General features: G+C 47.0%; 55 protein-coding genes (1 of these 55 only partly in view). 11 read left to right on the top strand and 44 right to left on the bottom strand.

Translation table 11 applies throughout. From position 1 onward, the window contains the following. Window positions 1-38 precede the first annotated feature (38 nt). Entirely contained in the window at window positions 39-959 is a 921-nt protein-coding gene (locus tag JOC27_RS03865; RefSeq protein ID WP_205005691.1) for a Na/Pi symporter, read from the top strand. Between the two features lie 11 nt (window positions 960-970). Here JOC27_RS03865 and mtaB read toward each other — a convergent pair whose 3' ends face one another. The 10 genes from mtaB to JOC27_RS03915 form a co-directional block, all read right to left on the bottom strand. After that, on the bottom strand, window positions 971-2,344 hold the full coding sequence (gene mtaB, locus JOC27_RS03870; RefSeq protein ID WP_205005692.1) for a tRNA (N(6)-L-threonylcarbamoyladenosine(37)-C(2))-methylthiotransferase MtaB: 1,374 nt from the start codon (window positions 2,342-2,344) through the stop codon (window positions 971-973). Between the two features lie 198 nt (window positions 2,345-2,542). Then, window positions 2,543-3,298, bottom strand: a complete 756-nt coding sequence (locus JOC27_RS03875) for a 16S rRNA (uracil(1498)-N(3))-methyltransferase (protein ID WP_205005693.1) — start codon at window positions 3,296-3,298, stop codon at window positions 2,543-2,545. 1 nt (window position 3,299) lies between these two features. Further along, window positions 3,300-4,244 (bottom strand): 50S ribosomal protein L11 methyltransferase, encoded by a 945-nt coding sequence (prmA, locus tag JOC27_RS03880; RefSeq protein ID WP_205005694.1) that lies wholly within the window; start codon window positions 4,242-4,244, stop codon window positions 3,300-3,302. A gap of 109 nt (window positions 4,245-4,353) precedes the next feature. Further along, window positions 4,354-5,487 (bottom strand): molecular chaperone DnaJ, encoded by a 1,134-nt coding sequence (dnaJ, locus tag JOC27_RS03885; protein WP_205005695.1) that lies wholly within the window; start codon window positions 5,485-5,487, stop codon window positions 4,354-4,356. 435 nt (window positions 5,488-5,922) lie between these two features. Beyond that, window positions 5,923-7,767: a molecular chaperone DnaK gene (dnaK, locus tag JOC27_RS03890; protein ID WP_205005696.1), complete on the bottom strand. Its 1,845-nt coding sequence runs from the start codon at window positions 7,765-7,767 to the stop codon at window positions 5,923-5,925. 79 nt (window positions 7,768-7,846) lie between these two features. Then, window positions 7,847-8,470 (bottom strand): nucleotide exchange factor GrpE, encoded by a 624-nt coding sequence (grpE, locus tag JOC27_RS03895; RefSeq protein ID WP_205005697.1) that lies wholly within the window; start codon window positions 8,468-8,470, stop codon window positions 7,847-7,849. 46 nt (window positions 8,471-8,516) lie between these two features. Then, window positions 8,517-9,551 carry a heat-inducible transcriptional repressor HrcA gene (gene hrcA / locus JOC27_RS03900; RefSeq protein WP_205005698.1) on the bottom strand — a complete coding sequence of 345 codons (1,035 nt, stop codon included), beginning with the start codon at window positions 9,549-9,551 and terminating at the stop codon, window positions 8,517-8,519. A 610-nt stretch (window positions 9,552-10,161) separates the two neighbouring features. After that, window positions 10,162-11,313, bottom strand: a complete 1,152-nt coding sequence (gene hemW / locus JOC27_RS03905; protein ID WP_205005699.1) for a radical SAM family heme chaperone HemW — start codon at window positions 11,311-11,313, stop codon at window positions 10,162-10,164. After that, window positions 11,306-13,129 (bottom strand): translation elongation factor 4, encoded by a 1,824-nt coding sequence (gene lepA / locus JOC27_RS03910; RefSeq protein ID WP_205005700.1) that lies wholly within the window; start codon window positions 13,127-13,129, stop codon window positions 11,306-11,308. The genes hemW and lepA overlap by 8 nt, the downstream gene beginning before the upstream one ends. A 103-nt stretch (window positions 13,130-13,232) precedes the next feature. Further along, entirely contained in the window at window positions 13,233-13,571 is a 339-nt protein-coding gene (locus JOC27_RS03915; RefSeq protein ID WP_205005701.1) for a hypothetical protein, read from the bottom strand. A gap of 129 nt (window positions 13,572-13,700) precedes the next feature. Here JOC27_RS03915 and JOC27_RS13510 point away from each other — a divergent pair, with 129 nt between their 5' ends. After that, window positions 13,701-13,832 carry a hypothetical protein gene (locus JOC27_RS13510; RefSeq protein ID WP_275587769.1) on the top strand — a complete coding sequence of 44 codons (132 nt, stop codon included), beginning with the start codon at window positions 13,701-13,703 and terminating at the stop codon, window positions 13,830-13,832. A gap of 5 nt (window positions 13,833-13,837) precedes the next feature. On the opposite strand, the gene gpr is transcribed toward JOC27_RS13510, so the two are convergent. After that, window positions 13,838-14,920 carry a GPR endopeptidase gene (gene gpr / locus JOC27_RS03920; RefSeq protein ID WP_205005702.1) on the bottom strand — a complete coding sequence of 361 codons (1,083 nt, stop codon included), beginning with the start codon at window positions 14,918-14,920 and terminating at the stop codon, window positions 13,838-13,840. A gap of 221 nt (window positions 14,921-15,141) precedes the next feature. Here gpr and rpsT point away from each other — a divergent pair, with 221 nt between their 5' ends. Next, the gene (gene rpsT, locus JOC27_RS03925) at window positions 15,142-15,408 is read left to right on the top strand and encodes a 30S ribosomal protein S20 (protein ID WP_205005703.1); all 267 of its coding nucleotides are present in this window, start codon (window positions 15,142-15,144) and stop codon (window positions 15,406-15,408) included. A 234-nt stretch (window positions 15,409-15,642) separates the two neighbouring features. Here the strand turns inward: rpsT and holA are convergent, their stop codons facing one another. From holA to JOC27_RS03945, 4 genes are all read right to left on the bottom strand, one after another. Further along, window positions 15,643-16,668 (bottom strand): DNA polymerase III subunit delta, encoded by a 1,026-nt coding sequence (holA, locus tag JOC27_RS03930; protein WP_205005704.1) that lies wholly within the window; start codon window positions 16,666-16,668, stop codon window positions 15,643-15,645. A 557-nt stretch (window positions 16,669-17,225) separates the two neighbouring features. Beyond that, a complete protein-coding gene (locus JOC27_RS03935; protein ID WP_205005705.1) occupies window positions 17,226-19,556 on the bottom strand; it encodes a DNA internalization-related competence protein ComEC/Rec2 in 2,331 nt (776 codons plus the stop codon). Beyond that, complete coding sequence (locus JOC27_RS03940) at window positions 19,540-20,121, bottom strand: ComE operon protein 2 (protein ID WP_205005706.1); 582 nt, start codon at window positions 20,119-20,121, stop codon at window positions 19,540-19,542. Before JOC27_RS03940 ends, JOC27_RS03935 begins: the two co-directional genes overlap by 17 nt. Window positions 20,122-20,414: 293 nt before the next feature. Continuing rightward, window positions 20,415-21,110: a helix-hairpin-helix domain-containing protein gene (locus JOC27_RS03945; protein ID WP_239529565.1), complete on the bottom strand. Its 696-nt coding sequence runs from the start codon at window positions 21,108-21,110 to the stop codon at window positions 20,415-20,417. Between the two features lie 110 nt (window positions 21,111-21,220). On the opposite strand from JOC27_RS03945, the gene comER reads away from it, so the two are divergent. Further along, the gene (comER, locus tag JOC27_RS03950; RefSeq protein ID WP_205005707.1) at window positions 21,221-22,048 is read left to right on the top strand and encodes a late competence protein ComER; all 828 of its coding nucleotides are present in this window, start codon (window positions 21,221-21,223) and stop codon (window positions 22,046-22,048) included. A 223-nt stretch (window positions 22,049-22,271) separates the two neighbouring features. Here the strand turns inward: comER and rsfS are convergent, their stop codons facing one another. The 6 genes from rsfS to JOC27_RS03980 form a co-directional block, all read right to left on the bottom strand. Then, on the bottom strand, window positions 22,272-22,628 hold the full coding sequence (gene rsfS, locus JOC27_RS03955; RefSeq protein WP_205005708.1) for a ribosome silencing factor: 357 nt from the start codon (window positions 22,626-22,628) through the stop codon (window positions 22,272-22,274). A gap of 12 nt (window positions 22,629-22,640) precedes the next feature. Then, window positions 22,641-23,207: a bis(5'-nucleosyl)-tetraphosphatase (symmetrical) YqeK gene (gene yqeK, locus JOC27_RS03960; protein WP_205005709.1), complete on the bottom strand. Its 567-nt coding sequence runs from the start codon at window positions 23,205-23,207 to the stop codon at window positions 22,641-22,643. Further along, window positions 23,176-23,775, bottom strand: coding sequence for a nicotinate-nucleotide adenylyltransferase (locus JOC27_RS03965; RefSeq protein WP_205005710.1), 600 nt, complete (start codon window positions 23,773-23,775; stop codon window positions 23,176-23,178). Before JOC27_RS03965 ends, yqeK begins: the two co-directional genes overlap by 32 nt. 13 nt (window positions 23,776-23,788) lie before the next feature. Further along, a complete protein-coding gene (gene yhbY, locus JOC27_RS03970) occupies window positions 23,789-24,085 on the bottom strand; it encodes a ribosome assembly RNA-binding protein YhbY (RefSeq protein WP_205005711.1) in 297 nt (98 codons plus the stop codon). A 62-nt stretch (window positions 24,086-24,147) separates the two neighbouring features. Beyond that, window positions 24,148-25,251, bottom strand: a complete 1,104-nt coding sequence (gene yqeH / locus JOC27_RS03975) for a ribosome biogenesis GTPase YqeH (protein ID WP_205005712.1) — start codon at window positions 25,249-25,251, stop codon at window positions 24,148-24,150. Then, complete coding sequence (locus JOC27_RS03980; RefSeq protein ID WP_239529567.1) at window positions 25,251-25,769, bottom strand: YqeG family HAD IIIA-type phosphatase; 519 nt, start codon at window positions 25,767-25,769, stop codon at window positions 25,251-25,253. The genes yqeH and JOC27_RS03980 overlap by 1 nt, the downstream gene beginning before the upstream one ends. A 402-nt stretch (window positions 25,770-26,171) precedes the next feature. On the opposite strand from JOC27_RS03980, the gene JOC27_RS03985 reads away from it, so the two are divergent. The 4 genes from JOC27_RS03985 (at window position 26,172) to JOC27_RS04000 (ending at window position 28,331) form a co-directional block, all read left to right on the top strand. Next, window positions 26,172-26,306 carry a sporulation histidine kinase inhibitor Sda gene (locus tag JOC27_RS03985; protein WP_205005714.1) on the top strand — a complete coding sequence of 45 codons (135 nt, stop codon included), beginning with the start codon at window positions 26,172-26,174 and terminating at the stop codon, window positions 26,304-26,306. 287 nt (window positions 26,307-26,593) lie between these two features. After that, window positions 26,594-27,295, top strand: a complete 702-nt coding sequence (sigK, locus tag JOC27_RS03990) for an RNA polymerase sporulation sigma factor SigK (protein ID WP_205005715.1) — start codon at window positions 26,594-26,596, stop codon at window positions 27,293-27,295. 136 nt (window positions 27,296-27,431) lie between these two features. Beyond that, window positions 27,432-27,731: an acylphosphatase gene (locus tag JOC27_RS03995; protein ID WP_205005716.1), complete on the top strand. Its 300-nt coding sequence runs from the start codon at window positions 27,432-27,434 to the stop codon at window positions 27,729-27,731. Window positions 27,732-27,770: 39 nt separating this feature from the next. Next, window positions 27,771-28,331: an NAD(P)/FAD-dependent oxidoreductase gene (locus tag JOC27_RS04000; protein ID WP_205005717.1), complete on the top strand. Its 561-nt coding sequence runs from the start codon at window positions 27,771-27,773 to the stop codon at window positions 28,329-28,331. Between the two features lie 199 nt (window positions 28,332-28,530). On the opposite strand, the gene JOC27_RS04005 is transcribed toward JOC27_RS04000, so the two are convergent. The 16 genes from JOC27_RS04005 to JOC27_RS04080 all read right to left on the bottom strand — a co-directional run bounded on the left by JOC27_RS04005 (window position 28,531) and on the right by JOC27_RS04080 (window position 42,810). After that, window positions 28,531-28,752, bottom strand: coding sequence for a YrhC family protein (locus JOC27_RS04005; protein ID WP_205005718.1), 222 nt, complete (start codon window positions 28,750-28,752; stop codon window positions 28,531-28,533). A gap of 341 nt (window positions 28,753-29,093) precedes the next feature. Then, the gene (locus tag JOC27_RS04010; protein ID WP_205005719.1) at window positions 29,094-30,230 is read right to left on the bottom strand and encodes a bifunctional cystathionine gamma-lyase/homocysteine desulfhydrase; all 1,137 of its coding nucleotides are present in this window, start codon (window positions 30,228-30,230) and stop codon (window positions 29,094-29,096) included. Continuing rightward, window positions 30,227-31,177, bottom strand: coding sequence for a PLP-dependent cysteine synthase family protein (locus JOC27_RS04015; RefSeq protein WP_205005720.1), 951 nt, complete (start codon window positions 31,175-31,177; stop codon window positions 30,227-30,229). Before JOC27_RS04015 ends, JOC27_RS04010 begins: the two co-directional genes overlap by 4 nt. A gap of 180 nt (window positions 31,178-31,357) precedes the next feature. After that, complete coding sequence (mtnN, locus tag JOC27_RS04020; protein WP_205005721.1) at window positions 31,358-32,062, bottom strand: 5'-methylthioadenosine/S-adenosylhomocysteine nucleosidase; 705 nt, start codon at window positions 32,060-32,062, stop codon at window positions 31,358-31,360. Window positions 32,063-32,115: 53 nt separating this feature from the next. Further along, window positions 32,116-32,757, bottom strand: coding sequence for a class I SAM-dependent DNA methyltransferase (locus JOC27_RS04025; RefSeq protein WP_205005722.1), 642 nt, complete (start codon window positions 32,755-32,757; stop codon window positions 32,116-32,118). A gap of 331 nt (window positions 32,758-33,088) precedes the next feature. Continuing rightward, complete coding sequence (locus JOC27_RS04030) at window positions 33,089-33,637, bottom strand: YrrS family protein (protein ID WP_205005723.1); 549 nt, start codon at window positions 33,635-33,637, stop codon at window positions 33,089-33,091. Window positions 33,638-34,017: 380 nt separating this feature from the next. Next, a complete protein-coding gene (greA, locus tag JOC27_RS04035) occupies window positions 34,018-34,488 on the bottom strand; it encodes a transcription elongation factor GreA (protein ID WP_205005724.1) in 471 nt (156 codons plus the stop codon). A gap of 150 nt (window positions 34,489-34,638) precedes the next feature. Beyond that, window positions 34,639-35,283, bottom strand: a complete 645-nt coding sequence (gene udk, locus JOC27_RS04040) for a uridine kinase (protein WP_205005725.1) — start codon at window positions 35,281-35,283, stop codon at window positions 34,639-34,641. Window positions 35,284-35,285: 2 nt separating this feature from the next. Continuing rightward, on the bottom strand, window positions 35,286-35,954 hold the full coding sequence (locus tag JOC27_RS04045; RefSeq protein ID WP_239529569.1) for an O-methyltransferase: 669 nt from the start codon (window positions 35,952-35,954) through the stop codon (window positions 35,286-35,288). A 27-nt stretch (window positions 35,955-35,981) separates the two neighbouring features. Continuing rightward, window positions 35,982-37,076 carry an endolytic transglycosylase MltG gene (gene mltG / locus JOC27_RS04050; protein WP_205005804.1) on the bottom strand — a complete coding sequence of 365 codons (1,095 nt, stop codon included), beginning with the start codon at window positions 37,074-37,076 and terminating at the stop codon, window positions 35,982-35,984. 143 nt (window positions 37,077-37,219) lie between these two features. Then, entirely contained in the window at window positions 37,220-37,546 is a 327-nt protein-coding gene (locus JOC27_RS04055; RefSeq protein ID WP_205005726.1) for a DUF1292 domain-containing protein, read from the bottom strand. Next, a complete protein-coding gene (ruvX, locus tag JOC27_RS04060; RefSeq protein WP_205005727.1) occupies window positions 37,506-37,976 on the bottom strand; it encodes a Holliday junction resolvase RuvX in 471 nt (156 codons plus the stop codon). Before ruvX ends, JOC27_RS04055 begins: the two co-directional genes overlap by 41 nt. Beyond that, complete coding sequence (locus JOC27_RS04065; RefSeq protein WP_205005728.1) at window positions 37,973-38,239, bottom strand: IreB family regulatory phosphoprotein; 267 nt, start codon at window positions 38,237-38,239, stop codon at window positions 37,973-37,975. The genes ruvX and JOC27_RS04065 overlap by 4 nt, the downstream gene beginning before the upstream one ends. Before the next feature lie 78 nt (window positions 38,240-38,317). Then, window positions 38,318-40,960, bottom strand: a complete 2,643-nt coding sequence (gene alaS / locus JOC27_RS04070; RefSeq protein WP_205005729.1) for an alanine--tRNA ligase — start codon at window positions 40,958-40,960, stop codon at window positions 38,318-38,320. 418 nt (window positions 40,961-41,378) lie between these two features. Beyond that, complete coding sequence (locus JOC27_RS04075; RefSeq protein WP_205005730.1) at window positions 41,379-42,494, bottom strand: AI-2E family transporter; 1,116 nt, start codon at window positions 42,492-42,494, stop codon at window positions 41,379-41,381. 118 nt (window positions 42,495-42,612) lie between these two features. Further along, window positions 42,613-42,810, bottom strand: coding sequence for a hypothetical protein (locus JOC27_RS04080; RefSeq protein WP_205005731.1), 198 nt, complete (start codon window positions 42,808-42,810; stop codon window positions 42,613-42,615). A gap of 320 nt (window positions 42,811-43,130) precedes the next feature. Between JOC27_RS04080 and JOC27_RS04085 the strand changes: the two genes are divergently transcribed. After that, window positions 43,131-43,418 (top strand): hypothetical protein, encoded by a 288-nt coding sequence (locus JOC27_RS04085; protein ID WP_205005732.1) that lies wholly within the window; start codon window positions 43,131-43,133, stop codon window positions 43,416-43,418. Window positions 43,419-43,713: 295 nt separating this feature from the next. Here JOC27_RS04085 and JOC27_RS04090 read toward each other — a convergent pair whose 3' ends face one another. The 6 genes from JOC27_RS04090 to cymR all read right to left on the bottom strand — a co-directional run bounded on the left by JOC27_RS04090 (window position 43,714) and on the right by cymR (window position 54,360). Beyond that, the gene (locus tag JOC27_RS04090) at window positions 43,714-47,373 is read right to left on the bottom strand and encodes a dynamin family protein (protein WP_205005733.1); all 3,660 of its coding nucleotides are present in this window, start codon (window positions 47,371-47,373) and stop codon (window positions 43,714-43,716) included. A gap of 156 nt (window positions 47,374-47,529) precedes the next feature. Further along, window positions 47,530-49,863: an SF1B family DNA helicase RecD2 gene (recD2, locus tag JOC27_RS04095; RefSeq protein WP_239529572.1), complete on the bottom strand. Its 2,334-nt coding sequence runs from the start codon at window positions 49,861-49,863 to the stop codon at window positions 47,530-47,532. Window positions 49,864-49,898: 35 nt separating this feature from the next. Further along, window positions 49,899-50,561 carry a tetratricopeptide repeat protein gene (locus JOC27_RS04100; protein ID WP_205005734.1) on the bottom strand — a complete coding sequence of 221 codons (663 nt, stop codon included), beginning with the start codon at window positions 50,559-50,561 and terminating at the stop codon, window positions 49,899-49,901. Between the two features lie 739 nt (window positions 50,562-51,300). Continuing rightward, entirely contained in the window at window positions 51,301-52,440 is a 1,140-nt protein-coding gene (mnmA, locus tag JOC27_RS04105) for a tRNA 2-thiouridine(34) synthase MnmA (RefSeq protein WP_205005735.1), read from the bottom strand. Continuing rightward, window positions 52,437-53,603 carry a cysteine desulfurase family protein gene (locus JOC27_RS04110; RefSeq protein ID WP_205005736.1) on the bottom strand — a complete coding sequence of 389 codons (1,167 nt, stop codon included), beginning with the start codon at window positions 53,601-53,603 and terminating at the stop codon, window positions 52,437-52,439. The genes mnmA and JOC27_RS04110 overlap by 4 nt, the downstream gene beginning before the upstream one ends. A 334-nt stretch (window positions 53,604-53,937) precedes the next feature. After that, a complete protein-coding gene (cymR, locus tag JOC27_RS04115) occupies window positions 53,938-54,360 on the bottom strand; it encodes a cysteine metabolism transcriptional regulator CymR (protein WP_205005737.1) in 423 nt (140 codons plus the stop codon). Window positions 54,361-54,774: 414 nt separating this feature from the next. Between cymR and JOC27_RS04120 the strand changes: the two genes are divergently transcribed. Beyond that, the gene (locus tag JOC27_RS04120; protein WP_205005738.1) at window positions 54,775-56,112 is read left to right on the top strand and encodes a replication-associated recombination protein A; all 1,338 of its coding nucleotides are present in this window, start codon (window positions 54,775-54,777) and stop codon (window positions 56,110-56,112) included. 318 nt (window positions 56,113-56,430) lie between these two features. After that, window positions 56,431-57,144 (top strand): RsfA family transcriptional regulator, encoded by a 714-nt coding sequence (locus tag JOC27_RS04125; RefSeq protein WP_205005739.1) that lies wholly within the window; start codon window positions 56,431-56,433, stop codon window positions 57,142-57,144. Window positions 57,145-57,212: 68 nt separating this feature from the next. Here JOC27_RS04125 and JOC27_RS04130 read toward each other — a convergent pair whose 3' ends face one another. Next, on the bottom strand, window positions 57,213-57,671 hold the 3' portion of the coding sequence (locus tag JOC27_RS04130) for a polymer-forming cytoskeletal protein (protein WP_205005740.1). The gene runs 1,509 nt beyond the window's last position; only the last 459 of its 1,968 coding nucleotides appear in the window; its start codon lies off the right edge, out of view; the stop codon is at window positions 57,213-57,215.

Raw genomic sequence — 57,671 nt, forward strand, 5'->3', positions numbered from 1 at the left:
AGAAACTTGTCCAATAGAATAGGACGAGGTGATCAAAAGTGGATCAGAACGTCCTGCTCTTTTTGCTTTATATTCTTCTTTTTCTGCTCGGCATGGGGGTAATGTCCGGCGGCATGCACCACTTGCTTGGCAATAAAATGCGCCGCACACTTCAACGAGCTGCCAATACACCAATGAAGGGGCTTTTGATCGGTACGCTCGCCTCTATGCTACTACAGAGCAGTTCAGCAGTAACGATTATTACCGTCGGTCTGATCGGTGCCCGCGCGATTCGCTTTTCCCAGAGCGTTGGTATTATACTCGGCGCTAATATCGGGACCACATTAACCGGAGAAATTGCTGCTTTGCCACTTGGATCGATGCATTTTCTTTTTTTCGGCCTGGGTCTCTTGCTCATGTGCCTACCCAATCGCAAATTGTTTTCGATCGGTTCATTCTCATTCGGACTCGGCTGTCTGTTCGCATCCATGCACGGCTTCAGTTCGCTTGCAGAACCACTCACACAATCGCCATTTATCCGAGATTTAATTGTCGACGCAAACGGCAGCATGTTCTATGCCGTTCTTGTCGGCGTACTCTTTTCAGCAATCATCCAGTCCAGTGCAGCAACGATACTCGTTTGCATGGGATTTCTCGATCATCAGATTCTTTCTTTGGCAGCGGCAATTGCGATCATGTTCGGTTCCAATATTGGCACGTGTCTGACGACATATATCGCTAGCCTAGGCGCAGGAAAAGAAGCCCGCTGGACTGCCTACACACATATTCTGTTCAATGTGCTGAGCGTCGTTCTGTTTCTTCCTTTTATCTATTTCCTGTCTGATCTCTCACTAGCAATTGCCGGCAGCGAAAAAGTGGCGCTCGCTCATACGTCTGTTATCTTTAACCTAATCACAGCCTTAGTGTCTGTACCACTTGCCGGACCTTACGGGCGCTGGGTCGAACGGAAGCGTTTATAAGCGAACTTTCTTTAGTCGCCGACTTCTATCGCTTGGACTCTATCTTCAGTCAGATCCACCGGATCGAGCACACGTAGGAAAAGTCCTTCATTGATTGGAAAACCGGTTTGCGTCAGCTTCACGCGAACAAGCTGACCGACAATATCATGTGATGGGTATTGAAATTTAACTTTCAAATAGTTGTCAGTGAAACCAACATAATAGCCGTCTTCTTCATGATGATTCATCGGTTCCTCAGGGATGACAACCACGACCTGATCCTGGTAATGCGCCGCATATTCTTTTGATAACCGTTCAGATAAGGCAATCAAACGTGCAACCCGCTCATGCTTTATTGCCTCATCCACCTGATCCGGCATTGTCGCAGCAGGCGTCCCCGTCCGTTGGGAATAAGGGAAGACGTGAAGCTCCGAAAAACGCATTTTTTCAATAAAATCATAGGTTTCTTGGAATTCTTCTTCCGTCTCACCAGGAAACCCAACAATTACATCAGACGTCAATGCAAAGTCAGGCAATGCCGCCCGAAGTGCTTCAATTTTCTCTGCAAAAAAAGCGGTCGTGTACTTGCGATGCATCCGCTCTAAAACGCCGTCTGAACCGGCTTGCAACGGAATATGCAAATGGCGGGCAATCACCTTGGAATGATTGACAACATCAATCACTTCATCAGAGATTTGACTCGCTTCGATTGAAGAAATGCGCAGACGTTTGAGACCAACTACCTTTGCTTCCAAATCGCGTAGCAAGGCGGCAAAATTATAATCAGTCATGTCTTCGCCATAGCCCGCTGTATGAATTCCTGTTAATACAATTTCCTTATAGCCCGCATGGACAAGCTGCTGCGCCTGGCGGATGACGGCATCCGGCTGACGTGAACGAAGCAAGCCTCGCGCCCACGGAATCACGCAGAAGGTACAAAAGTTATTGCAGCCTTCCTGAATTTTCAGTGAGGCACGTGTGCGATCAGTAAATTCTGGCACATCCAATTCTTCGTAAACTTTTGCTTTCATGATATCACTAACGCCATTAATCGGTTCCCGTTCCCGCTGAAATTGCTTAATAAAACCGAGCAATTTACCCCGATCTCGTGTGCCGACGACGATATCCACACCGGGTATCGACATCACTTCCGCGGGCGAAGTCTGCGCATAACAGCCCGTGACACAAATCACGGCTTCCGGATTATTGCGAATCGCGCGGCGAATAATCTGGCGGCTCTTTTGATCACTCGTATTTGTTACGGTGCATGTGTTAATTATGTAAACATCTGCATGTTTTTCAAATGGCTTGCGTTCATAGCCGCCGGTTTTGAAAAGCTGCCAGATCGATTCCGTTTCGTAGTGATTGACTTTGCAGCCCAACGTATGAAAAGCTACTGAAGGCATTGGGGTTCCCCCTATTCATTTAGCTTTATTAAAATTTGTTCTTGTTTTTAATCGTTTATTGCTATGTGTTCGCTTGCCGCGGGCGCACCGCGGGCTTCGGGCAGACATAAATCTGCGCGGCCCGTCTGGCACGCTGTTCCCGCAAGCGTCTCACACATTGCCTCTTGGTCAGAAAAACAACATTAAATTTTAACATAGCTATTCATTTAATAATTCAAAATGGTAAGAAACAAAGGATAAGAGACTAATCGACGCGGTTTCTGTCCGCAAAATTCGTGGCCCGAGGCCGCATAGAACAAATCCGTTTGCCTCAAGCGAGGCTGCCTCGTCTGCCGTTAAGCCACCTTCAGGGCCAATAACGGCAAGCAATCGCTCACCTGCTCGCATTTGCTGCAGAAGCGTTGGCAAGCGCTTCTGCTCGCCTTGTTTGGCGGTTTCTTCATATGCGACCATTTTCCAATCGAAATTATTCCCGAAGGCAATTAATTCCTGCAGATCCATCGGCTGATAAATTTCCGGCAGATGCAACCGATGTGATTGTTCCGCTGCTTCCTTTGCAATACGATGTAGTCGGGCCAGTTTCTTCGCAACCTTATCGGAAGGCCAGGATGCAATTGAACGCGCCGCATGGAAAGGGAGAAAGGCATAAGCGCCGCATTCAGTTGCCTTCTGAACAATTGTATCAAATTTGTCACCTTTTGGTATACCCTGCGCAAGAACAAGTTGCACTGGCAACTCAGGGCTCTCCTCGAGACGCGAACAAATGACTGCTGTCACCTTATGCTCCTCAATCTTCTGAATGAGACACCGATAACCTTCCCCATGGCTATTGACACAGAGAATCGGATCCGACTCAGACATTCGCATCACCCGACGGATGTGGTGCGCATCATCACCTGTAATCTGAACCTCGGAATTTGTAAACTGATTGTCAGGCACAAAATAGCGCTGCATGTCATTCACCTCTGACAGCAACTAGGCAAACCCAGTCTTCTTTTTCACGACTGTCGATAATTTTCAGCCCGGCAGCGTGTAGTGCTTGTGCCACTTGTTCTTTTTTTGCACGAATAATCCCCGATACGATCAGAATGCCGTTTGGCTGTTGCAATAATGCAGCGACATCGGCTTCAGCAAGACGCAGAACTAATTCTGCAAGCAAATTGCCAACAATCACATCATAATGCGGAGCAAGGCCCTGAATTAAATCATTGCGCTTGACTTTGGCAATATCCTGTACCTTATTGAGCTTAATATTCAATTTTGCGGAGTCAACTGCTACTTGATCAAGATCGACGCCTAAAACGGACGCAGCACCAAGTTTTGCGGACGCAATGGACAAAACACCGGTCCCTGTGCCAACGTCCAATACTTTAGCGCCAGGGCGTACATACTGTTCCAATGCCTCGATGCAAAGAACGGTCGTCGGATGGGTCCCGGTACCAAAAGCCATGCCGGGATCCAATTCGATACTTTGGCGATCCCGATCTTCCGATTTGAAGTCAATCCATGTCGGCACGATTACAAATTTCTCGCCAACAGCGACCGGCTTATAATATTTCTTCCAGGCGGTCGCCCACTCTTCTTCGTTGCGCTCACTGATTGTAATCTGACTTTCACCGATATTGATCGCGTACTGCCGCAGATCGGCAATCGATTGTTTGATTTCAGCAACTGTTTCGCCGAGAAAACTAGTCACTGGCAAATAAGCTTTAACATTCACACCGTCAATTGGAAAATCCTCCGGATCGAGTTGATAATCTTCATCTTGGGCAAGCTGAGCCTTCTCCAGATCCAGCGAGTCCTCAATGACAACGCCTCCAGCACCTGCCTCGTAGAGAATATTGGTAATTGGGTCGATCGCCTCTTCAATTGTGTGAATGCATATTTCTGACCATTTCATTCCGCATTTTTCTCCGATCTTTGAAAAAAGTCCACTGCGCCAAAAATTAAGAAGGAAAACGCTGTGCGCCAAATAAAGCGTCTCACGTTTTCCGATCCTAGCCTAAACTTTAGTCTGCCTTAAATACTTTCTTTTTCATCTTATCAAAAATATTTCCTTCATCGTTCGGCGACTCGTTTTGTAGACCGCCAAGTTTTCGAAAAATTGTTTTTTGCTCTTCAGTCAGATGTTTCGGCGTAACGACTTTCACAGTCACATGTTCATCGCCCTGGCCATAGCCGCGCACATTCTTAATACCTTTTCCTTTTAGACGGAATTTGGTGCCCGTTTGCGTACCAGCAGGAATCCGCAGACGCACGTTACCATAGAGCGTTGGCACCTCGATCTCATCACCAAGTGCCACTTGAGCAAAGTGAAGCGGCACTTCCAAATAAACATTATCCCCGTCACGTTGAAAGATCTTATGTGGTTTAACATTGAAGACGATGTACAAATCGCCAGATGGTCCTCCGTTGGCACCGGATTCACCGTGGCCCGACAAACGGATCTGTTGGCCATCGTCAATGCCAGCTGGAATTTTAACTTCAATTTTCTTGTTGACTTTGACTTTTCCCTTTCCGTTGCAAGTATGGCATGGATTCTTGACGATTTTTCCTGTTCCGTGACAATACGAGCAGACTCTGCGATTGACAATACGTCCAAAAGGAGTGTCTTGTTCGGTGTTCATCTGGCCGGTTCCATGACAATGCGCGCATGTTTCTGGTTTCGTACCTGGTTTGGCACCTGTTCCGTGGCACGTGCTGCATGTTTCTTCTTTGGGCACGCGAATTTCCGTCGTCTTACCAAAAGCCGCTTCCTCAAAAGTTATTGTCATCTCGTACTGAAGATCAGCACCTTGCCGCGGTGCGTTCGGATCGCGCCGTCTGCCGCCGCCATTGAAAATCTGGTCAAAAATATCACCGAAGCCGAAATCGGCGCCACCAAATCCCTGACCGCCAAATCCTCCGCCACCAAATCCTTGGTTCGGGTCTTCTTCACCAAATTGGTCATATTGTGCCCTTTTCTGTGGATCGCTGAGCACTTCATACGCCTTTGAAATTTCCTTAAACTTTTCAGGGGCGTCCGGATCTTTATTAACATCAGGATGGTATTTTCTGGCGAGCCCGCGGAACGCCTTCTTTATCTCGTCCTTTGACGCGTCTTTGCTGACGCCGAGTATCTCATAATAATCCTTCTTGCTCATCAAATCACTCCCGGAATGACTTCACTCTAATAATTAAGACCGTGCCCTGCATTTCATACTATTTTTGCTCCTAAGCGCCTGCTATGAGGACCATTTGATTAGAATGGCGAAACCAAAGCCTTTTTTTGCTGCTATTGCGCTTCGGCTGCTCGCTTGCCGCGGGCAGGACGGGAGCCTCCTCAGACAGGCTAAAAATCTGCGGGGTCTCCCCTGTCCTGCTCATTCCGCAGGCGTCTCGCGCCTCTCCTGCTTTTTCACAAGGTTATTCTACCGCATATAGGGTCAATGATAGCATTGAAACGAGCATTTAAGCAAGAAAAAGCCAAAGCCAAGACCCGGGTCCGACTTCGACTTTTCCTGAAAACTATTGTTTCATTACTACATATGCTGAAACAAGGTTTTTGGATGCCTGTTTCTCATTCAAGCACATAGCACTTATTTTTTCTTGTTTTTGTCGTCGTCAACTTCCTTATAATCTGCATCGACAACATTGTCATCATTTTTCTTGCCACTTTCAGCCTTGCCGCCGGCATTTTCTGCAGCGCCTTGGCTTTGTGCCTGCTGATACAGCTTGACAGACAATTGCTGAACGATTTCGTTCAGTTCGTCCTTCGCTTTCTTGATAGCATCAATATCTTTGCCTTCCAAAGCCTTTTTCAATTTGTCTTTAGCCGCATCGGCTTTCGACTTTTCAGCTGCGTCTACCTTATCGCCGAGATCTTTCAGTGTTTTCTCTGTGGCGAAAATCAGCTGATCGGCTTCATTGCGTGTATCGACTTCTTCTTTACGCTTCTTATCGGCTTCTGCATTAGATTCTGCGTCTTTCACCATCTTGTCGATTTCTTCATCGCTCAGACCTGATGAGGATTGAATCGTAATCGACTGTTCTTTATTCGTTCCTTTGTCCTTCGCCTTAACGTTGACAATACCGTTGGCGTCAATTTCAAAGGTCACTTCGATCTGTGGAATACCGCGCGGTGCCGGCGGAATATCCGTCAATTGGAAACGGCCGAGCGTTTTGTTGTCAGCAGCCATCTGACGTTCACCCTGAAGGACGTGGATGTCAACAGCAGTCTGATTGTCAGCAGCCGTTGAGAACACTTGCGATTTGCTTGTTGGGATCGTCGTGTTGCGGTCGATCAGTTTCGTGAAGACACCGCCCATTGTTTCGATACCCAGAGACAATGGAGTGACATCCAAGAGGACAACGTCCTTAACATCGCCAGTCAGGACACCACCTTGAATGGCCGCGCCAACGGCAACAACTTCATCTGGGTTCACACCCTTGCTTGCTTCTTTACCGGTCAGATTCTTAATTGCGTTCTGTACAGCAGGAATACGTGTTGACCCGCCGACAAGAATAATTTTATCAATATCATCCATGGTCATATCGGCATCGGAAAGTGCCTGACGAACCGGCCCCATTGTTGATTCAACGAGATCTGCAGTTAATTCATCAAATTTCGCGCGTGACAGATTATTTTCCAAGTGTTTCGGGCCGCTCGCATCCGCAGAAATGAAGGGCAGGGAAATGGAAGCTTGCGACACGCCGGACAATTCCTTCTTGGCTTTTTCCGCTGCGTCTTTCAAACGTTGCAGCGCCATCTTGTCATTAGACAAATCAAGGCCTGTTTCTTTCTTGAATTCACTGATCAAATAGTCAATAATCCGCTGATCGAAGTCATCACCACCGAGGTGATTATTGCCGGCCGTTGCCTTAACTTCAAAAATACCATCGCCAAGTTCGAGAATCGAAACATCAAATGTACCGCCGCCAAGGTCAAAGACGAGAATCGTCTGATCTTCGCCCTTGTCAAGGCCATAAGCGAGTGATGCTGCCGTCGGTTCGTTAATAATACGTAACACTTCAAGTCCAGCAATTTTCCCAGCATCTTTTGTTGCCTGGCGCTGCGCGTCGTTGAAATAAGCTGGAACAGTAATAACGGCCTTATCTACCGTTTCACCAAGATAAGCTTCAGCATCGGCTTTTAGTTTCTGCAAAATGATCGCTGAGATTTCCTGTGGCGTATATTTCTTGTCTTCAACTTCTACTTTGTAATCCGATCCCATATGTCTTTTAATGGAGAGAATGGTATTCGGGTTGGTTACGGCCTGACGTTTGGCTACTTCACCAACTTGGCGTTCACCATTTTTGAATGCAACGGCTGACGGAGTCGTCCGCGCACCTTCCGGATTCGGAATGACGACTGGTTCGCCGCCTTCCATTACTGCAACGCAGGAGTTTGTAGTTCCTAAGTCAATTCCAATAATTTTGCTCATGTTCTTTTCCTCCCAATATAATCAAAACCGTCAGATGATTGATAGAGAACGGTCAAAAAACTTAATTCATTTCAGCGCATCAGGCGCTTACTTTTACCATCGCCGGACGCAGGACGCGTCCGTTCAATGTATAACCCATTTGCAGAACATCGATCACGATACCTGGTTCATGTTCCGTGCTTGCTTCCTGCATGACTGCCTGATGCACATTCGGATCAAACGGTTTGCCGAGCGATTCAATCGGTTCAACGCCTTCTTTTTTCAACGCAGCTTTCAGCTTCGTCAGAACCATTTCCATGCCCTTCTTCAGAGCGGCGCCGTCTTCAGACACTGTTTCCACAGCCAATGCGCGTTCAAAATTATCGAGTGTTTCCAGCATATCGGTCACAATATCTTGCGCACGAAATTTTCTGGCATCGGACTTTTCCTTATTCGTCCGTTTGCGGAAATTATCAAAATCTGCTTGAGCGCGAAGCAAACGATTCGTTACATCTTGATTTTCTTTCATTAGTTTATCAATCTGCTCTGCCTGAGCTTTTGCGTTCTTTTCCGCTTCTTCAAGTTTTTCCGTAAGTGGATCCTTCTCTGCGGCAGCCGCCTTAGCTGCCTTGTCTTCCTGGTTCACCGCTTCAGCCTCTGAACGTGTTGCGTGTTCTTCTTCGATAATCGTTTTCTTTTCTTCTTCATTTGCCTGTTTTGCCATAGGCTCACCTCCCGAGAAACTTTGCTTTCGACTCCAAAATTTGCGATTAATGTGGGTCGTGCTCCTTATCTGTGAGCGATTGCGACAGTGATCTGGACAACACGTCGATCAAGGTCACAACGCGGGGATAAGCCATCCGCTTCGGCCCAATAACGGCGACCGTTCCGACATGTCCTTCACCAAGTGAATAGTTAGTCGTGATTATGCTGCAATCTTCAAACCCGCTCAATTTAATTTCCTTACCTATCCGAATATGCACACCCGAGGGCGGAATATTCAGCAGTTCGCGAACAAGATCCTTTCCCTCCAGAACATTAAAAAAAGAAATAATTTTGTTTACATCCTGAAATTCAGGTTGCGTCAACATATTGCTTTTACCGCTATAAAAAACACGATCCGACTCGTTTTTCTTGAAGCCGCTCGTCAAGAGCGTCATCACCTGCTTGTAGTTGCGGACATTCTCACGCAAAGCGGCCTTAACTTCATCTTGCAGGCGGTTTTGCAAGTCATAAAGCGGCACATTAATCAGTTTGTCATTGAGTATATTGACGATCTTCTCAATGTCCTCCGCCGCAAATTCATCAGGAAAGGCAACGACACGATTTTCCACATGCCCCGTATCCGTAACAAAAATCAAGACGCCTTGATTTTCCGTCAGCTTGACCAACTGAATATGTTTCAGCTTCATTTCAAGGAGTTCCGGTCCCAGCATGATTGACGTGTAACTTGTGAACTCCGACAAAAGTTTCGCTGTAATCCGGATTAGATCTTCTTTTTCGCTGAACTGCTTTCGGTAAGTCTGACGAATATTCCCCATTTCCGACTCGCTGAGACGAACCGGCGAAAGCAAATGATCGACGTAGAATCGATACCCTTTTTCAGAAGGAACTCTTCCGGAGGACAAATGGGTCTTCTCCAGGAACCCCATCTCTTCCAAATCCGCGAGTTCATTACGAATCGTTGCCGGACTGAAATGAACATCGTCACGTTTCGCTATCGAACGAGATCCCACAGGTTCGGCTGAGACAATATAGTCATTAACAAGCAGCTGTAGCAAAAACAACTGACGTTCTGTTAACATCCAATCACCTCTGTTAGCACTCTCTTAACCCGAGTGCTAATTCTACTTTAAAATTTACCAACTTCCCGCCCATTTGTCAAATTATTTTTGCCTCTTTTTATCACGCCGCCATATAGATTACGCGGAGAAAATTATCGGTTGGTTCGGTGGCACTCATTCGGATCTTTTCTCGTTGCCAATCGTTTTATGCACGAAAAAAACAGCTGCTTCATCAGGCTGCGAACGAATTGGTGATCTTTACACGTGTAGCGATTAGCAAAATAGATAAACTAGGCCTTGCCCCGTCTTTATTTAGCAACAAATGTGCTGCGGCTGCTCGCTTGCCGCGGGCGATCCGTGAGCCTCCTCAAACAGGCTGGAATCTGCGGGGTCTCACTTGGCTCGCTGTTCCCGCAGGCGTCTCGCACCTTCGCGCCATTTTTTATCAAAAGTCAAAACCCAACATAGTCTGGGTCTTCTTTTACAAACAACTGCGTTCCTGCCACTCGCTTGCCGCGCGTTGGAAGCCGCGAAACTATATCTTGATTGGATTCAAAATCATATTATTTTTACTTTCCAAGCAACAAAAAAAAATCAGCCGCGACGCGTTAGCTGATTTGATACGCATTTTTTATGAAAGCAGAAAGGCTTCAAACACATCATTACCAAGGAATATACCGCGGTTCGTCAGTCGCACGCGGCCATCCTGTTCAACAAGCAGCCCGCGTTTTTTCAAATCAGCGATTTGATCACCGTAAACACTATCCAGCGTTCGACCGAATTTACGGGCGAACGTGTCTATACTGACACCCCGCATCATCCGCAGGCCAAGAAATAATTGCTCTTCGATGCGCTCATCCTCGCTCACTTCATGAACTGAGGAGCGGCCACGTCCAAATTGAGCAACTGCGTCGATATACTTTTTGACCGGCCCTGCATTCGCGTAGCGCATGCCTTGAACATAGCCGTGTGCACCGGCCCCGATACCGTAATATTCCTCATTGGACCAGTACAGTGAATTGTGCCGTCCTTCATAACCCGGACGGGCAAAATTACTGATCTCATAATGACGTAGCCCGTGTTTCTCCAACTCAAATAGAATCTGACCATACATATCGGCTTCTATATCCTCACCAGGCAGACGCAACTCGCCTTTTTTCATCAGGTTATGAAAAATCGTCCTCGGCTCAACCTGAAGCGAATAAATGGAAATATGCGGTGTATCCAACTCCAGCGCCGTCGCGATCGATTCACGCAGCGATGTTTCGGTTTGCCCGGGCAATGCAAACATCAAATCAAGCGTCAGGTTGTCAAATCCGGCCTGCTGTGCCCGCCGCACAGCCGCGCGCGCTTCTTCCGCCGTATGCGCGCGACCGATTGTACGAAGCAGATCGTCATCAAAAGTCTGCACGCCAATGCTGAGTCGATTGACGCCATGATCCTTCATCAGTTGCAATTTTTCATCCGTCAGATTTTCCGGATTCGCCTCGACGGTAAATTCCTTGACCCTATCTGCTTGAAAATAGCGACAAACATCATCTAGCAACCGTTCCAACTGGCGATTATTTAGCGCGGTTGGCGTACCACCGCCGATATAAACAGTCTGCGCCGGTCCAAGCTCAGAATAATTGATCATTTCTTGGGTCAATGCGTCAAGATAGTGATCGACCGGCTGGTTTTTCAAGAAAAATTTATTAAAATCGCAGTATGCGCAAATATGATCACAAAAGGGGATATGAATATACGCCCCGCGCGGCGGTCGGTTGCTTACGTGCTCAGTCATCATGGCTCATCTTGAAGACAGACATAAAGGCTTCTTGCGGCACTTCGACACTACCAACCGCTTTCATCCGCTTTTTGCCCTCCTTCTGCTTCTCAAGTAATTTTCTTTTTCGGGAAACGTCGCCGCCGTAGCATTTAGCAAGCACATTTTTCCGCAGCGCTTTGATTGTTGAGCGGGCAATGACTTTTTGCCCAATCGCCGCTTGAATCGGTACTTCAAATTGCTGACGTGGTATCAGTTCTTTTAATTTCTCGACGATAGCCCTTCCGCGATCGTAAGCAAACTCTTTGTGTACAATTACGGATAAGGCGTCCACTTTTTCCGCATTAAGAAGGATGTCCATTTTAACTAAGTCGCTCATCTTATAGCCATGCATCTCATAATCCATAGAGGCGTAACCTTTAGTACTCGATTTGAGCGAATCAAAAAAATCATACATGATTTCCGAGAGCGGCAAGTCATAAATCACATGGGTTCGGTTCGCATCTAAATATTCCATCGTTTGAAATTCGCCGCGCTTACGTTGGCAGAGTTCCATGACCGCGCCAACGTAGTCGTTCGGTGTCATAATCGTTGCCCGCACATAAGGTTCTTCGATTGACTCGATAAATTTGCGCTCCGGCATTTCGGAAGGGTTGCCGACTTCTTCCGTCGTCCCGTCCGTGTGCACGACTTTATAAATGACGCTCGGCGCAGTGGCGATCAAATCAATATTGAATTCCCGTTCCAAGCGTTCTTGGACGATATCCATATGAAGCAGACCGAGAAAACCGCAACGGAAGCCGAAACCAAGCGCTTCAGACGTTTCCGGTTCATATTGCAATGCGGCGTCATTCAGTTCTAAGCGTCCAAGTGCTTCACGCAAATCGTTATAACGCGCGGTGTCAATCGGATAGAGGCCGCAATAAACCATTGGATTCATCCGCCGATAACCAGGCAGCGGTTCAGCAGCTGAACGTTCGGCACCGGTCACCGTATCGCCAACCCGCGTCTCATGAACCGATTTAATCGATGCCGTCAAAAAGCCAACATCGCCGACAGAGAGTGCATCACGTGTCTCGATTTTCGGCGTTGATACACCAACCTCGAGCACTTCGAACTCTTTTCCAGTCGCCATCATTTTAATTTTATCGCCGACGCGCAGCGTCCCGTCAATAATTCGTACGTAGACGACAACACCGCGATAGGCGTCATAAAGCGAATCAAAAATCAATGCCCGCAGCGGAGCTTCCGGATCGCCTTTTGGTGCTGGAATTTTATCAATAATTTGCTGCATGATCGCATCGGTACCAATGCCCGTTTTCGCTGAAGCGAGAACTGCATCCGAGGCATCTAGACCGATATCGTCTTCAACTTCTTGTTTCACCCGATCTGGATCCGCGTTCGGCAAATCGATTTTATTGATAACCGGAATAATTTCCAAATCATTTTCCAAAGCCAGATAAACGTTCGCCAGTGTTTGCGCCTCAACACCCTGCGCTGCGTCGACAACAAGAAGCGCGCCCTCGCACGCGGCCAAGCTACGCGAGACTTCATAAGAAAAATCGACATGCCCCGGGGTGTCGATTAAATGAAAAATATAGGTTTCACCATCCGGTGCATGATAATTCAATTCCACCGCATTAAGCTTGATCGTAATCCCACGTTCGCGCTCGAGATCCATCGCATCAAGCGTCTGTGCTTTCATCTCCCGCTCTGTGAGGGCTTGTGTCGCCTCCAGAATGCGGTCAGCCAGCGTCGATTTGCCGTGGTCAATATGGGCAATAATCGAAAAATTACGGATCCGCTCTTGCCGGCTTTTTTTAGTTTCTGACATTCTTGTTCCTCCTGCTCGCAATCCATGCTTGTTTCGATTATATCAATCGGCGTGCATCGTTTCAATCCGCAAACAGGAAGAAACCGTTAACCTGCAAGCAGGCCTAGAAGAACGCCTGCATCAGACTTTCGATAAAACTGGCAAATAAACTGACAATGCCGAGAACAAAGCGAGACATTTGAGCGGAAAAAGCACGACCAATCCGGCTACCCCCTTGTTTCGTATGCAGCGGTACCCCATCAGTCGGCTGCGACTGCGTGACTGTGGTTGCCGGAGCCGTCTGTTCAGACTGCTGCCCCGGTATAACGATCCGTGACGCGGCGGGTTCTGCCTGTGCTTGAACAGATGAAGCTGTATCACGAACCATTACAGCCCCATAAATGCCGCAGAATAATAGCAAAGCGATGAGTACGATTAATTCGATAAAAAATCGTCTGATCATGGTCCCACTCTCCTTCCGCTCTCTATCAATCGTATGCGGCGAATCTAGCATTATGACGGTTTATCGTTCGTCTCGCAGCTGCTTTTTCGATATAATAGAGAATAAAGATTTTTTTGGAGGTGACAGACGATGCAGCAGCGTAGCAACCAGGATTTGTCGCATAAAAAGACGGCCTATCAAAAAGTCGGCTACTGGATAGCCGCGCTCTTTTTTCTGCTCGTGGCCTTTGCTATTATCTATGCATTTTTATTGGGCGTATAAACCGATTAATGCGTATAAGCACCGACATTTGTTTGATCAACCTTGCCATGAAGCGCGGCGTTGAGCCCTTCAGCAATCACATTGCCCATCTTTTCAATGAAGAAGTCGACTTCTTTCGGGGTGACCATCAGCTGTGTCCCCGCGGCGCCTAGTGCTTCCTGAATCAACTGCGCCTTTTCCTCGCTGCTGAGTGTACCTATCAAGCCGAGAAAAGCTGCGCTCTTTTCTTTGCTCGGCATTTTCAGCTTCTGGTAGTCGACTTTCTCGCCGAACGGCATCCATGAAGGGACAAGTGATTGACTGGGTGCTTTCTCCGACATCTCGCGATTCAGGTGCTTAAGCATCAGGTCGAGTACATCACTTGTAATGGTCACCGCGTCAACAACGGTCGGCACGCCGACGGCAATGACGGGAATTCCAAGTGTGTTATAGCTTAATTCTTTACGGTTATTTCCGATTCCTGATCCAGGATGGATGCCGCTGTCGGCAACCTGAATAGTTGTATTAACGCGTTCAATCGAACGGGCGGCAAGCGCGTCAATCGCAATCAAAAAATCAGGCTTGGTTTTCTCAATCACACCAAGAATAATATCGCTAGTCTCGATTCCCGTTACGCCCATAACCCCCGGAGTGATCGCACTGACCGGTCGATAGCCCGCTTTCACGTTCTGCATCTGCAAATCAAAAAGATGCTTCGTAACCAGTACATTATCAACAACGCTCGGTCCCAGGGCATCCGGTGTGACTTTCCAGTTACCTAGCCCAACGATCAGGCAACTCGCTTCCGGTTTGATATTTAGATCGGTCAGAAATCTGGCAAAATAACGAGCAAAAACTTGTTCTGCGTTTTTTTCGACTTCCGTATCGCTGCCTCTAAGTTCCTTCGCTTCAAAAGTTAGGTAATCGCCTGGTTTTTTATGAAATTGTGGGGCATTATCTTCTTTTATTCGCATACGCGTGATTTTAATGCCCTTTTCGACTTTTTCACCGAGCATGACACCACTATCAACCATTGATTTCCGTTCACCGGATTCAATCGCCAAGTCGGTTCGTACTTCGAAATCATGCATATCAAGATTTTCTGTCATTTTGAGCTGCTCCCATCCGTATCGATTCACTTGCTAATTTAAGGATGTTCGTCTCTCACTTTTTTCATTCATCATTGCAAATAAATGCAGGCTTTGGTACAATACAATTTGTCAGAATTAATCTCTATTTACGAGAATGGCTGCATTTTCCGGGACCGACACCGTTCCTGCAGCCTTTGTTTATGACTGGCCGGGAATTGAAGGATCTGGAGGTGAAAGGAATGCCGAATATTAAATCAGCCATCAAGCGCGTTAAAAAAGGCGAAGCAAATCGTCAGCACAACGTGCAGTTTAAATCAGCGATGCGTACGGCGATTAAGACGTTCAATGCTAAGGTTGACGATAAGGACGTTGAAGGCGCCAAAGCCGCTTTTCTTGTTGCACAAAAGAAAGTGGACAAAGCAGCAACTAAAGGCCTGATTCACAAAAATAAAGCAGCTCATGAAAAATCGAGACTGTCTAAAAAGTTGAATGGTTTGAACGCGTAAGCACCATTAAAAAAGAGCGAATCCTTTTGGATCCGCTCTTTTTTATTTCTTAACTATGTTTAAATTTAATATTGTTTTTCTGACAAAACAGAGAATGTGTGAGACACCTGCGGGAACAGCACGCCAGTGAGGCCCCGCAGATTCTAGCTTGTCTGAGGCTCGCGGTGCGCCCGCGGCAAGCGAACACATAGCAATAAACGATTAAAGACAACAACCGATTTTAACAAAGCCTATTTATTCAGAACAAGCAATCTGATGGATTAGCAATTCGAGCGCCAGAAGTTTATCTACGGCACCGGTCTTGATCCGATAATCGGCTTCCGCGCAGCGACTGAGCGCCCGGGTGAGCATCTGCGGCGAATACTGTCGCGCTTGATCCGCAGCCATTCGCACAGCGAATGGATGGATCCCAATTTTCGAAGCCATACTGCCCTGCGTATAACCCGCTTTCTGGTAATAACCGACTTGATAGACAATTCGGAACTGCCGCTCAAGCAATGCCAGAAGTTTCAGCGGTTCTTCCTTCATGCGCACAAGATCATGCAAAAGCCGTAATGATTCAGCCGTATTTTTTTTCATGACCTCATTCACAAGCAGAAAGACGTTTGACTCAATCGATTTGGAGCCGACAGTCAGCACAGTTTCCCGATCAATCGGCCGATCGGTTCCACAATAAAGCGCGCATTTCTCAACCTCGTGCGCGAGCTGACCAAGATTTGTTCCAACCGAAACAATCAGCTGTTCATGCGCCTCACGCGTATAGGAAGCACCGAACTGTCGCGCAACGTTCTCCATCAGTTGAAAAATCGTCGAATCGGACACTTTGGAGAGTTCATGAACCTTAGCCTTTGTCTGCAGGACCTTTACAATTTTCTTCCGCTTGTCCAATTTTTCATACGGTGCGAGAAGGATAAGGACTGCGTCTGGAGCAGGCTGTGATAGATAGTTCTCTAAAGCGCGGCTATCTTGTTCAACCTTGCTTTTGATTTTTTCAGAAGTTAGAAAAAAGGCATTCTCAAGCACAACGACTTTACGCTCGCCAAAAAAAGGGATTGTTTCCGCATCTTCAAGCGCGACCTTCAGTGCCACCTCTGTCATATCGTAAACCGACAAATTGAAGTCGCGTTCCTCTGAAGAGAGCGCTTCTTTGATCAGTTTATTTTTCATCAATTGAATTAAATAATCCTGCGTCCCATGCAAAAGATAAACGGGAGCAAGCGGCAGCTGGATCGATAAATCCGCTGCATTTTCTTTTGCCATCGCCAGCCCTCCCCTTACCTTACTTTAACGTCCCTTCTTCAGAAAGACAAGCTAAGAAAAATTTGCAAAAATTACGTTTCGGCTGCTCGCTTGCCGCGGACGCATCGCAATCCTCGAACAGTCAATAGTCTGCGGGGTCTCGCTGGCACGCTGTTCCCGCAGGCGTCTCGCACCTGCGCTTTATTTTTACAAAAAAGCCTTATTCCTTATCTTTTTAGAAAAGCAAGCGATCGCCTTATTTGCATTAAACTGCTTCGGTTGCTCGCTTGCCGCGGGCGATCCGTGAGCCTCCTCAGACAAGCTAGAATCTGCGGGGGCTCAATTGGCTCGCTTTTCCGGCAGGCGTCTCGCACCTCGCTGCATTTTCACGCAATGAGCGATAAAAAAAGGGCGGCAATTTAGCCACCCCGGAAATTTATATAAACGTCCGTTTATCGTTCCCTAGGTCAACGACATCCAGACGATGTTCGTGCCTTTCTGTTTCTATGTTATCCTATGTGTTTCGAAAGTATGGGTGACAACTCTTGTCAGCGAGCATAAATATTGGCAATTTTCAATCATTCAGCTGTCCGCACATGCGTCAGCCGACGACCGCGAAACTCAAAACGCAAGTCTCCCGATCGGTCTGTCCGCATTACGTGAATCCCGTGTGAAGCCAGCCGTGCCAAAACATCTGGATGCGGGTGTCCATAGCGGTTATTTTTCCCGCAGGAGACAATTCCGATTATTGGACGCACATGCGTCAGCCACTCTTCTGATGTCGCGCTACGGCTGCCATGATGGCCCAGTTTTAAAATATCAGCCTTTACCTGCATCTGACGATTCATAATTGCTTGCTCGCCTGTTACGGACAAGTCGCCAGTGAATAACCAGCTTATTCCACCGAGGCGCGTGCGTATGACGAGTGAATTGTCATTGCTGTCAGGTGCGCGTGCAAGCGGCGAAATCACATGAAAAGCTGTGTTGCCTAAATGCAGCGTATCGCCAGCTTGCATCGAGGACAAGGAAGCTCCGTCAGTGACGGCTTTTTCGAATAGACGCTTGTCGCTTGTCCGCGGATCAAAATACTGCGAAATAATAATTTTTTTGATTTTGATCTGACCAATAAGCGTAGCAAATGCACCAATATGATCGTAGTCCCTATGCGTCAAGACCAGAGCGTCTAAGCTGTCAACACGTAACGCGCGAAGTTCAGGCAGCAGAGTCGCTCTGCCGACTTCGTACGGTTTGCGCCGCTGCATCCAGCGCGGTTCGCGGTATGGCAAAGTGCCACCGGTATCAATAAGCAGATTACCTTGCCGATGCGGGAGCTGAACCAAGATGCTGTCTCCTTGGCCAACGTTGATAAATGTGACCGCGCCGGTCGGATCGATAGCATCGCTAATACGTACCGCAGCGTAGATCACAAATAAAGGCGTACAGAGGATGATTAATGATTTCAGCCCTTTTGTTCGTTCCCATAAGCAGAAAGAGGCGCTGATTACGACAAATGAAAAAAAGAGCAACCACCCCGTCATCGCGCCGTAATTCAATTGAGCTTCAGGATGACGGTAAAGAAAAAGCAGCAGTTTTTGCGGCATATCCAGACAAGCATCGAGTAAATAAGAACTTATAGCGGCGCAACCAGGAAAAAGGCGTGAAATAAGATAGGCAAGCGAGGACATGGGCAGAATAATGTAGGACAGATAAGGGACATAAAAAATACTAAGAAAAGAACTCATGAGAGAGAGGCGGTAGAAATGACCGATAACAATTGGAAACACAGCCAATTCGCTCGTTATCGCCAGAGCGAACAGACGGACACCCGTCGCTTTGTATTTTGCCAGAAGACCCGGCCCGGCAACAATCAGCGTGAAGGTAACAATAAAAGATAATTGAAAACCTAAGTCTGAAATAACTTTTGGATCCCAGACGACCATAATCAAACAAGTAAGACTCAGCACATCACTCGCTCGGACGGGATGCCCACGGCTGAGCGAGGCGAGAAGGATGAAACAAGCTGTCAAACCCGAGCGAACAATCGAGGCCTCACCGCCCGTCAAAAGGACGTAAATCGGGATCAGCACGAGAAAGAGTAGGGTTGTGTATTCCCTGACAAAACCGATCCGGCGTAGAAGAAAAAAAAGCGTTCCAAAGATAACGGCGATATGCATGCCGGACACAACAAGCAGGTGAACGAGACCGAAATACTGATAAGCACTTGAAAGCTCCGGATCCATCAACTGATCGTCACCAAAGACGAGCGAGGCGATCATCTCAGCACTTTCCGGTGAAAAGCGCGCATGGACAAATTGAACTTCTTGCTGTCTGAAGCGTTTCAAACGGCTACTCAACGTCTCATCCAACCCGTACCGGATGGGTTCGTCGCCGGTTTTCATCTGCCAGTAGACATGATGCTGCTTCAGGTAATCCCTATAGTTAAATGCATAGAAATTTCCTGGAAGCGGCGGTTTTTCCAAAGTACCCTGCACGCTGCAAATCAAGCCAGGTACGAGCTGCGTGCTCAATTTACTTTTGACAGATGCTGAAGCAATTCGTTCGACAACACGAATCGGTTCGCCTCGCTGCGTCCTTAAAGTGAATGTCGCCTGATTGCCGTCGATTATTGGAAGATCGATAATCTCCCCGGCGAATCGCGCCTGCCCGCCGCGCAGAATTGTCCCATGCTCCTGAATCAGAAGCCAATCAGCAGCAACAAGTAGGAGAATTGAGAAAATCGCCGCAGCCAACACCCATTCATTTTTTATTAGAAGATAAAGCAGGTAGGCGAATACAATCAATATCGGAAAGAAGCGGAACGACCCACTGCTGAACGACCACGCTGAACAACAAGCCGCGAATGCGAGCAAATGCCACTTCCCTGAAAGGGCATCAGTTATCTGGAACAAATAATCGCTCCGCTTGTTGCTGGAGATCGCAGATTTCTTTACCGCTCGCACCATTAGCCTCAATTTTGGCAAGCAGTTCGCTGATATAGTCAAGCTGTTTGGACGTGTTGTCAACTTGTCCTGGCAACGAGATTCCTTTTTCCAGCGGCACTTTTTTTACTTGAACACCCGCCATTTGATATAGCTCCGCAGCATACGCGTCGTTTTTATAATCGTTGGCATAATAGACCGTTTGGATACCCGCCTGTATAATCGCCTTGCAGCATTGTAAACACGGATAATGCGTCACATAAATTTCTGAATGATCAGTGGGCTCGCCGAATTTAGCGCATTGCAGAATAGCGTTCATTTCTGCGTGAATCGTACGCACGCAATGCCCATCCTTCACATAGCAGCCATCATCGACGCAATGCGTCCCCCCGGAAATCGAACCATTATAGCCGCCAGCGATAATTCGTTTATCTCGGACGATTGTCGCGCCGACAACAAGCCGTGTGCATGTACTGCGCGTCGCGAGCAAATGGCTCTGCGCCATAAAATATTGATCCCAGGAAAGTCTCTTCATCATTTTTCCTCCATCCAATCCGTTTGCGGTTTCTTTTTTCTATCCGAGTTTTATTGTATCAAAAAAGAGAAAGGTTTGGCGTAGACATATCCATTTGTGACAAATGCGCTTCGGTTGCTCACTTGCCGCGGGCAGGACGGGAGCTTGCTCAGACAGGCAGTAATAACCTATGGGGTCTCCCCTGTCCTGCTCTTCCCGCAGGTGTCTCGCCCCTTCACTGCATTTTTTGTGCAAAATCTTATTCATTCTTATCTTTTGAAAATAAGATGCTTGTCCCTGATATTCCCATTCCGTTAATTAGTCGTCGCTGCTGGTTTGATTTTTTCTAGCGTTTTGTCGCCGATTCCGCTAACATTGTTTAAATCATCCACACTTTTAAAAGGGCCGTGCTCCGTTCGGTATTGAAGGATAGCCTGTGCTTTTGCCGGACCGATACCGGGCAAATTCTGTAGCCCGGTAACATCCGCTTCATTGATATTTACCTTTGCCGGTGTACTGCCACCTGGCGCATTGTCCATCGTTTGCGCGTCACCTGATACCGCTGAACTGCTGCCTGCAACCTGCGGCAATGATTTTTCTCCTTTTTTCGGTACATAGATCACCATTTCATCTTTAACCTTGAGCGCCAGATTCATTTGATTGACATCCGCTTTCGCTGTAAAGCCTCCGGCTCTCTCAATTGCATCATTGACCCGATCGGTCGTCTGCAATGGATAGACGCCAGGATGTGCAACGGCGCCTTTAATATCAACCATGATCGTGTCCGTCTGACTGCTGGACGCGCCTCCTGCTTCCTGCCCCGAACTCGAGTCTTGCTGCATTGACGCAGCGGATTCATCCGGCTTTTGACTCAGCAATGCGTCTGTTTTTTTCAATTCGGCTTGCTTTTCAGCAGAAGCATGGGCATGATAGACGAAAAAAACAATCGCAAGCAGGCAGCAGAGGATGCCGACAATCCAGGGTTTATATTTTCTCCATATCTTCTCCAAAAGATCAGCTCCTGTACAATGGATCGTTCCCAACAATTTTTGATCGGCATAATTCATTCTTCCAATTCATACAGATCAAGAAGGAGACTGCATAGATCGGGGTGTTTCGCATGAAGTTCGGTATTATTGGAACGGGGAATATGGGGTCGCTAATCGTTGACGCGCTGATTAAGAGCAAATCAGCGAAACCCAAGCAACTTAATATAACAAACCGAACAGAAGGCAAAGCTCTGGCACTGCAAGAAAAATATCCAGGTATTTCTGTCTTTGCGACTCCTGACGACGTTATCCGACGGTCGGCAATCGTTTTCATTTGCGTTAAACCACAACAATTCTTTCCGCTTTTACAATCAGTACGCGGTCTATGGCATTACGATCAGATCGCAATTTCGATAACGAGTCCGATCACCATAAACCAGTTGGAATTACTGATTCCATGCCAAGTCGCCCGTGTGGTGCCGAGCATCGTTAACCAAAGTCTTGCCGGAAGCACATTGGTCACATTCGGCACACAGCTGACCGATTACCAGAAGTTTAAGATCTGGAATCTTGTCGGGCGTTTTTCCCGTCCAATTGAAATCAGCGAGGAAAAGATTCGTGCAGCTTCGGATATCTCAAGTTGTGGTCCGGCCTTTCTTTCTTTCGGACTGGAAAAAGTAATTGAAGCTGCAGCGGCAATCACACCACTTTCAACAAAAGAGGCTACAGCTTTGATCTCAGAAATGATTATCGGATTTGGAAAGTTACTTGAAGACAAAACCTATTCACTTGCGGAACTGAAACAGAAAGTAACCGTCAAAGGCGGCGTCACCGGGGTCGGTCTCGATGTGCTTGCACAATACGACCAACGTGTATTCGAGCAGCTTTTTATTGAGACACAAAAGAAATTCGTTGAGGACCATCAAAAGATTGATCCAATGTATCGAGCAGAGGAATAATCGTGACTTATAAAGAGGGAAAAAGGTATATACTATCAATTCAACAAAATAACCGGGATCCCTGCATCCCGGAAAAATTTTTAGCAAATCTTTAGTCTCGCCAATCTTTAGCAACAAATACAAAAAAATTCAATCGTCGCTTATCGTGGACACCAGAACGCCTTCGCTGTATTTTTCGCGCAGCGTTCCTAAACGTATTAGAAAAATGTAGAGAAAAAGCCGCTTAAACAAGCGGCTTTTTCTCTAATGTATAGACAGGCGCATCGCCCCATAATTTTTCCAACTGATAATAATCGCGTTCATCTTTATGAAAAACATGTGCCACAACATCGCCTAAATCGATCAACACCCAACGGGCTTGATCATAGCCTTCCAGTCGGTGCACGGTCACTCCTTTTTCTTCCGCCGCTTTTTTAATCGCGGTTGCTATCGCTTGAACCTGCTTATCCGAATTCCCGTGGCAGATGAGAAAATAGTCAGCCATAATGGAGATGCCACGCATCTTCAGCATCACAATATCCTCAGCCTTCTTGTCGTCAGCAGCTTCAGCAAGATATTTGACCCATTCTTCACTATTCATTCAGTCACCTCATCAATTATTTCTTCCTGCAAGATCATTATATGCTTCAAATGTTTTTGGATAGACACGCTGACGCTTTTCCATCAAATAGATCGTTGTTTTCTGCAACTCCAGAAATACCGCTTCATCGAGATCATGTTTAGCCGCTTCGCGGACTTCATCCACACCAGGAAAATCACGACCGGGTTCAATATAATCCGCGAGAAAAATAATTTTTTCAAGCAGCGACATGCCCGCCCTTCCTGTCGTATGATAGAGAATCGCCTGTAATATCTCCGTGTCATCAATACCACACTTCTCTTCCGCGTAAATCGCTCCGGCCGGTGCATGCCATAGTTTGTCGGAATAACTCAGAAAATCCGTGCCATAATCCGGCCTTCGTTGAAGCATCGCTGTTAACGCATCATCCGGAAAATATTTAGCAATATCATGGAGCATTCCGGCAAGTTCTGCCTTGTCGCGATCAGCGCCATATTTCGCCGCCAGTTTTCCAGCTGTCTGGGAAACACCGAGCGAATGCCGATAGCGCTTCGAAGGCAGCAACGCTTTAATTGCCTGTTCCGCTTCCATTAATTCCATACAGCTGTCTCTCCTTAATATAATCTAAGACTGTGTCAGTCAGAAAATATTTGCACGTCCGCCCCTCACTGAGCCTTTTTCGCAAAGCACTTGACGAAATATCGAGCGTTGGCATTTCAATATAGGAAACATCGGCAAACGCTGGTGGCCTTGCGACATAACCCGGCCGGCTGAATCCAATAAACGAGGTCAGCTTGCACAATTCGGCGACGCCATGCCAAGTCGGCAAATCGTTAATCATATCCGCGCCGATAATAAAATAAAAACTGCATTCTGGATATGTCCGCCGCAGCGCGCGCAGTGTATCCACCGTATAAGACGGTCCCTTTCGCTCGATTTCCGTCTGTTCCAATTTGAAGCGGTCATTGCATCTGATCGCGCGGCGGACCATTTCCACCCGATCCGCTGCGCTCGAATGCGCAAATTTTCCCTGAACATGCGGCGGCTGGTAGCTCGGAATAAACCAGACCGCATCGAGGCCGCATGTTTCAAGCGCTTCTTCGGCGATTATCAAATGTGCCAGATGCGGCGGATCAAAGGTGCCGCCCATCAAACCTATTTTTTTCATAACGGGATTCTTCTTAACTCCTTGGCAAGTCAATTCTTTGTTTTTCTTTTGACCGTCTGTATATCACCAGCGTTCGTCCGATCACCTGAACAAGCTCAGCGTGAGTTTCCCTCGCTATGCGCGCACCCGCCTCGTGGGGATCCTCAAGGGTATTCTGCAAGAGTGAAATCTTAATCAATTCCCTTGTTTCCAGAGCCGCATCTAGTTCTGAAAAAACAGGCTCATGCAGACCTGCTTTGCCAATTTGAAAAATTGGTTTTAGCGGATGTGCAAGTGCTTTTAAATACTTGACTTGTTTGCTTGATAACACGACTTATTCTCTCCTCTTTCTGTCAATCGCGACAGAAAATAATTTTCCTATTGATCGATTGCCTATCCTTTGATCACGGAGGTGCGCAACGACACGCCGATTGACTCCGGTGCCCAGGCGGATATCCGTGCGCCTCTACCCTTGACTGTGACCCAGCCTAGGCCGGAAAAGACAACATCGGAACTCAGCGCGTCCGTTCGAAAATCGTAACGTTTCAGTACCGGCAGCTGAACCGGATGACTTGGCGGCGTCAACAATCTGCCATACTGCCGCTCATAAAAGCTAGCCGCATTCTCCATTTTGGTCCGATGAATCACGAGACCGCCGGCCGTATAAACAATCAGCGAGCGTCGACCTGGTCCGGCATAATCAATCCGCCCAAGGCCACCGAGGAACAACGTCTGCCGCTCATTGAGTTGGTATACTTTCGGTTTGATCTCTTTCGTTGGCATAATCTTCTTATAATCCTGCGGGTCTACAAAATGGGCCGCCTGTGCTTGATTCATAATTCCTGGCGTATCATAAAGTGTCGATCCGTCATCTAACGGAATGCCAATGAAATCGAGTGTCGTTCCAGGAAAACGCGAAGTCGTTATCACCGCTTCCTCACCGGCATTTTCAATCAGATGATTGATAAACGTCGACTTGCCAACATTTGTCGCGCCAACAACATAGACATCCCGTCCCTCGCGGTAATACTCAATATTTTGACGGACGTCATCAATACCGTGATTCTTCTCAGCACTCATCAACAGTACGTCAACCGGCCGTAGACCGAAATCACTTGCCGAGCGGCGAATCCATGATTTCAATTTATTCGGGTTAGTCGATTTCGGCAGTAAGTCTTCCTTATTACCGACGAGCAGCACTGGATTATCCCCGACAAAACGTTGCAACCCGCTGATCCAGCTCCCCGTTAAATCAAAAATATCAACAAGATAGACGACGAGCGCATCGGCGTTTGCAATCTGTGACAGCAACTTCAGAAAATCATCGGCTGTCATCGATACATCCTGCACTTCATTATAATGCTTGAGCCGGAAGCAGCGGCGGCAAAGCACCGGCTCATGATTAAGCGCTGCACGTGGTACAAAACCTGCCGCCGTTTCATCATCCGTCTGTATTTGAATACCGCATCCCGAACAATAGATTGGTTCCTCAGTCATTATCTGTCCTCCCATTTGAGCAATCCACGCCTTCTCAGTTGCATCAGAATGAAACGCTCAATCAGGCGGTTGATTTTTGTTCCCCAGCCATCATTTGCAGCAACCGGAACAACGAGTATGGAATGCGCACCGATTCGGTTGGCTCCCCAGATGTCGGTCATTATCTGATCGCCGACCACAACGAGCTCGTCCGGTTGCAAATTCATCCGTCGCATGGCCCGTTTAAATCCAAGCGTTAATGGTTTTTTCGCTCGAAATACATAAGGAATCTGAGAATTCCCGGCAAATATCCGTACTCTTTTTTCACTGTTGTTCGTCAGAATCATCGTAGAGATACCTGCCTGTTTCAGTGAAGCAAACCACTTTTCAAGTTCTGGCGTGATTGATGGTTCGTTCCAGGCAACCAATGTATTGTCCAAATCGGTGATTAACCCGCGAATGCCCTTTTCTTTGAGCAGTTCCGGTTGAATCTCCAGAATTGAGTTTACATGCTCTTCAGGCAGAAATTTTTTAAACAATCGTTTCAGCACCCTTTCTTCATTTATCATTTTGCCACATGTTTCCGATTTTACCAACCCCTAGCGCAATGAATTCAGAAATGGTTATACAAAAAAAGAGGAGAAAAACAAGTTTGCGTGTCGAATTTACAATTTATAACAAATAGCGAGCCAAATGAGTCTTGATTATCGAGAAAATGCACAAAACATTTCGACAAAAGCTGACAGTAACAATCATGTGGATAAATTTATCCACATGATTTTCTCGCGTCATTCAGCTTTTCAAACATTTATAAACAAAGAAAGAACAGTTTATCCACTTTAATCTGTGGATAATTCCAAGATTGTCCCTTATTCAAGATCATGATAGAGTGGTATCAGAAATTGAATTGAGCAAAAGGAGGAATCCGGCAACGGAATAAAATGGAAAACATTCCTGACGATTTGCTAATTGAATCCTATATTAAAGCAAGGAAATATAATCTTGGTGAAGATTTTATTAACCTGATTGAAAACGAAATGAAACGACGAAACCTAACAGCCATCAGCGCGGGGTAATCAATTTTTTATCGTCCTGCCTTTCCTATGCATGATGTTGCACTGTTTCTGCCTCTGAAATACCCATCACGTCTTGTAGATTGTTCCCGCCCACTCGTTTATCTTTTGAAACTGCCGTCCATCTCTTGAACAAAACATCAGCTTAATTGTTTTATTATCTCGTATCAATTTTTCTCGCTGCCCATAAACAACGGTTTCATCTTTCTGGTCCATGGGACAGGCACAGGACAGGACAAATGCCCATAAACTAAAGACAGCTAATGATCCTTGCAGAGGAGTGATCCATCATGCTGTCAATTATCGGCGGATTGTCTTATTTGTTCAAACAAGTCTTGCTCCTTGTCTCCTATGTTAAAAACAATGCTTTTCCACAGCCACTGTCGGAGGATGAGGAACGCGATTGTCTGGAGCGAATGGCAAACGGCGATCAAGAAGCCCGGGATAAGCTGATCGAACACAATCTTCGACTCGTCGCCCATATTGTCAAGAAGTTCGAGAATACGAAAGAAGACTCTGATGACCTGATTTCCATCGGTACGATAGGCCTGATAAAGGCGATTGAGAACTACTCAACCGGCCGTGGGACAAAGCTAGCGACATTCGCCGCCAGATGTATTGAAAACGAGATTCTGATGCATTTTAGAAGTCTAAAGAAAACGCGTAAAGATGTTTCGCTAAACGATCCGATCGGTCAAGATAAAGAAGGCAACGCCATTGCTCTGATTGACATCCTTAAGTCTAAAAATAGAGATATTGGCGATGAAATCTCGCTGACCGAGGATATTAACAAAATTCGTGACGCACTGGACGTATTGGATCATAGGGAAACAGAAGTGATCATTGATCGCTTTGGATTGAACGATCAGGAGGAACTGACGCAGCGGGAGATTGCAAAAAAATTGGCGATATCACGCAGCTATGTATCAAGAATTGAAAAACGTGCGTTGATGAAAATATATAACGAATTGCGCCGGAAATCGGGGTTATAATCCGATTTCCGCTTTATCTTTCAGCACTTGCCTGATACTTGATCGCTACTCTTTTTTCCTATTGGCCGCGGATGGTGTACACTAAGGGTAGATAGAAATAGGACAAGCCACCGATTGGGAAAAGGGAGTGCATTTGATGGAAAGATCTGTTCAATTAAAGAACGTTCATCTACTGGTTGAAGGACGTGTTCAAGCAGTCGGCTTCCGTTATTTCACTTGGCAAACAGCAAAAAAGTTGCGGATCTGCGGATGGGTTCGCAACCGTGCGGACGGAGCTGTTGAAATCAAAGCGGAGGGATCAACAACAGACGTGGATGCGTTCATTGCTGCCGTGAAAAAAGGCAGTCCTTTCTCACGTGTTCAACATGTATCCATCTATGTTGCAGACTATCCGGAGCATTTTTCAAGCTTTGAGATTGTGGATTCGCTAGGATAAAAAAGGAAGGAAATTTTTTTAGAAAACGGAGGAATTCGCATGTACGATGTAGCGATTATCGGCGGTGGGCCAGCTGGTCAGAGCGCCGCCATTTTTACGAGCAAAGCAGGTTTGAAAACGCTGCTGGTTGATAACGAAAAAGGTCTAACCCAACGTGCACTCTTGAAAAATCATTACGGATTATTTGAAGCAACTGGAGCAGAACTTGTTGCGGCCGGCCGCAAACAAGCGGAACGTTTCGGAACGGTGTTTCAGCAGGCACAAATTACAGATATCGCAAAAACAGAAGACGGATTTACGATCCATACAGAAGCGGGCGTGTCTTTCGCGGCTAAGCAAGTGATCCTCGCTACCGGCGCAAATGCGGCACTTGCAAAAACCATTGGTCTGAAAACAAAGGACGGAAAAGAAAAGTACGTTAAAACAGTGATTGAAGCTGACGCTGCTGGCCATACAGCCGTTCCTGGCATTTGGGCGGCAGGCGTCGCTGCAGGAGTCAGCGTCCACACGATCGTGACGAGCGGTGATGGCGCGAAAACCGCGATCAACTTGATTAGCGAACTAAAAGGCGAGCGTTATACCGATCACGATAAAGCATAATCCTAATAAAAGAAAAAGAAGAGGCTCCCGTTTCATACGGAAGCCTCTTCGTTATTATCGGGTACAATCCATTTTCGTTCGACAAGAATGCCTTGTTTTTCTTTTCTTTCAATCCGCTTGCTGATCTGATTGCTAACTAAGGATGGTTAATCGATAGCGCACAAACGAAACATTGGATGAGGTCTTCTCATGGAAAGCGTCAATCCAATTCTTTTAATCTCGAAATCCGCCAGTAAAAAAAGATGGCTAATAACGTGAAACCGAAGCTGGATCCGCTTAACACAGCAACTTTTTCAGGAAAAGCAGCAAACTTAGGTAGCAATGAGCCAACGTAGAGAAAAGCACTAAGATAGAGACAAAAAAGTCCTGTTCTCCGGCAATCTATGATCGTAGCAGCAATTTTCCTTTGTTGTTCAGTCAAAGCTGATCCCCTCCATTCGATAAAATCTACTTTACCATGATTCTTTTGAAATTTGTAAGGTAGTTTATGGGAATCTCAATCGATTCGTTTGGACCTAGAATTTCAGAATCGATCGATAGGCACCGATTTGTTAAAGAATTAGGCTTTGCTAAAATCTGCTGTGTTTTTCAAACATTTATTGTCCTGTGTTCGCTTGCCGCGGGCGCACTGCATGTCTCGCTCTTCTACAATATTTTTCACGCAAAATCATTTGATCCCTTAACTGAAAAAAAGACGGCTTCTCGATTAAAGAGGCCGTCCGTTGAATTTTATTAAAAATCTTTTTAGCGCTATAGTGCTGCTTAGTCTTCCAGAGCCTGTCGCAAATCTTCGATTAAATCGTCTCCATCTTCAATGCCAATGGAGAGACGAATCAAGCCGTCTGTGATGCCAAGGGCTTCACGACGCTCCTTTGGAATCGATGCGTGTGTCATTTGTGCTGGAATTGAAATTAAACTCTCCACAGCACCAAGACTTTCGGCAAGTGTAAAATAGCGTGCCTTTTGCAAAACCTTATCCGCAGCTTCGCGACTACCCGCGTCAAAGCTAATCATTCCGCCAAAGCCTTCCGTCTGACGCTTGGCCAGTTCATGTCCTGGATGACTGCTCAATCCAGGATAATAAACGGTATCGACCTTTGGATGGTTGCTCAGAAAATCAGCAATCCGACGGGCATTTTTCTCAATCTGCTCCATACGTAGGGCGAGCGTCCGCACACCGCGAATCAGCAACCAAGCATCCTGCGGCCCAGGGACAGCGCCGACTGAATTCTGAATAAAACCGACTTGCTCTGCCAAATCTTCTGTGGCAACCGCAACCAAACCACCGACCACATCACTGTGACCACCAATATATTTTGTCGCACTATGCAGTACGATATCTGCGCCAAGCTGTAACGGATGCTGCCAGTACGGCGTCGCAAATGTATTATCAACAATAAGAAGTAGACCCTTGCGATGAGCAAGAGTTGCAGTCTTGCGAATGTCGGTAATTTTCAATAACGGGTTTGTTGGCGTCTCAAGATAAATGGCTTTCGTCTGTTCTGTAATCGCTGCTTCTATCGCTTGTTGGTCGCTTGTATCAACAAAAGTTGCCGACAAACCAAGTCGTTTGAATACTTTATCGATAACCCGGAATGTGCCGCCATATACATCGTCGGTGACAATGACGTGATCGCCGCTATTCAGCAACATTAACACAGAGGAAATTGCCGCCATCCCGGAACCAAAGGCGAAACCGGCTTTGCCATATTCCAACTCTTTTATCAATTCTTCGAGCGCGTGACGCGTCGGATTCGCTGTCCGCGAGTAATCATAACCTTTGGTCTTTCCGACCGCTTCCTGTTTATAGGTGCTCGTTTGGTAAATCGGCACTGTGACGCTTCCAGTCAGTGGATCGCCCGTGATGCCAGCATGAATCATTTTCGTTTTTGGTTTCATCGTGTGTGAGTCTCCTTCATTGTTTCTTCTTCAGTTTCATAGATACCTTGACTAAGATAACGTTCGCTGGAATCAGGGAATAGAACGACGATATTCGTGCCTGGCGCTGCAGACTGCGCCTCAAGCAAGGCAGCATGTAAGGCGGCGCCGGATGAACTGCCAATCAACAGTCCCTCCCCCTTCGCCGCTTCTCTCAACCGGCGAAAGGCATCTCGATCGCTAACAGTATAAATTTTATCAAAATACTTGGTTTTAACAAAAGAAGGGATGAAATCCATACCAATCCCTTCCGTTCGATGCGGTGCAGGAGCGCCGCCGTTTAAGATTGAGCCCTCAGGTTCAACGACAACGGTACGGATCAGTGGATTCATTTTTTTCAAATAATCTGCTGTTCCTGTAAACGTTCCGCCGGATCCCGCACCGGCGACAAACACATCAACGTGACCGTTCAAATCGTTCCAAATTTCCGGACCAAGCGTCTCAAAATAGGCGGCAGGATTCAGCTTATTAGCAAATTGGTTCGGCACATAACTGCCGGGAATTTGCGCGGCAAGCTGTTTCGCCTTCGCAACAGCTCCTGCCATCCCAAGATCGGACGGTGTCTGTACAACCTTAGCACCGAGCGCGCGCATTAATTGCTGTTTTTCCACACTGAATTTATCCGGAACACAGAAAATGACGTGAATGCCTTTGCCGATCGCAGCGAGCGCAATGCCGATGCCTGTATTTCCGGCAGTAGGCTCGATGATTGTGCCACCTTTTGTTAATTTCCCACTTGCCAAAGCGGCCGATACAAACTTTTCGCCAAGCCGATCCTTGACACTGCCGCCTGGGTTCAAAAACTCGCATTTAGCAAGCAGCTTGACCCCCGCGGGAAGCGGAAAAGCTTGCAACGCAACGAGCGGCGTCCCGCCTACTAATTCATGAACACTCTGATATAAGGTCATGAAAATTCCCTCCAATATAAAATGGTTAATACTAACACTGCCGAAACAGCTGTACCGGTCAGCAGCAACAGACTGCGCCCGGAGATATGCGGCGATTGATCCGCACATCATTTTTCTTTAAACCATCATACGTTGAAGTTGTAAAAGGTTGTGCCGTTATCGCTGCTTCCATGATTATCGTCATTGCTCCTTTATTGTTTTGACCAGAGCGATGACAAACTGTGCAGAATGCACCGCTGCCTGCTCCAAAAATTTTTCAAATGAAATCTCCGATGCCTTCCCAGCAATATCCGAAAGCGAGCGGACAATCAAGAATGGGATATTAAATCGGTAACATGTTTGGGCAATCGCTGCAGCTTCCATCTCTACCGTAACCATATCCGGAAAGAGTGCGCTTAAAGCTTCAATCCGTTTTCGATCAGACATGAATGAATCGCCGGTCCCAATCGCTCCTTGAATAATTCGGTGGCCTTCAGACAGATCCGTAGCAATTGCTGCTGCCATTGCTGCCAGCTTCGGATCCGGTTGATAGAAAGCCGGCATTCCTGGAACCTGTCCCGGCACATAGTTAAAGGCGGTAGCATCGACATCATGGTGAAAAACCTTGTTTGAAATCACCACATCGCCAATCGCTAAGGACTGATCCGTTCCACCGGACGACCCGGTATTGATCACTAAATCGGGTTGAAAGCGGTCGATCAAAAGTGCCGTGCCAATCGCGGCATTGACTTTTCCAATACCTGATTGCAAAAGGACGACGTCCATTCCTTCAAGCTTGCCGCTATAAAAGTGACAGCCGGCTACTTCGGTTTCTGTTCTGTCTTCCAAACGCTCTTTTAGAATGGCAATTTCTTCTTCCATTGCCCCAATTAATCCGAGTCTCATGAATGCATCCTCCGTAATCTCTTGTGCTTATTTAGATCGTCGGCGCACAAATCTTACACTTCTTTTTCCGCAATGATCAACCAGACGAATTGATTGAGCTGTTTAAAATAAGGAATAAAGCCATGTGTACGAAAAATCCGATATAAGTCGCCGCGCAGCGGATAATACTCTGTCTGTAAATCTTTGAGTAGCGCCAGATAACCCTTCGTTCGCGCCCAATTAAAAATCCGCTGCTTCTCTAAAGAGTTGTCATACAAAGTGTCCGCAAAAACTATTCTACCATTATCGGTCAGCAAACGGTGATAAAGTCCAAGTGCTCTTCCCTTTTCTTCATCTGTCAGATGATGGAAGGCAAAACTGCTGACGATCGTATCAATCGGTTGTTTTGGGGGTGGAAAATTGAGAAAATCACCATCGACAACGTCGATTGTGGAAATCTTTTCCTTTGCCTTTTCACGCATTTTGGCGGAAGGTTCAACGCCGTAAACCGTCAAACCGTGATCGAGCAATTTAGTCGTCAAGTTTCCCGTTCCAGTACCGAATTCGAGTACTTTACCGCGCGCTTTCTCGGCGACCGCTTCCAGTATATCCGAGTAATTGGCGAAAACTTCACGGTACTCGGGACTTTGACCTGACACAGACTGATCATAGTAGTCAGCCCATTTATCGAAAGCACTGATAAATTCGCGTCCCATGATTACCACTCCAATTTTATTAAGTGAAAACAGTAATTCATATTATTATGGTATGAATAATTGGTTATGTGGTACCAAGTTACCACATATCGTCAATATTTTCAACGATAAATACTTTCTATCAGAAATTGTGGCTTTTTTATTGATGCGGATCAGAAAATCAGGTTTTGTCTGTCTATTATTTGCATAAATTACGCTCCGGTCGCTCGCTTGCCGCGGCGCATGAGTTAACATATTTGCTTGCGACTCTCTTCAACCAGAGATCGATGATAGCTTAAAATAGTGTATGAAAAAAGCTGACCCCGTGGGATCAGCTTTTTACGCACTTCGTTTATGGTTTTTGGACACTGTCTGCCTGCCATTTCCCATTTTTATAAGTCAAATGAACGACATAAATGGCATTTGGCGTAGATTTCGGTGATACACGGGCGAGCGACATATTTGGCGAACCGCCATTACCCAACCAGCGGATCGTCATTTGATCGCTGCTGATCCCGGTCGCATCTGAAATTGCCTTAACCTGAGCATTCCAATCTGCTGACCCTTGATCATAGGAAGCTTGATGGTTTTGATCAGCAACGCTGCTACTTGAATCCACCGAACTGCTGCTTTCATTATTGGAGACTTCTCCGGATTGCGATTGGGAAGACTTCGCTTTTTTTGATCGATGAGTGGCTGTACTCTGACTCTGCTGTTTACTCGAAACACTGCTGGAAGCACTGGAATTAGACGATGTCGCATGGAATACGGTGATTAAAATGAAACAGCCGATAACAAGAATTAACAGTGAAACAATTCCGATTGTCCAATTCAGCATCCGATCCGTTCTGCTTTTACGTTTTTCAAAACGGGATGATCCATACCCTCTATGGTTTCTCATTAAGACTGGTCCTCCTCATTGACAGAACTTAAACTTTAGCATGACCGCGCCAATCGGTTGGTCACTTGAACAGTATGGCATACTTTGTAAATTCTGCCAAAGGCTGAAGAAAAACACATATTAAATAATTCGTTTATCAGCACTTTTAATGGCTGTCCTAAACGAGCATCAAATTCGATACTCTCTAAGCGTATGACTCAATTTATGAGTCATGCAAATTTCAATTCACCTTTTACAGGATCAAATTATTAATGAAGCAAAATCAGCTCACGCATAGATGGTTTCAGTACTATTTCGTATGCCAAAAAGGCGCAAACCATCCGATCTTGAAAAGATGCGAATATTTGCGCCTGGCAACTCTTCTTTAAGAAGAGCAGCTATTATTCAACTTTCAGGATTTTCACACGAATATCGCCGCCAGGCGTGCTGACACTGACTTCCTCGCCTACTGACAAACCAATCAGTCCTTTAGCCATTGGTGAATCGTTAGAGATTTTACCTGCGAACGGATCAGATTCAGCGCTACCGACAATCTGATACGTCTCTTCTTCTCCGTCAGGCAACTCTTTAAAGGTCACGGATTTACCGATTTTGACCACATCGGTTGTTTCGTCGTCCTCAATAATGACCGAATTGCGAATCATCTGTTCAAGTTGAAGAATTCGTGCTTCGACAAAAGCTTGTTCATCTTTTGCCGCATCATATTCCGAGTTTTCGGAAAGATCGCCAAAACCGCGAGCGATTTTGATACGCTCGACAACCTCTTTACGTTTTTCTGTCTTTAAATATTCCAATTCTTGTTCCAGTTTCTCTTTTCCCTCAGCCGTCATATAGTGAAGCTTTTCTGACATGTGCCGTCACACTCCTGTTATGAATTTCTTTCTCGTTTATTCATTTAGATGCTTTCAATATTCGCCTACCGATGGCGATCTGAAAAATAAACCCATTGATTGAAAAATAACCATTTAATGAACTTGTTTTTATTAGCCCGTCTAAAAAACTTAATTTAGAGCGCGTTCATTCTCCTTAAGAATCGTTTGGATCTTAGTGACCATCAGATCAATCGCAACCGTATTTTTGCCACCTTCCGGAATAATAATGTCCGCGTAACGCTTGGTCGGCTCAACAAAACGGAGGTGCATCGGTCGAACGGCAGTTAAGTACTGATTAATCACTGATTCAACGCTTCTGCCGCGTTCATGTGTATCGCGCAGCAAACGACGGATGATTCGCAAATCTGAATCGGTATCAACAAAAACCTTTATATCCATCAGATTTCTTAATCGCTCGTCTTCGAGAATCAGAATGCCTTCAAGAATGACGACATCCTTTGGTTCGACGGGTACAATTTTATCAGATCTTGTATGTACTGTATAGTCATACACTGGTTTTTTTATCGGACGGAATTGAAGTAATTCCTTAATCTGCGCGATCAGAAGATCGGTGTCAAAGGCGAGCGGATGATCATAGTTGGTCAGGAGCCTTTCTTCAAAAGGCTTATCATCCTGCACTTTATAATAAGCATCCTGCTGAATCACAGCAATCGATTGATTAGGAAAACTACGGTAGATTTCGCTTGTAACCGTCGTTTTGCCCGATCCTGATCCGCCCGCAACACCGATCACAATCGGTTTTTTTCTTGACATGGTTAACTATTCTCCTCTCCGACAGACTTTTTTGTACTGATCGCAAGGCCATCGCCAACTGTAAGAAATACGGTATCAAAGTCCGGCTGCTCCGTCAGAAAATGATTATAGGCATCCACCTTATGAACCAGACGATTGAGTTGCTTTTTCTTGACAGCATCGATGTCATAAACAAGGCCGTGAAAGAACACATTATCGGTCAGAATAATTCCACCGGGTTTCAGCAATCCGCTGTAGTTCTTGAAGAGCTTCTCATATTGCGCCTTGGCGGCGTCAATCACGATTAAATCGTAGGGTGCACCCTGCTGAACGGCTGCTGGCGTCTCAGTTGCATCGCCTTCAACAATCTGGATCGATGAAAGAAAACCAATTTTCTCAATATTTTCCTTTGCTTCGGCAATCATCTGCGGATCGCGTTCAACTGTCGTGATCTGTGCAGCTTTACCTGCGGCAAGACGCATGCGAATGGCAGAATAACCGATCGCTGTTCCGAGTTCAAGAATCCGTTTTGCACCAATCCACCGGATCAACTGCTGCAAGAAAGCCATCGCGGAAGGCTGCATAATCGGTATATAGATTGCCTTAGCCTTCGCTTCCATTTTTTTCAGCAAATCATTCTCAGCAGGCGAAAAAGCAGCCGCGTACGCTGACAACTTTTCAAAATCAATCAATCAGAGTCGTCCTTTCCAGACAAAAAATTATTGATTTGACCATTCATTCTGATACTTCTGCACGATCTTTTGATGCTCGGCGTAAGTGGCCGAATAATAGATCTTGCCGTTTGGCCGGGCATAGAAGAAAAGTGCCTGAGAATGAATCGGGTTCAGGACCGCCTGAATCGCGTCAACAGCCGGACTGCCAATCGGCCCAACCGGGAGTCCATCATGCGTGTATGTGTTGTAAGGATTGCTCTTTTTATAGTCCTTCCGAAAATCGTGGTGCGAATACGCTTCAACTTGCTTCTGTTCGCCATAAGCGACAGAAGGATCGGTCTGCAGACGCATTTTTTTCTTCAACCGGTTATATAGGACGCCGGCTATCTTGCGTCTATCCTGAGTGCCGGGCGCCTCCTGCTCAACCATCGAGGCCATAGTCAGTATCCGGTGCACCGAGCCCAGCGAATTTCCAGCAATCTTACTGGAAAAAACGTGCAATGTTTTACCCGTCTGTTCGAGCATTGGATCAATCACTTGCTGAAGCGTCAGATGACCTTTTCCTTTTGTATAAGAATACGTACCTGGCGCTAGATAGCCTTCAAGCGGATAGCGAACGCCTTTGTTCAGAATCACTTTTGTTAAGAATGGGTATTTGTTCATAAAATGTTTTTGAACGTAATTCCGATCCGCCATCTGCTGCAGAACCTGCTGTTTGCTGCTGCCCGTGACTTCGGCAATTTTTGGCGCTATTTCGGCAACCCACATGCCCTGACGGACGTCGATAACAAGCGTAATGCTGCGATGTGCGCCTGTCTTCAGATCATTAATGATCTTCCCAACAGACAGCGAACGGTCAAAGGTATACGTGCCGGAACGGTATGTATTCACATGATTCCAGCGGGCATAAAATTCAAACGCCCATGCACTACGAATCAGCTGCTTTTCCTCTAGTAGATGGGCAATATCACTAATCGTGGATCCATTCTTTATTTCTACCGTAACCGGTTGATGACTGCTTGGTTTCACTGGATCCAGTTCATGTCCATAAAATTTTGCAAAGCTCCAAGCGCTGATCGCCGCAAGGATGATCAGTGCCGCTGCAATCAACGCAGCTAGACGCCAACGAAATTTTTTCATTTTCAAACGAGACGCTCCCTTCGCAGAGTACCTCAACAATTATACACTATGTTTTTCTTTTGTCTGATTTTTTTCGACATTTTTCCATCACGCATCGAAAAGCGTATAAAAGAAAGAGCCCTGATGGCTCGGGCTCCTTCAGTTTATTCCTCTTCCTCGTCGCTGAATGTGTTGATCATTTCTTCAACCATTTCCCATTCCTCATCTGTATCAATTGGAAAGAGTTTGAAATCTTCGTCGCTTTCGCCTTCTTCATAGCGGAAGGCAAAAACTTCGTCTTCATCGTCTTCTAAATCCGTATCTTCATTCTCTTCGACGGGTTGGCAGACAACATAGGATTTGCCTGTCTCCGGAACATCGAAATAGAACAAAACGTCAAATAAATTTTCCTCGCCATCCATCGGAATAACGATTCGTTCCTGCTCTTCATCACTCGGCAGGATAATTGGGTAATGCTTGTGATCGCTCATCTCTTTTTTGCTCCAATCTATTTTTATCAAGATAGCTTTGCAGGATTAATACTGCAGCTTCCTTATCAATAACCTGTTTTCTTTTCTTGCGACTGACATCTGCCGCAATCAGGATTCGCTCAGCTGCTGCTGTTGTCAGCCGTTCATCCCATAATTCCACTGTCTTGCCGGTTTTTCGGCGCAGACTCTTGGCAAATCCGCGCGATGCAGCCGCACGGGCAGATTCGCTGCCAATCAAGTCTCTCGGCAGGCCGACAACCATTTTATCGACTTCATACGCATCGATCAATTCTAGAAGGCGATTGAACAGCAAGTCTTTACGATGCTCAGCGTAGCGAATTGTCTCAATGCCTTGAGCAGTCAGGCCAAGCGGATCACTGATCGCGACGCCAACTGTGACTGATCCGAAGTCCAGACCCATCGTTCTCATTCTTTATCCCACTTTTTCTTCAGGTAGTAAGTCACCAATTCCTCAATAATTTCATCCCGCTCAATGCGACGAATCAATTTACGGGCCTCTTGATATCGAGGGATGTATGCTGGATCTCCCGAAATGAGATAGCCGACGATTTGATTAATCGGGTTATAACCCTTCTCTTCTAATGCGTCGAAAACTTGAAACAAAACCTCGCGGACGTTATGCCGGTCCGGATCGCCGAAGTTGAACTTCATCGTTTTATCCATGTTCGCCATCATCCCCCAATATGCCCAGTATCTGTTCGATCAAAACGAATTTTCGTCAAAAAGTAGCGGTGTCTTATTCAATAGCACTTAACCGACTGCGACTTTTTCAATCAACCCAGCGACACTATCAAGCGCGGCCCCGACTTTCTCTGGGTGGCGACCGCCAGCCTGAGCCATATCTGGACGGCCACCGCCACCACCGCCACAGACAGCAGCTACTTCTTTAACAATCTTGCCCGCATGGAAGCCTTTTTTCATCAAATCGGGCGTAACTCCGGAAACGAGTTGCACTTTTTCGCCATCAACTGAAGCCAAAACAACAATCAGCGATTTAAAACGGTTTTTCAAACCATCGGCCATATTACGCAGCTGGTTCATATCCATTGTATCAACTTTTGCAGCAAGATAGGCGACATCACCGATTTTTTTCACCGCTTGCTCCAACTCGCCGCTCTTGGCACGGCTTAATTTCACCATTAATGCCTCGTTTTCCTTCTCAAGACTGCGGATTTGCTGCTGCAGCGATTCAACCCGTTCAGGCACTTGATCAGGCGTCACTTTCAACTCGTGGCCAAGGTCCTTCAATTGCAGCTTGTCCTGAAGTAGTTTCTGATAAGCACTTTTGCCGGTCAGCGCTTCAATTCGCCGCGTGCCAGCGCCAATACCACTCTCGGAGACGATGGTAAACACGCCGATTTCCGCTGTATTGCGGACATGGCAACCACCGCACAATTCAAGGCTATATGTGCCGCTCTTCACAAGACGGACAATCTTTCCATATTTTTCACCGAAAAGCGCCATCGCGCCAAGTGCCTTCGCTTCGTCAAGCGGCATTTCTGTCGTCGACACCGGCAATTGTTCCCAGATTTTTTCATTAACAATCTGTTCCACACGTTCAAGTTCCTCTTCAGTAACCTGTCCATAATGGGAAAAGTCAAAGCGCAGCCGATCAGGCGAGACATACGACCCGGCCTGATTGACATGCTTGCCAAGTGTATCTTTCAAAGCCTGATGCAAAAGGTGCGTTGCCGTGTGATTTTTTTGTGCCGAAAGCCTTGCCGGCTGATCGATGGCTGCGATCAGCTGATCGCCGACGCGAACAGTCCCCTCTTCCACTCGGCAAGTATGGAGATTTTGGCCATTTGGGGCTTTCTGTACATCAAGAACGCGTAACACCGTTCCACCGCTAGTCAATGTCCCCTTATCGGCAACCTGGCCGCCACTTTCCGCATAAAACGGTGTGCGATCAAGGATCAGACGCACTTCAGCGCCTGCTTCAGCGCTATCTGTCGTTTCATCGTCCTGAATTAATGCGATCACCTTTGCGTCTTCGACTGTAAACTGTGCGTAACCGACGAATTGGCTATTCGCCGTAATATTACGCAGGGTGTCGCTCTGCACCTGCATTGATTTCTGGTTACGCCGTGCGGCGCGCGCGCGCGTGCGCTGTTCATCGAGTTCGTGTTCAAATCCTTGTTGATCGATTTCCAACCTTTGAGCTTTGGCAAATTCTTCTGTCAGTTCAACAGGGAAGCCGAATGTGTCGTAAAGTTTGAAAACATCGCTACCGGACAGCGTCTTCTTGCCAGCGGTACGTGCCGCTTCGATTTGTTGCTTCAGAATCGCCATACCTTCATGGATGGTTTCCTGGAAACGCGCTTCTTCGGCGCGAATCACTTTTTCAACAAAATCAACTTTAGCCAACACTTCTGGATAATAGTCCTTCATAATCGTACCGACAATCGGTGCCAACTCATAGAGGAATGGTTTGTTCAACCCTATATCCATCGCATAGCGGACGGCACGGCGAATCAAGCGACGGAGCACATAGCCGCGACCTTCATTCGAAGGCAGCGCGCCATCAGCGATTGCAAAGGTAACCGTGCGCGCATGGTCGGCAATCACTTTAAAGGCGGTATTCATATCGCCTTGTTTATAGGTGGTGCCTGACAAGTCTTCAATCTTATGGATAATCGGCAGGAATAGATCCGTGTCAAAATTTGTTTCCGCATCCTGGATCACACTGACCATGCGTTCCAAGCCCATCCCTGTATCAATGTTCTTCTTCGGCAGCGGCGTATGGGTGCCGTCTGGATTATGGTTGAACTGAGAGAACACCAGATTCCAGATTTCTAGATAGCGCTCATTCTCACCGCCCGGATAAAGTTCAGGGTCATTCGCGTCGTCACCAAAAGCAGGTCCACGATCATAGAAAATTTCCGTATTCGGACCGCTCGGGCCTTCGCCGATATCCCAGAAATTATGTTCCAGTTTAATGATCCGATTATCCGGCAGCCCGATTGTATTATGCCAAAGATCATAGGCTTCATCGTCTTCCGGGTGAATCGTCACAGACAGTTTGTCCGGTTCAAAACCGATCCAATCGGGGCTCGTCAGGAATTCCCAGGCCCAACTGATGGCTTCTTTTTTGAAATAATCGCCAATCGAGAAATTGCCGAGCATTTCAAAAAATGTATGATGGCGTGCCGTATAGCCGACATTTTCAATATCGTTGGTCCGAATCGCCTTCTGCGCGTTGCAAATTCGCGGATTTGGCGACACAACGCGGCCGTCAAAATACTTTTTCAGAGTCGCGACACCACTATTAATCCAAAGTAACGATGGATCATCGACTGGAATCAATGACGCACTCGGCTCAATCGAATGCCCTTTTCCTTTGAAAAAATCCAAAAACATTTGCCTGACCTCAGATGAACTGAGCTGTTTCATCATTCAAACCCCCACTCATTTTGCAAAACACTCTTATTATATCTTTTCATTGCTGATTAGAAAACTGAGTTTCACCAAGCGCGTAAACAGAAGAAACCTTTGTGAACCCTTGTCCGCTACTCCTTGAATTTTAACATTCTTAAAGAAACAGAAAAAGTTGACTTAGCCAAGTTCCCCGAACGACGGCGAAGCCTTAGTTTTCCTTAAACTTCATTTCTTTGTTATCTTTATACTTTCTTAACGTACAAAAAAGCTTTCATCCTATACCATGTAAGGACGAAAGCATCCCGCCTGAGCACTGCATTTCATGCCGTGAAAATGAAGAGACATTTTCAGTAACCGAACCTTTGATCCGCCGAGAACGCATGATTTAGAAGGGATCAGCTGCCTTATACCTGCAACCCAACTCGTTTATCTGTTATTCTTTTTGTCTCGGTTTCATTATTCTGCCGTTATTATAGTTGAGTTGTCCCTTATTTGTCAATTCTTGGCGGCGTCCTGGCAAGTGATGAAAACACGTGCGGATGACAATGAAACAAGGAATCGCGAGCAGCATGCCAATAATGCCAGCCAATTCACCGCCGATACCAAGCGAGAGCATGATATAAAGCGGATGAATATCCACACTTTTCCCGACAACAAGCGGTTCGACGACATTGCTCTCAAGAAATTGAATGATAATAATTAGCAACAAGACGCCAAGCACGGCATAGAAAGATTGTGTGGTCGCAATCAGAACAGCCGGCGCCGCGCCGATAATCGGTCCGAAATAGGGAATCAAGTCGGTTGCGCCGATAAAAAAGCCGAAAACGATCGGATACGGGATTTTCAGCAACCATAAACCGATTGCGCCCATGATTGCTAGAATACCACAAACGGTCAATTGTCCGCGGATGTAATTGCCAATCGAAACATCCATTTCTTTGCATAATCGCGCGGTCTGATCGCGCCATCGGCTAGGAATGAGATGAAGGATGCCGCGCAGAATACTGTCTGAATCTTTCAGAAAATAAAAAGCGAGAAACGGAATAATAAATAGGGTGAACAGCGAATGAATCAAGCCCGCGCACCAATCCATAATTCGTTCTGAAAGCATGACCATGCTGTGTCTGAGGCGAACCAGTGCCTTGTTCACTTGGTCATGAGCCGCTTCAGGGGTCGAGCCATAAACGTTATCGAGTGATTTCTGATAGATCTTTTCATATTTGGCAAAATGGTTGTCAAGCCCTCTAAGCTCATGAATCAACACCGGCAGGCCCTTATAGAGCAACAAAGCGATTGTGCCAAAAAAGACGAAGTAGATCAAAAGAATGGCAAGCGTCCGCTTCATCCCGAGGCGCTGCAGCCGAGCTACAATTGGATGCAGCAAATAGGCAATGATCGCAGCCGCAACAAAAGGAAACAAAACGCGGATCACAAATCCGGAAATGACGCCGATCATCGGCAACAACCGATAAAAAAGATAGCCATTCAGAAAGAGAAGCAGGATAATGCTCAGAATTTTAATCCATTGTATCGCAGGCCATTTACGCATCGGCAACCCCTCCACGATTAGTCTGCCCACGGCTGAAACATTCATTAGAACTTGGAAAAGTTGATCGCTTCGTTAGACAAAAGTCGATCAACAAACTGCTGTTTCGTTGGAGGAAGCATCAGAAACCGTTTGCTTTCGCCTCTCGCTGCGTATCGTCGAATAGATCATCGAGTGAAGTCAATGTTCCGTCTTCCTCTACCTGGCTCAATAATAATTTATCATTCTCAAGTGTCAGTTCAATACAACAATTCCAACAATAAAACTGGTTGGTGCTAATTTTACCAATATTTTTGCTTGCACAATTCGGGCAATGCATGACTTACACCTCATCTTCTGTTCAAGTATTAATTGCATCATTGCCCGATTCATCATCGATTTATACCTGTCAATTTGTTTATTAGATCCGATGCTCGCTCCATTTCAGAAAAACTTGGCATAGCAAATCCTTTTTCAACAATTGGGCTTCGGTTGCTCGCTTGACGCGGGCGCACCTTTTCATGCATCCGTCTGACTGCCTTCAGACAGGCAGTCTATGGTAAACTTAAAGAAAGCATAAAGTCAGTCATTGATGACCCTGTTCTGTTGACTTTTCGTGTGTGGCAAACAATATAATCCGCACCTTGGAGGAGGCAACGAATGATAAAATCCTTTGTGGCTTTGCTGCTACTTTATTGTTTTGTGAATCTTTTGGCGCTCGTTATTTATTATCCGGCCACGATACTTGCTGCGTTCTCAACGGATAGTGTTGGTATCACCGCCATCACCTATGTTTTGGCCTATTCTCCGCTGCTTCTGGTCAATGCTCTTGTCTTTCTCATTAGCCTGCGGATCAGGAGAATAAAACTTCGCCGATTGGTTAAACTACTCTTCTTCCTCTGCTTTACAATTCTCTTCGTCACAGGCTACACGCTGTATATCTTCTGAAAGAAATGGCAAAGCCTTAGCGTGTCTTATTCTTAATCCCTCTGAAATCTTTTAATTCTAAACTTTGCGTAGCCAAATCCTTTTCAAGCAATCTGCTCCTGCTACTTGCATTGACTTGTCGCGGGCGCACCCGAGCCTCCTCGGAAAGGCTAGAATCTGCGAAGCCCGTCTGTTATGCTGTTCCCGCAGACGTTTCACACATTGCCTTTGGTAAAAAAAACAATATGAAACGAAACATAGTTTTCCATAAAAAAGGTGTCGAAAGTCAGTTGTATCGACCTTAGACACCTTTTCTTCATTCTGTGTAAAGCTTTGTTAATTGATGATGCGCTTCTGTCAACAGCGAACGCGCAGATTGTGGTTCCACCTGAAGCATTTGCAGTGTACGGTCAGCTGCCTGCGACACCTGTTCTTGAAAAGCTTGCTTTAGCCGCGTCGCAGTTTCATCGAATTGCTTCAGATAATCGGCAACACAGTCGGCACGGTTTCGTTCAAGAACTTCAGAGACAAATGGTTCAAGCAAATCCTCCAGCGCTTCCCGCATCAATTGCGCGCCATCTTTTTCAAAAAATTGTTTTGAATTTTTATAAAACTTAAAAACAGTCGTCAGCGTGGAAATGTTCTTTTCCTTTAGATGATTGTGAACCAACGGACTGGCAAATGACGCCTGTTCGATAGACAGGCTGATCCCCAATCCCTCTTTAGCACATATCGTGTTGCACCTTTCATGGATTTCCAAATGCAGCTTACCCATTAATGCTTCAATACGCAGAAAAGTTGCCCGGCATTCCTGATCCAAATCAAAGGAAAGAAAATCCAACCATTCTTTCAAGCTTTGATACAAGATCTCCTTAGTTGAACGATCCTTTTCAAAAAAATTCGCTGGATTGAAAAACTGTGAGAATTCATCGTGCGCCCGCTGCATCAGCCGCTTCTTGATATAGAAAAACAATTCGTCACTCTGCTGACTGATGTCCTGCATCCGCTTAGTGAGCGGCAGCGCACTAATTGCTTCACTGATCGTGTTTCTTTGTTGAATCAATAATTCCATTCGTTGCTTTTTGGCCGCGCCATTTAGCTGCAGATCATCAAGCAATCGGCCAATCTGATCGGTCGTTTGCTGAATCACCGACAACCCAGACACTGCCACTTGACGCAACAGCTTACTTTCGGCAAAATCCTGCCAGTCATCAAGAAACGATTTTAAGCCTGAATCTGCGGTTAGCGTGCCACCGTTTTTCTGTTCCTGCAATGCCCTTTTGCTCGACACCCCGTATAACTTCGGCTGACGAACGCCAAATCGAAGTAATTGATTCTGGACATAACGCATCACGTCCTGCTTTTCCTGCGCGTTTTGCGCAAGATCAATCGCGTTGATGATGAAAAACATCTTATCGATCGAAAACGTCCCCTTGACACGGCCAAGCTGGATCAGAAATTCACGATCGGCCCGTGCAAATGCATGATTAAAATAAGTCAAAAAGAGAATCGCATCTGCGTTTTTAATCCATTGAAAGGCAACTTCCGTATGGCGCGCATGAATTGAACTCGATCCAGGTGTATCGACAAGAACCGCGCCTTGTCTCGTAAACGGACAATCGTAGTACATCGTAACATTGTCTATTAAGCAGGCGACGCGTTCATCTGCAATCCGCTCTTTTGAAGCTGCGATCGATAGCTCATCAAGGGAGCCCCACTCCTTATTAAACACTTTGACGGCACTAGCCAGTGTTTGCAGATAAGTCAGTTGAGGAATACGCGCCGGCTCAGGATGCGCCGCTTTCAGCCTTGGCAAGAGCGTTTGCAATTCGTCCAGCTGAGCAATTTTCTCGTCAAAAAGATAAAGGACCTGATTGATTTCCGCACAGAGATCCTGCTCACGCTTCATCTGCACAACTGCCGTACCATGCGGATGCGAATTCTCGGATCGTTGAATTCGGTTAATAACCGCCGTTGTCGGGTTCGCAGAGACCGGTAGCAGCTCCTCACCAAGCAATGCATTAGCGAATGATGATTTTCCGGCACTAAAAGCACCGAAGAGCGCGATCGTGAATGTTTTCTGCTCAAGTCGCGACACCGTTTGTCTCAAAGTATCCGCCGCATTTTTGAATCCGTCTATCGGCTGAAGAATCGCCCCAGCGCGCCGCAACAATTCCTGCCATGGCACGTCTGAAGTGCGGCTTGTCTCCAATATAGGCACGACAAATTCTGTTGTTTGTGCCTCGGTATCGACGTTCGTTTTTCCCACCCTGTACTTTTGACGGAATGTTTCTATTGTTAAATGCTGTATCCGTGTTTCTTTTTCACGCACCGCCGCTGCAAGCAGGGCTAGATCGGTCGCTGCAACCCTGTTGGGATCAGCAAGTAATTGCTCCATCTGCTGAAGTGCCGTATCAAGAAGCGCTTTCTCATTACGCACCTTTGCCAGCAGCTGATAGCGCTGCTTCTCCTTTGCCAGTTGCTTCCGTAGCTGAATCAGCCGTCCCTGACGTCCCTCGTCGAGCCACGTATTCAGTTCGCGGAGATTGACACGCGCTTTGGCTTTAATTTGCTGTTTCGTCTGTTCAGCGATGCGGTCCGCATAATGCAGCAGAAAAGCGCCATTGTTTTCCACTGTCCCAGAAACCGATTCGCTAATAATTTTTTTCAACTCTTCCAGAGTGACCCCGGAAAAAATGGCAACAGCTTCATGACCGGCAGCGCGATAAAGTCGATCCAAAGCGTCTTTGACCGCCCATTCCATTGTCTGTTCCTGTTTTTGATAAAGTTCTAGGAAATTATTCAGGCGGCGCTCCTGTTCCTTTTCAATTTTCTTACGCCCGGCAAACCAGCCAATTTTGAATTGCGGGTCGAGCGATGCGAGATAAGCCTGTGCTGCTTCGCGTACAACGTAGGGTGTCAAGATTGCCGATTGTACGGTCTGTGCTAGACTTCGCTCAGCCTGTTCCAGCCACACGCGTGCTTGTTCTTCCCACCCAGCAATTTCTGTTTCCAGATGATCGATCGCCCCTTGCGAACCGCTGAGCACGGCTTCTTCAGGAGCCGCATCCAAATGGTTCGCCTGCAAAAGTTGCATGAAACGGTTTTTCAAAAAGGCACGATGCCCGGCAACGAGCGCCGCTAATCCTTGGCTGATACGCGAATCTTGGGTGGCTGAAACGGGGAACTCTGCCATCATTTTCTTTAAATAGGCAAGAAATCCTTTGATCGCATTACCTGGCACTGTTTTATCACGTAGCGATAGACAGAACAATTTTCTCGGCCGCAGCTGCCACTCATTTAAAGCGTTCTCAACTCGCGCTACAAAAGCAGAAATTGAGCCTTCGCGATCGTCATGTTTGTCTATCTGGTTAATCAGCAGATAATACGGTTTGCCGAGCTCCTCCAGCTTCTTTAAAAAATGGAAATTAACCGTGGACAGGACGTGGTTATAATCCGTCACATAAAAAACAGCATCAGCCAGATGCAATGCCTGCTCGGTCGCTTGTTGATGGCGCTCATCCGTCGAATCAACACCGGGCGTGTCAAGTAGGACAACACCAGGCGGCAACGCATTGTTTAGCTGAACATCAATGCTATGAATCGTCTCTGAATCGCGAAGGAGACTTTGCAACTTCTCAATCGGATAGTGCTCCGGTACCGCCACCGTTTCTCCAGCACGGGTTTCCAAAACAATCGCGGGACGGCCCGACTGAATCCGTACGAGATTTCCGCTTGTTGGGATTGGGCTTGATGGCAGAAATTGATCACCGAGAATTTCATTCAGCAGGCTGGATTTTCCCGCGGAAAAATGGCCACAAAAAGCAAGCACAATTTTATTATCGATCACTGATTTTTTATACCATTCTTCAAGCCGGATGGTATTCTCCGTATCATGATGCTGCCTGAATGACTTATGAAGGCCGGCCATTTGGCGTTTCCACTGCGGAATTTTTTCCGTGTTCAGTCTTGCCATTGCAGCGCCCCCCCTGTTAGCGTTTTCATTTCTGATCAAAAAATTTTCTGATTCGCCTTCAGGCATACGCTGATCAGAAAATCTTCTCTGCTTATTGGAAGTTTAGCGAAGTTTGCTGAATTTTTCCAGTCAGACGGTTCACGCTTCCCAGCTGGCTCAAATTTTAGGTATCTGTTGCTGTGATTCTTTATTGTTGCCTGGCGCCAACGTCGGCGCATCATCTAGAGACAGTCGTTCCCGCAGCTTCTCAGCTAGATGCGAATGGCGTTGGTCCACATCATTACGCTCTATCGCCTGATTCAAAGCGTCCTGATCGCCGCAAATCATTAAATAGTCCTTGCTGCGCGTGATCGCTGTATAGATCAGGTTCCGTTTGAGCATCCGATGATAGCCTTTGACGACCGGCAGGATCACTATTGGAAACTCGCTGCCCTGCGCCTTGTGAATGGAGCAGCAATAGGCCAAGGTCAGTTGATTTAAATCATGGCGCAAATAACTGACTTCAACGGCATCGAAAGCAACAACGACGGTATCTTCCTTTTCTGTCGTTTCCTTTGCGTAGATAATCGCCACAATTTCGCCGATATCACCATTAAATACTTGATCATCCGGATTATTGACGAGTTGAAGGACTTTATCATGGACGCGGAAGCTATGATCACCGAATTTTAGTGCGCGTTTTTGTGAGCTTGGCGGATTAAACAATTCTTGAAGCGCTTCATTAATTTTCTCAATGCCGGCATTGCCGCGATAAATCGGTGCCAGCACCTGAATATCGCGCGGCGCATAGCCTTTCTTCTTCGCTCCGCCGGCAATCTGGCAGACTGCGTCAATCACTTGAGCCTGACCGCAGGGGAAAAAACGGCGGTCTGCACGTTTTTCCTGGACATCGTGCACCGCGCCCTCTTTAATCTCGTGCGCCAGTTCGATAATTGAGGATCCTTGCGCCTGGCGAAAAATATCGGTCAGGCGAACAATAGGCAGTGCCTGTGATTGGATCAGATCGCTGAGCACTTGACCGGGTCCGACAGAAGGTAGCTGATCCTCATCACCAACAATGACAACTTTGATGCCATCCGGTAACGATTTCAGAAGCTGATTAGCTAGCCAAATGTCGACCATCGACATCTCATCGACAATCAGCAGTTGGCCCTCAATCGGCGAATCTTCGTCATGCGCATAATTCGCCCCTCCGGTCCAACCAAGCAGACGATGGATCGTCACCGCTGGAATACCTGTTGACTCTTTCATCCGTTTGGCCGCTCGTCCCGTCGGCGCCACAAGCAGTACCGGATACGGGTGATCGTCGTCATAGTCTTTCGGCTCAAGCGACAAGCCATTCATCTCCGCATAGACCTCGACAATTCCGCGAATAACCGTTGTTTTCCCAGTGCCCGGTCCGCCGGTTAGTATCATGACCGGCTGACTAATTGCTGTTCGAATCGCCTTTTGCTGGCTGTCAGCATACTGCATATGTAGCCGGTCTTCAACCTTGCCTAGCGCCTGAAGAAATTCTGCTTCTGAAAACTCGCTCGCGTCATCCTGTGCCACCAGCTTTTGTATGCCGGTCACCACACCTTTTTCCGCATAATAAAGTTGCGGCAGATAAACTGTTTCTTGCTCACGAACGACTTTCCCATCTTCTTCGAGTACATCCATTTCGCGATAGATCGCGTCCTCCGTCACATTCTGTTCGCCGTTATTCAAGAGACGCGATGCTGCCTCAAACGTTTCTTCCTCGTTCATAAACACATGGCCGTCATTCATCGCCTGCTCATTCAGCCAAAAAAGAATGGCCGCCTGAATCCGCGCCGGATGATTGCCCGAGATGCCAAGCGTTGCCGCCAGCTCATCAGCGCGCTGAAAACCGATGCCTTCAATATCCTGAATCAATTGATACGGATTGTCGTGAATGGTCTCCAGCGCCTCGTCGCCATACATCTGATAGATTTTTGTTGCCAACTGCGCGCCGAATCCGAAATCAGACAGACCAATCAGAATTTTTTCCAGGCCCTCATTCTCCTGCAATGTGTCGGCAATCAGCTTTGCTTTTTTTTCATCAAGTTTCGGCACCGCATCCAGACAAGCCGGATTATTTAAAATTTGCGTAATCGCCTCGTCCCCGAGTGTCTGCACGATCGTTTCCGCTGTCTTGCGCCCGATTCCGGGAAACAGGTCACTCGATAAATACTGAATGACACCGGCCGTCGATTGCGGCAATAATTTATGATAGCTGTCCGTTTCATATTGCTGGCCGTAGCGAGGATGCGTTTTCAGCTTTCCGAAGAACTGATAGAGCTCATTTAAATGAACGCCGAGGAAGTAGCCAACAACCGTTATCTCTTTGCCTTGAACGGGTTCATCCGACTCAATAATCCGGACGTTCATCACCGTATAGCCGTTTTCATTATTCTGGAAAACGATATGTGTCGGCTCACCTTTTATTGAGGGGCGTCCCTCAGCAAAAAGATGCATGGCTGTCTGTTCCAATCGTTCCGCCGTCCTTTCAAATCAAAGTGTCCGCTTCAGCTTTCCTCATGTTTCCGTGCAACAGCGAGTCCATGCGCCGCGAGAATATGTTGCGGTTCATAGTTTAGTGCCTTTTGGAAAAAGTGTTTGGCTTCAGGCACCTGTTCATGGTAAAGCGCCGTCACGCCTAAATTGTAATATGCGTCGGCATGGCGTGGATTCTCGGTCACAACCTTGAGAAATTCCTTTTCCGCTGCATCAATTTGCCCGAAATGCGCCAATGCTAGGCCATATTGAAAGCGCGAAGCTGTGTCGCTGGGGGAAAGTTCAACCGCCCGTTGAAACGCCGCAAGCGCTTGGCCGTCGTGGTGCAGCTTCAACGCGGTCTGGCCAACCATATAAAACAAATCGTTTGTGCTCATCCCTTTTGTCTGGGCCTGTTCGAAATACATCATGGCTTTTTCATAGTCTTCTGTTTCGAAACTGGCACTGCCGAGTCCGAACGATGCGGCCGCATCATCCGGCGCGAAGTCCAGCGCTTTTTGGAAAAAGGCAGGCGCTCGGTGTGCTTCGCCCATTGCGATCAGCAGGTTGCCGAAGTTGACATAACCTTCTGGGTTGTCCGGCTCAGCTTCAATCGCCTGCTCGAGCACATGAACCGCCTCATTGTATTTTTTTTCTTGAATCAGGCGGATGGCCTGCTCTGCCGCTTGCTTCATTCGATCCGCGCTCCCTGTTCTTCGTCTCTTTGTTTTCGCTGAAACTTATTTGGTCGTAGCTAGGTCCTTTTTGTAACAAATGCGCTTCGGTTGCTCGCTTGCCGCGGGCAGGACGGGAGCCTCCTCGAACAGGCAGTTACCTGCGGGGTCTCCCCTGTCCTGCTCTTCCCGCTGGCGTCTCGCGCCTGCGCTGTATTTTTCGGCAAAAATCATAGACACGCTTATATTTGGAGAAAAACTTAGCTTAGCCAGGTCCTCTTTTTGTAACAAATGTGCTCTGGCTGCTCGCTTGTCGCGGGCAGGACGGGAGCCTCCTCAAACAGGCAGTTACCTGCGGGGTCTCCCCTGTCCTGCTCTTCCCGCTGGCGTCTCGCGCCTGCGCTGCATTCTCTGGCAAAAATCATAGACACGCTTATATTTGGAGAAAAACTTAGCTTAGCCAGGTCCTCTTTTTGTAACAAATGTGCTCTGGCTGCTCGCTTGCCGCGGGCAGGACGGGAGCCTCCTCGAACAGGCAGTTACCTGCGGGGTCTCCCTTGTCCTGCTCTTCCCGCAGGCGTCTCGCGCCTTCGCTGTATTTTTCGGCAAAAATCATAGACACGCTTATATTTGGAGAAAAACTTAGCTTAGCCAGGTCCTCTTTTTGTAACAAATGCGCTCCGGCTGCTCGCTTGCCGCGGGTGCCCGATCGTATGCACCACATTTTACGAATAAAATTATGTGAAAAAGACCCGCACCATCAAAGCGGTGCCGAGTCTACAAAATCTATCGACGCGTCTGTACCTGGATTGAGTACCGTGGCGATCGTCGCACCCCCAAGGCAAACCTCTCCATCATAGAAGACAACCGCCTGACCTGGCGTAATCGCCCATTCCAGATTGTCAAAAACAACTTCTAATTTTCCATTCTCCAATACATGTACCATCACCGGTCGATCTTTCTGGCGATAGCGGAATTTCGCCGTACAATGAAAAACAGAATCCTTCGGCTCGCCGCTAAACCAGTTAATCTTTTCAGCAATAAGTCCTTGAGAATAAAGTGCCGGATGATCCGCGCCAGGCGCCACATAAAGAACATTGTGCGCCAAATCTTTGCCACAGACAAACCATGGGCCGCCGGGGCCACCAATACCGAGCCCTTGACGCTGACCATTCGTATAATACATCAAGCCATCATGCCAACCCTTGAACTCACCGTCAACTGTACGAATTTCGCCGCGGTTCGCCGGAAGGTACTGACTAAGAAATTCCTTGAAATTACGTTCCCCGATAAAGCAGATGCCCGTGCTATCCTTTTTATTGGCTGTCGCCAGATGATGCTCGCGAGCGATTTCACGCACTTCCGGTTTCTCTAGATCACCAAGTGGAAAGAGTACTTTCGCAATCTGATCCTGTGCCAATTGATTAAGAAAATAGGTCTGATCCTTATTCTGGTCCGCCGCACGCAACATCAGCGTCTTCCCAGTCTCAGCATCTTCCGCGACACGGGCGTAATGACCCGTTGCCACATAATCGGCACCGAGTGAGAGCGCATGATCTAGAAACGCTTTAAATTTAATCTCTTTATTGCACATCACATCAGGATTCGGCGTCCGTCCTGCCTTATATTCCTCGAGGAAATAAGTAAACACACGATCCCAATATTGTTTTTCAAAATTAACCGCGTAGTAAGGAATGCCAATCTGGCCGCAAACACGAACCACGTCTTCATAGTCCTCCGTTGCTGTACAAACGCCATTGTCATCCGTGTCATCCCAGTTCTTCATGAAAATACCGATCACGTCATAACCTTTTTGTTTCAAAAGTAGTGCGGCGACCGTTGAATCGACGCCGCCAGACATGCCGATAACCACCCGCGTCTCGCTGGGGGATTTCGTCACTTGATTTCACCAGCCTTTCCCGTTGTGGACAACGCGCGCACCGTTTTGGCAAGAATCTGCGCTGCCCGGTGGATTTCGTCCTCTGTATTTTCAACTCCGAAACTGAGTCGTAGTGAACTGCGCGTCTCTGGCGCATCGCTTCCAAACATTGCGCTGAGGACATGCGACGGTTCAACCGATCCAGCTGTACAAGCCGAACCACTTGAAGCAGCAACGCCCTCCAAATCGAGCCGTGTCAGTAGCGACTCGATCGCCACCCCTGGAAAATAGAGGTTCAAGACTTGCGGCAGAAAATGTTCCGGGTTGCCATTAACTTGGAAGTTAGCCCCTTCCGCTGTTAAATCATCGAGCATAATTCGGCGCAGTTTCAAGCAAGTATTGATCCGATCGGTTAAGTTTGCGCGTACAAGCGCGACCGCTTCCCCAAGACCAGCGATCGCCGGTACATTATGGGTGCCAGCCCGCCGTTTCCGCTCCTGATCACCACCGTGCGTAATCGGTGCCAGGCTAACACTATCACGGACATAAAGAAATCCGATTCCCTTTGGCCCATTGATTTTGTGTCCGGACATCGACAGCAGATCAATCGGCGTGTCTTTGACGTCCATATCGACTGTTCCGAACGCCTGGACCGCATCGGTGTGAAAAAGTGCCTGATGATCAGCAAGCAAATGCGCGATCTCGCGAATCGGCTGCAATGTGCCGACCTCATTATTACCATACATCACACTGACAAGAATCGTATCTTCTCTTAACTTTTCCTCTAATTCTTCAAGCGAGATACGACCGCTTGCATCCACATGTAGATAATCAATCGAGAAGCCGCATGAAGCCAGATACTCGCAGGCACGGAAAACTGCATGATGCTCGACATCGGTTGTAATGATATGTTTACCAAGCGCCTGTCGCGCCCGCGCTGCGCCGATAATCGCCATATTATCGCCTTCCGTGCCGCCGCTCGTGAAAACAATTTCCCGGCTGCGGGCGCCGATTGACTTAGCGATTTCGTGGCGGGCGTCGTCAACGACCTTCCGCGCCTGTCTCCCGAATGAATGGATGCTCTCGGGATTTCCAATAACTTTTTTATACGTGTCGATCATAATTTCCAAAACCTGCGGATCAATCGGACTCGTCGCGGCATGATCGAGATAAATCGGATCCATGCCTCATCACTCCTTTGTTGTTCCTCGCGCCTGTTAAGAAAAAACAAGCGTTTCTTTTATTATTTATTTTCGCTTCGAAAAAAACAGACGTCTTTTTCGAAGCATGGGTCTATCAATGACAGTTGTTTAAAAGATAGCTTTAAATATGGCCTTTGTTAAAATCTGCTTTTGTTTTTAATCGTTTAATTGCCATGTGCTCGCTTGCCGCGGGCGCTACCCGCGAGCCTCCTCAGACAAGCTGGAATCTGCGAGGCCCGTCAGGCAAGCTATTCCCGCAGGCGTCTCACACAGTGCCTTTTAAAGTCAGAAAAAAACATTAAATTTAAACAAAGTCTTAAATATAAAACATATCTGGATCTTGAATCTGCGGATCATCGTCATAGTGAATCAAGTCATCAAGCGTTGTGCCTTCGAGCACATCCTTGACCGCATCGCGGATTTTTACCCACAATTCTTTTTTGGCCGGATCATCATCGTCCATCACTTCCACTGGTTGAATCGGTCCTTCAAGCACACGGATCACGTCCGCAGCCGTAATTTCGCTTGGCAACCGAGTCAGCACATAACCGCCGTATGCGCCGCGGATGCTGCTGACCAGTCCCGCGTTACGCAATGGCGATATCAACTGTTCCAGATAATGTTCCGATAGATTATGTTCGCTGGCGATAGCCTTTAAGGAAAGCGGGCCGTTTCCATTATTTTTTGCAAGAGCCATCATAATCGTCAAACCATAGCGGCCCTTCGTTGATATTTTCACTCGTGGCACCTCTTGTTCTTCCGGATCGCGTTCATACGCCGGACAACATTGTTTCAAACAAATGAGTAAAACTTGGCTTGCCAAGTTCTTTATAAATGCGCTCCGGTTGCTCGCTTGCCGCGGACGCACCTTCGCACCTTTGCTCTTTTTTCGCGATAATTTTTTACATACTTATCTTTTTGAGTAAAACTTGGCGAGCTAAGTCCATTGAACGACGGCTAAACCTTCGTTTTTCTGATTAATTCCATGTACAAAGAAAGCGGGCAACATGGCCCCTCCCTTTTTATGGTAAACTATGAAAGAACAAACTCTAGACTATTATAGACGAAAAAGTGAAAACTTGCACGCAGTCCGCCAAACAGCCTGGATCTGCTACATAAATAGAAGGAAATATTTAAGAAAAGGATGATTCCGATGGATCTTTTTGATAGCGCAGATGATGGCAGAACTGCTCATTCCGCCCGTCCACTCGCCGATCGGATGCGTCCGGAGACGCTCGATGAATTCTTCGGCCAGGAGCAGATTGTCGGCAAAGGTCGGTTACTGCGCCGCGCGATTCAAGCGGATAAACTGACGCCAATGATTTTTTTCGGTCCACCGGGGACTGGAAAGACAACACTCGCGCATATTATCGCCAAGTCGACAGCCGCTTATTTCGAGCAATTAAACGCTGTAACTTCCGGCGTCAACGACCTGCGCCAGGTGATTGCTGCCGCTGAAGAACGTCTGAAATTCGATCAACAGAAAACAATCTTATTTATCGATGAAATCCACCGGTTTAATAAAGGTCAGCAAGACGCGCTGCTTCCTTCTGTAGAAAAAGGGACAATCATTCTGATCGGTGCGACAACGGAAAGCCCGATGTTCGAGATCAATCCAGCCCTGCTCTCCCGCGCGCGGCTGTTCCGTTTCGAATCACTTACCGACGCGGACATTCTCGCCATTTTGAAACGGGCAATTGCTGATAAAGCACGTGGTTACGGTGAGTACACAATCCACGCGGATGACGAAGCATTGGAACACTTGGCCCGAGTGGCAAGCGGTGACAGTCGGACCGCGCTTCACGCATTGGAGTTGGCCGTGCTGACGACCGATCCGGATCCGGATGGTGCCATCCATATCACCCGCGCGGTTGCCGAAGACTCGATTCAGGAAAAAGTGCTGCAATACGATAAAAAAGGAGACAATCATTACGATACGGTTTCAGCATTCATCAAAAGTATGCGGGGATCAGATCCGAATGCGACGCTCTACTGGCTGGCGAAAATGATCGCCGCCGGTGAAGATCCGAAATTCATTGCCCGGCGCATTTTCATACACGCCGCAGAAGATGTTGGCTTAGCGGATCCGAATGCGCTGCTTGTCGCGAACGCTGCGGTCACAGCCGTCACTTTTATCGGTCTGCCTGAGGCGCGGATACCACTCGCTGAAGCGGCGCTCTATGTGGCTACTGCCCCAAAGAGCAACGCGGTGATCGTCGGTATCGATCAAGCGCTCGAAACGGTCCGACAAGAGCGTACCGGCGACGTGCCGCTCCATCTACGCGATGCGCATTATAAAGGTGCGGCAAAACTTGGTCATGGAAAAGGCTACCTTTACCCGCATGATTTCGAAGGCGGTTATGTCCCGCAAGACTATTTGCCGGAAGCCCTGCGAAACAAGCACTTTTATCAGCCGTCGCCGCGCGGCTATGAACGAACGGTACAAAAAAGGCTTGACTATTTCAAAGCGCGTGATCATCAAGGAAAATAGATTGACAGATAAATCAAGCCCTAGCCGCATTGTTTTGTTTGGCTAGGGCTTGATCTTTTTAAAAAGATAAGCATGTATAAGATTTTGCACAAAAAATGTAGCGAAGGGGCGTGAGACCCCGCAGATTCTCGCTTGTCTGAGGAGACGCGCGGCGCCCGCGGCAAGCGAGCAGCCGGAGCACAATTTTTGCAAAGAAAGACTTGGCTACGCCAAGTTTATCTTTCCATTTCTCACGAATCTGCGTTTTTGTATAAAAAACTCGCAGCTTGTCAATCCTTTTTACAAAAGACAAAGAGACTGCAAGAAGGAGCTATTGCGATGACAAAAGTGAGACAAGATGCTTGGTCGCATGAAGACGATCTGCTTCTGGCGGAAACCGTCCTGCGCCACATCCGAGAAGGAAGCACACAACTAGACGCATTTGAAGAGGTCGGCGACAAGTTGAACCGAACTGGCGCCGCCTGCGGTTTCCGCTGGAACGCGATTGTCCGACGTAAATACGAGCAGGCAATCGCGATCGCAAAAAAACAGCGCAAGCAGAAGAAAAGAGCGGAGCAGCGTGAAAAAACGCTACGTCCCGCTCCAGCTTTTGCATCAATGGAAACGGCTTATCTGCCGGATCCAACGGAATCGGTTAGCATGGTTACGGCAGAAACACCAATAGAGATGGAAGAAACGCCAAATTTCATCATGCCGCTTGTTCCACCTTCCCCCCAGCAAGAACTGGACCTGAGCACAGTCATTGCCTTCCTTCAGGACCTGCGTAAAGGCAGTGCGACAAGCGAACGTCTTGGGGAGGAAAACCAACACCTGGTTCATGAAAATAACCAGCTCAGAAAAAGAATCAACGAGCTAGAAAATGAAGTCCGCTCGCTCCAACAACGCCAGCAAACAGTCGAAGATGACTATCAAGCGTTAATCGGAATCATGGATCGCGCGCGGCGAATGGTCGCCTTCCAGGAACAGGATAGCGTCTCCGGCACCACTTTCAAGATGGACGCCAACGGCAATTTGGAGAAAGTGGCTAAATAAAGTTTGTAAAATCGATAGGCCGTCGTAACGCTGAAAATGGGCGAATACGACGGTCTGTATTATTTAGTTTATTTGGAATCCGGAGCTGTGGCATACGTATAATCTGGTGAACTGAATGTCGCATTCAGTGAAACGTTGTATGTCGTCGTGGTCACGGGACTCGTCGATGTATTATCCCCTTGATGGATTGGATTGATGTTAATCGTTCCATTTAATAAGGTTGCGGATAGATTTCCCCATACGAGTCTTTCCCCTCCATTGAGATTTGCATTGCCTGCGACCACTAGGCCATGAGTAAAATTTAATGCACCATTCATTTCATTTACATAAGCATTTTTTCTTACAAACACCGTACGTTCAAACGTACTTGAATTCAAAGCGGACAAAAAATCTGTATCGTTCAACGATCCGTTTATATAGACATATCCATTATAGCTATCACTACCGGAAAACAAAAAGGAACGATAAATCGAACCACCGAAATATACATTTTTTGCAAATTTAACCGAGCCGCCAAACCAACCGTA

This window comes from Sporolactobacillus spathodeae, from assembly GCF_016908935.1.
Taxonomy (GTDB): Bacteria; Bacillota; Bacilli; order Bacillales; family Sporolactobacillaceae; genus Sporolactobacillus; species Sporolactobacillus spathodeae.

Coding starts and splice junctions, on each gene's coding strand:
- mtaB (WP_205005692.1), bottom strand. CDS start 2,344: ATGCCTTCAGTAGCTTTTCATACGTTGGGCTGCAAAGTCAATCACTAC.
- JOC27_RS03875 (WP_205005693.1), bottom strand. CDS start 3,298: ATGCAGCGCTATTTTGTGCCTGACAATCAGTTTACAAATTCCGAGGTT.
- prmA (WP_205005694.1), bottom strand. CDS start 4,244: ATGAAATGGTCAGAAATATGCATTCACACAATTGAAGAGGCGATCGAC.
- dnaJ (WP_205005695.1), bottom strand. CDS start 5,487: ATGAGCAAGAAGGATTATTATGAGATACTCGGCGTCAGCAAAGACGCG.
- dnaK (WP_205005696.1), bottom strand. CDS start 7,767: ATGAGCAAAATTATTGGAATTGACTTAGGAACTACAAACTCCTGCGTT.
- grpE (WP_205005697.1), bottom strand. CDS start 8,470: ATGGCAAAACAGGCAAATGAAGAAGAAAAGAAAACGATTATCGAAGAA.
- hrcA (WP_205005698.1), bottom strand. CDS start 9,551: ATGTTAACAGAACGTCAGTTGTTTTTGCTACAGCTGCTTGTTAATGAC.
- hemW (WP_205005699.1), bottom strand. CDS start 11,313: ATGACTGAGCACGTAAGCAACCGACCGCCGCGCGGGGCGTATATTCAT.
- lepA (WP_205005700.1), bottom strand. CDS start 13,129: ATGTCAGAAACTAAAAAAAGCCGGCAAGAGCGGATCCGTAATTTTTCG.
- JOC27_RS03915 (WP_205005701.1), bottom strand. CDS start 13,571: ATGATCAGACGATTTTTTATCGAATTAATCGTACTCATCGCTTTGCTA.
- JOC27_RS13510 (WP_275587769.1), top strand. CDS start 13,701: ATGCAGCAGCGTAGCAACCAGGATTTGTCGCATAAAAAGACGGCCTAT.
- gpr (WP_205005702.1), bottom strand. CDS start 14,920: ATGACAGAAAATCTTGATATGCATGATTTCGAAGTACGAACCGACTTG.
- rpsT (WP_205005703.1), top strand. CDS start 15,142: ATGCCGAATATTAAATCAGCCATCAAGCGCGTTAAAAAAGGCGAAGCA.
- holA (WP_205005704.1), bottom strand. CDS start 16,668: ATGGCAAAAGAAAATGCAGCGGATTTATCGATCCAGCTGCCGCTTGCT.
- JOC27_RS03940 (WP_205005706.1), bottom strand. CDS start 20,121: ATGAAGAGACTTTCCTGGGATCAATATTTTATGGCGCAGAGCCATTTG.
- comER (WP_205005707.1), top strand. CDS start 21,221: ATGAAGTTCGGTATTATTGGAACGGGGAATATGGGGTCGCTAATCGTT.
- rsfS (WP_205005708.1), bottom strand. CDS start 22,628: ATGAATAGTGAAGAATGGGTCAAATATCTTGCTGAAGCTGCTGACGAC.
- yqeK (WP_205005709.1), bottom strand. CDS start 23,207: ATGGAATTAATGGAAGCGGAACAGGCAATTAAAGCGTTGCTGCCTTCG.
- JOC27_RS03965 (WP_205005710.1), bottom strand. CDS start 23,775: ATGAAAAAAATAGGTTTGATGGGCGGCACCTTTGATCCGCCGCATCTG.
- yqeH (WP_205005712.1), bottom strand. CDS start 25,251: ATGACTGAGGAACCAATCTATTGTTCGGGATGCGGTATTCAAATACAG.
- JOC27_RS03985 (WP_205005714.1), top strand. CDS start 26,172: ATGGAAAACATTCCTGACGATTTGCTAATTGAATCCTATATTAAAGCA.
- sigK (WP_205005715.1), top strand. CDS start 26,594: ATGCTGTCAATTATCGGCGGATTGTCTTATTTGTTCAAACAAGTCTTG.
- JOC27_RS03995 (WP_205005716.1), top strand. CDS start 27,432: ATGGAAAGATCTGTTCAATTAAAGAACGTTCATCTACTGGTTGAAGGA.
- JOC27_RS04000 (WP_205005717.1), top strand. CDS start 27,771: ATGTACGATGTAGCGATTATCGGCGGTGGGCCAGCTGGTCAGAGCGCC.
- JOC27_RS04010 (WP_205005719.1), bottom strand. CDS start 30,230: ATGAAACCAAAAACGAAAATGATTCATGCTGGCATCACGGGCGATCCA.
- JOC27_RS04015 (WP_205005720.1), bottom strand. CDS start 31,177: ATGACCTTATATCAGAGTGTTCATGAATTAGTAGGCGGGACGCCGCTC.
- mtnN (WP_205005721.1), bottom strand. CDS start 32,062: ATGAGACTCGGATTAATTGGGGCAATGGAAGAAGAAATTGCCATTCTA.
- JOC27_RS04025 (WP_205005722.1), bottom strand. CDS start 32,757: ATGGGACGCGAATTTATCAGTGCTTTCGATAAATGGGCTGACTACTAT.
- JOC27_RS04030 (WP_205005723.1), bottom strand. CDS start 33,637: ATGAGAAACCATAGAGGGTATGGATCATCCCGTTTTGAAAAACGTAAA.
- greA (WP_205005724.1), bottom strand. CDS start 34,488: ATGTCAGAAAAGCTTCACTATATGACGGCTGAGGGAAAAGAGAAACTG.
- udk (WP_205005725.1), bottom strand. CDS start 35,283: ATGTCAAGAAAAAAACCGATTGTGATCGGTGTTGCGGGCGGATCAGGA.
- mltG (WP_205005804.1), bottom strand. CDS start 37,076: ATGAAAAAATTTCGTTGGCGTCTAGCTGCGTTGATTGCAGCGGCACTG.
- JOC27_RS04055 (WP_205005726.1), bottom strand. CDS start 37,546: ATGAGCGATCACAAGCATTACCCAATTATCCTGCCGAGTGATGAAGAG.
- ruvX (WP_205005727.1), bottom strand. CDS start 37,976: ATGAGAACGATGGGTCTGGACTTCGGATCAGTCACAGTTGGCGTCGCG.
- JOC27_RS04065 (WP_205005728.1), bottom strand. CDS start 38,239: ATGGCGAACATGGATAAAACGATGAAGTTCAACTTCGGCGATCCGGAC.
- alaS (WP_205005729.1), bottom strand. CDS start 40,960: ATGAAACAGCTCAGTTCATCTGAGGTCAGGCAAATGTTTTTGGATTTT.
- JOC27_RS04075 (WP_205005730.1), bottom strand. CDS start 42,494: ATGCGTAAATGGCCTGCGATACAATGGATTAAAATTCTGAGCATTATC.
- JOC27_RS04080 (WP_205005731.1), bottom strand. CDS start 42,810: ATGCATTGCCCGAATTGTGCAAGCAAAAATATTGGTAAAATTAGCACC.
- JOC27_RS04085 (WP_205005732.1), top strand. CDS start 43,131: ATGATAAAATCCTTTGTGGCTTTGCTGCTACTTTATTGTTTTGTGAAT.
- JOC27_RS04090 (WP_205005733.1), bottom strand. CDS start 47,373: ATGGCAAGACTGAACACGGAAAAAATTCCGCAGTGGAAACGCCAAATG.
- JOC27_RS04100 (WP_205005734.1), bottom strand. CDS start 50,561: ATGAAGCAAGCGGCAGAGCAGGCCATCCGCCTGATTCAAGAAAAAAAA.
- JOC27_RS04110 (WP_205005736.1), bottom strand. CDS start 53,603: ATGGATCCGATTTATCTCGATCATGCCGCGACGAGTCCGATTGATCCG.
- JOC27_RS04120 (WP_205005738.1), top strand. CDS start 54,775: ATGGATCTTTTTGATAGCGCAGATGATGGCAGAACTGCTCATTCCGCC.
- JOC27_RS04125 (WP_205005739.1), top strand. CDS start 56,431: ATGACAAAAGTGAGACAAGATGCTTGGTCGCATGAAGACGATCTGCTT.